General features: G+C 43.0%; 32 protein-coding genes. 19 read left to right on the top strand and 13 right to left on the bottom strand.

What is annotated here, in order from left to right:
• Window positions 1–266: 266 nt before the first annotated feature.
• Both QZW82_RS24555 and murB read right to left on the bottom strand, forming a co-directional pair.
• The gene (locus QZW82_RS24555; protein WP_194063602.1) at window positions 267–614 is read right to left on the bottom strand and encodes a YbaB/EbfC family nucleoid-associated protein; all 348 of its coding nucleotides are present in this window, start codon (window positions 612–614) and stop codon (window positions 267–269) included.
• A gap of 63 nt (window positions 615–677) precedes the next feature.
• Entirely contained in the window at window positions 678–1,634 is a 957-nt protein-coding gene (gene murB, locus QZW82_RS24550) for a UDP-N-acetylmuramate dehydrogenase (RefSeq protein ID WP_293154226.1), read from the bottom strand.
• A 35-nt stretch (window positions 1,635–1,669) separates the two neighbouring features.
• Here murB and QZW82_RS24545 point away from each other — a divergent pair, with 35 nt between their 5' ends.
• A complete protein-coding gene (locus QZW82_RS24545; RefSeq protein ID WP_293154224.1) occupies window positions 1,670–1,834 on the top strand; it encodes a hypothetical protein in 165 nt (54 codons plus the stop codon).
• Here the strand turns inward: QZW82_RS24545 and murC are convergent.
• Window positions 1,785–3,341: a UDP-N-acetylmuramate--L-alanine ligase gene (gene murC / locus QZW82_RS24540; protein ID WP_293154222.1), complete on the bottom strand. Its 1,557-nt coding sequence runs from the start codon at window positions 3,339–3,341 to the stop codon at window positions 1,785–1,787. The genes QZW82_RS24545 and murC overlap by 50 nt on opposite strands.
• An 855-nt stretch (window positions 3,342–4,196) precedes the next feature.
• Here murC and nadD point away from each other — a divergent pair.
• The 6 genes from nadD to QZW82_RS24510 all read left to right on the top strand — a co-directional run bounded on the left by nadD (window position 4,197) and on the right by QZW82_RS24510 (window position 13,283).
• Window positions 4,197–4,907, top strand: coding sequence for a nicotinate (nicotinamide) nucleotide adenylyltransferase (gene nadD, locus QZW82_RS24535; protein ID WP_293154220.1), 711 nt, complete (start codon window positions 4,197–4,199; stop codon window positions 4,905–4,907).
• A 214-nt stretch (window positions 4,908–5,121) separates the two neighbouring features.
• Window positions 5,122–6,141, top strand: coding sequence for a type I glyceraldehyde-3-phosphate dehydrogenase (locus tag QZW82_RS24530; protein ID WP_293154218.1), 1,020 nt, complete (start codon window positions 5,122–5,124; stop codon window positions 6,139–6,141).
• Window positions 6,142–6,716: 575 nt separating this feature from the next.
• Window positions 6,717–7,670, top strand: a complete 954-nt coding sequence (locus QZW82_RS24525) for a GDP-mannose 4,6-dehydratase (RefSeq protein WP_293154215.1) — start codon at window positions 6,717–6,719, stop codon at window positions 7,668–7,670.
• A 22-nt stretch (window positions 7,671–7,692) separates the two neighbouring features.
• Window positions 7,693–8,316, top strand: coding sequence for an aspartyl protease family protein (locus QZW82_RS24520; protein WP_293154212.1), 624 nt, complete (start codon window positions 7,693–7,695; stop codon window positions 8,314–8,316).
• Between the two features lie 162 nt (window positions 8,317–8,478).
• A complete protein-coding gene (locus QZW82_RS24515; RefSeq protein WP_293154209.1) occupies window positions 8,479–9,474 on the top strand; it encodes an STELLO glycosyltransferase family protein in 996 nt (331 codons plus the stop codon).
• A gap of 98 nt (window positions 9,475–9,572) precedes the next feature.
• On the top strand, window positions 9,573–13,283 hold the full coding sequence (locus tag QZW82_RS24510) for a tetratricopeptide repeat protein (protein ID WP_293154206.1): 3,711 nt from the start codon (window positions 9,573–9,575) through the stop codon (window positions 13,281–13,283).
• A 165-nt stretch (window positions 13,284–13,448) separates the two neighbouring features.
• On the opposite strand, the gene QZW82_RS24505 is transcribed toward QZW82_RS24510, so the two are convergent.
• Window positions 13,449–14,132, bottom strand: a complete 684-nt coding sequence (locus QZW82_RS24505) for a methyltransferase domain-containing protein (RefSeq protein ID WP_293154204.1) — start codon at window positions 14,130–14,132, stop codon at window positions 13,449–13,451.
• Window positions 14,133–14,896: 764 nt separating this feature from the next.
• Between QZW82_RS24505 and QZW82_RS24500 the strand changes: the two genes are divergently transcribed.
• The 5 genes from QZW82_RS24500 (at window position 14,897) to QZW82_RS24480 (ending at window position 27,322) form a co-directional block, all read left to right on the top strand.
• A complete protein-coding gene (locus QZW82_RS24500) occupies window positions 14,897–15,910 on the top strand; it encodes a sulfotransferase (RefSeq protein WP_293154202.1) in 1,014 nt (337 codons plus the stop codon).
• A 13-nt stretch (window positions 15,911–15,923) separates the two neighbouring features.
• Window positions 15,924–17,528: a hypothetical protein gene (locus QZW82_RS24495; protein ID WP_293154199.1), complete on the top strand. Its 1,605-nt coding sequence runs from the start codon at window positions 15,924–15,926 to the stop codon at window positions 17,526–17,528.
• Between the two features lie 19 nt (window positions 17,529–17,547).
• Window positions 17,548–18,432, top strand: a complete 885-nt coding sequence (locus tag QZW82_RS24490) for a sulfotransferase domain-containing protein (RefSeq protein WP_293154196.1) — start codon at window positions 17,548–17,550, stop codon at window positions 18,430–18,432.
• A gap of 46 nt (window positions 18,433–18,478) precedes the next feature.
• Window positions 18,479–25,765, top strand: coding sequence for a glycosyltransferase (locus tag QZW82_RS24485; protein ID WP_293154193.1), 7,287 nt, complete (start codon window positions 18,479–18,481; stop codon window positions 25,763–25,765).
• 72 nt (window positions 25,766–25,837) lie between these two features.
• Window positions 25,838–27,322 carry a DUF1796 family putative cysteine peptidase gene (locus tag QZW82_RS24480; protein WP_293154190.1) on the top strand — a complete coding sequence of 495 codons (1,485 nt, stop codon included), beginning with the start codon at window positions 25,838–25,840 and terminating at the stop codon, window positions 27,320–27,322.
• A 193-nt stretch (window positions 27,323–27,515) separates the two neighbouring features.
• Here QZW82_RS24480 and QZW82_RS24475 read toward each other — a convergent pair whose 3' ends face one another.
• The 4 genes from QZW82_RS24475 to QZW82_RS24460 all read right to left on the bottom strand — a co-directional run bounded on the left by QZW82_RS24475 (window position 27,516) and on the right by QZW82_RS24460 (window position 40,306).
• Entirely contained in the window at window positions 27,516–31,394 is a 3,879-nt protein-coding gene (locus QZW82_RS24475) for a tetratricopeptide repeat protein (RefSeq protein ID WP_293154187.1), read from the bottom strand.
• Window positions 31,395–31,459: 65 nt separating this feature from the next.
• Complete coding sequence (locus QZW82_RS24470; protein WP_293154184.1) at window positions 31,460–33,700, bottom strand: DUF268 domain-containing protein; 2,241 nt, start codon at window positions 33,698–33,700, stop codon at window positions 31,460–31,462.
• A 63-nt stretch (window positions 33,701–33,763) separates the two neighbouring features.
• Window positions 33,764–35,410 (bottom strand): tetratricopeptide repeat protein, encoded by a 1,647-nt coding sequence (locus QZW82_RS24465; RefSeq protein ID WP_293154181.1) that lies wholly within the window; start codon window positions 35,408–35,410, stop codon window positions 33,764–33,766.
• Window positions 35,411–35,725: 315 nt separating this feature from the next.
• Window positions 35,726–40,306, bottom strand: coding sequence for a tetratricopeptide repeat protein (locus tag QZW82_RS24460; RefSeq protein ID WP_293154178.1), 4,581 nt, complete (start codon window positions 40,304–40,306; stop codon window positions 35,726–35,728).
• Between the two features lie 338 nt (window positions 40,307–40,644).
• On the opposite strand from QZW82_RS24460, the gene QZW82_RS24455 reads away from it, so the two are divergent.
• On the top strand, window positions 40,645–41,283 hold the full coding sequence (locus QZW82_RS24455) for a Uma2 family endonuclease (RefSeq protein ID WP_293154175.1): 639 nt from the start codon (window positions 40,645–40,647) through the stop codon (window positions 41,281–41,283).
• Entirely contained in the window at window positions 41,256–41,381 is a 126-nt protein-coding gene (locus QZW82_RS24450) for a hypothetical protein (RefSeq protein WP_293154172.1), read from the top strand. The genes QZW82_RS24455 and QZW82_RS24450 overlap by 28 nt, the downstream gene beginning before the upstream one ends.
• 24 nt (window positions 41,382–41,405) lie before the next feature.
• Here the strand turns inward: QZW82_RS24450 and QZW82_RS24445 are convergent, their stop codons facing one another.
• From QZW82_RS24445 to QZW82_RS24430, 4 genes are all read right to left on the bottom strand, one after another.
• On the bottom strand, window positions 41,406–42,008 hold the full coding sequence (locus QZW82_RS24445) for a 50S ribosomal protein L25/general stress protein Ctc (protein WP_293154169.1): 603 nt from the start codon (window positions 42,006–42,008) through the stop codon (window positions 41,406–41,408).
• A gap of 259 nt (window positions 42,009–42,267) precedes the next feature.
• Window positions 42,268–42,636 carry a hypothetical protein gene (locus QZW82_RS24440; protein ID WP_293154166.1) on the bottom strand — a complete coding sequence of 123 codons (369 nt, stop codon included), beginning with the start codon at window positions 42,634–42,636 and terminating at the stop codon, window positions 42,268–42,270.
• Window positions 42,637–42,673: 37 nt separating this feature from the next.
• Window positions 42,674–43,045: a hypothetical protein gene (locus QZW82_RS24435; RefSeq protein ID WP_293154163.1), complete on the bottom strand. Its 372-nt coding sequence runs from the start codon at window positions 43,043–43,045 to the stop codon at window positions 42,674–42,676.
• A 114-nt stretch (window positions 43,046–43,159) separates the two neighbouring features.
• Complete coding sequence (locus QZW82_RS24430) at window positions 43,160–44,500, bottom strand: adenylosuccinate synthase (RefSeq protein WP_293154160.1); 1,341 nt, start codon at window positions 44,498–44,500, stop codon at window positions 43,160–43,162.
• Between the two features lie 372 nt (window positions 44,501–44,872).
• On the opposite strand from QZW82_RS24430, the gene QZW82_RS24425 reads away from it, so the two are divergent.
• Both QZW82_RS24425 and QZW82_RS24420 read left to right on the top strand, forming a co-directional pair.
• Window positions 44,873–45,910, top strand: a complete 1,038-nt coding sequence (locus tag QZW82_RS24425; protein WP_293154157.1) for an adenosine deaminase — start codon at window positions 44,873–44,875, stop codon at window positions 45,908–45,910.
• Window positions 45,911–46,316: 406 nt separating this feature from the next.
• The gene (locus QZW82_RS24420) at window positions 46,317–49,256 is read left to right on the top strand and encodes a CHAT domain-containing protein (RefSeq protein WP_293154154.1); all 2,940 of its coding nucleotides are present in this window, start codon (window positions 46,317–46,319) and stop codon (window positions 49,254–49,256) included.
• A gap of 310 nt (window positions 49,257–49,566) precedes the next feature.
• Here QZW82_RS24420 and tnpA read toward each other — a convergent pair whose 3' ends face one another.
• Window positions 49,567–50,124, bottom strand: coding sequence for an IS200/IS605 family transposase (gene tnpA, locus QZW82_RS24415; RefSeq protein ID WP_293154151.1), 558 nt, complete (start codon window positions 50,122–50,124; stop codon window positions 49,567–49,569).
• Between the two features lie 582 nt (window positions 50,125–50,706).
• Between tnpA and QZW82_RS24410 the strand changes: the two genes are divergently transcribed.
• The 3 genes from QZW82_RS24410 to QZW82_RS24400 all read left to right on the top strand — a co-directional run bounded on the left by QZW82_RS24410 (window position 50,707) and on the right by QZW82_RS24400 (window position 55,330).
• Complete coding sequence (locus QZW82_RS24410) at window positions 50,707–52,266, top strand: hypothetical protein (RefSeq protein ID WP_293154148.1); 1,560 nt, start codon at window positions 50,707–50,709, stop codon at window positions 52,264–52,266.
• Between the two features lie 44 nt (window positions 52,267–52,310).
• Window positions 52,311–53,798 carry a TldD/PmbA family protein gene (locus QZW82_RS24405; RefSeq protein ID WP_293154146.1) on the top strand — a complete coding sequence of 496 codons (1,488 nt, stop codon included), beginning with the start codon at window positions 52,311–52,313 and terminating at the stop codon, window positions 53,796–53,798.
• A 185-nt stretch (window positions 53,799–53,983) separates the two neighbouring features.
• Window positions 53,984–55,330, top strand: a complete 1,347-nt coding sequence (locus tag QZW82_RS24400) for a TldD/PmbA family protein (protein ID WP_293154144.1) — start codon at window positions 53,984–53,986, stop codon at window positions 55,328–55,330.
• Window positions 55,331–55,746: the final 416 nt, after the last annotated feature.

The following is a 55,746-nucleotide window of genomic DNA, read 5'->3' as shown; positions in this document are numbered from 1 at the left end:
AAGTATTCCCTAATGCCTATACAGTAGAAGGGATAGCGAGTGCAGCCGTTGCACCTTTAAAGGTAACACCTTTATTAAGTGTCAAGAGTGAACAAATGAAGATTTGTTCAGTTTAACACGAACGGTACGTCGCCTTCGACAACCTGCAAGTTCCATGAACGATCGTAGGGCGACGCACCTTACTATAGGGGTTTTCCAGAAAGTTTAATCAGTCAAAAGTCAACAGTCAACTGATGGCTGATGACTGCTGACTGCTGACTGAGCGCTTAGAAACCGGGGAGATTAAGTCCGCCGGTCAGTTCTTCCATTTTCTCCCGCATCGTTGCCGTAGACTTAGTGTAGGCATCCTGCATCGCCACCGTGACGAGTTCAGAAACCACATCAGCACCTTCACCGAGGGCATCCGGTGAGATTTCGACGCGGCGGGGTTCTTGGTTGCCGCTGAGAAAAACCTTAACCAAGCCGCCGCCGGCAGTTCCCTCAATTTCCATTACATCCAACTCTTCTTGGAGCTTTTTAGCTCCTTCTTGAACCTGCTGAGCTTTTTTGAAAGCTTCAGTCAGTTCTTTCATTTTGCCCAAGCCGAAGCCAAATCCTTGTCCTGATTTTGTCATAAGTCGTTTGTGATGGTGTGTGGGGTGGCAGTGTGCCGTTTCCGCGTTACTTCTAATGATGCCTTAGGAGGGAAACTCTCCCAGTATTCTAACTTCTGGCTCCAACAACAGCGACCACCGCTGCTCGACTTGCTGTTGAACGTGGCGGATCACTTGAAAAATATCGTTAGCCGTTGCTGACCCGCAGTTAAGAATAAAATTAGCATGACGCTGAGCTACTTGTGCGCCGCCGATCTGATATCCCTTCAGTCCCGCTTGTTCGATTAACCAGCCTGCTGCCTTGGGGCTGGGGTTGCGGAAAACTGAGCCGCAGCTAGGCAGGTGGTAGGGTTGACTTGTCCGCCGCTGGCTGAAATTGTTATTGGTTTCTGCCATGACTTGCGATCGATCGAATCCCGGCTGCAACTGGAAAGTCGCTTCTGTTACCAGTCGATCGCCCCCTTGCAACACTGAAGTCCGGTAACGATAGCCTAAACCTTCTGGTGTGAGAATTTCCACCTTACCATTAGGAGATAGCAGGCGAGCGTTGACTAGAATATCAGCAGCACAGCCCCTGTGAGCGCCTGCATTCATCACCACAGCCCCTCCCACAGTGCCCGGTATGCCAACTGCCCATTCGAGGCCTTTCCAGCCCCGCTTAGCCGCCAACCAAGCGAGGCGGGGGATTGACTCCCCCGCCCCGGCTGTAACTTGACCTGTTTCTGCATTAAAGTTTACCTGTTTCAGGTAGCGAGTGGCGACGACCAAACCGGACAAACCCCGATCGCTCACCAACAAATTAGAACCCGCGCCTAGGAGAGTCACCGGTATCCCTTCATCGTGCGCCCAGGTAAAACTCGCTTGCAAAGCCTCCAGACTGCGGGGAGCGACGTACCACTCAGCCGGGCCGCCGACTCGGAAAGAAGTCAGGCCAGCCAAAGAAACTTGAGAATTAATTTTACAGTCAGTTCCCCGCAAAGAAATAGGAGAATACACTCGCCGATTTTCCTTCACACAGGAGTCATTCGATATAGTCACCATCTTGAAAATCCTTAAAAATACATTCGCTTGAAGAGGTGGTAGCAAATTCTGTTTGCGTAACTTATGCGACTGTTTTGAGAGAGTCGCCAGACAGCAGTGTCGGTACAACCTGCACCGCCATCATGTCGATCGACTTGGGGCGGGCGAGAGCTAATCCGGGCGATCGGCTTGTTGATAAAAAGCCATCACCTCTGGAATAATCTGATTCAGATTGCCAGCACCCAAAAACAGAGCCAAATCCCCCGGTTGCAGATTTTCGGTTAAAAACTTACTTACCGACTCCAGGGAAGATTGAAACTCAACCTCTCGGCCTTCTTTAGCAATCAAATCAGCAACCTGCTGCCCGCTAATCTCTCCTAAATTCGGTTCCCCAGCACTATAAATATCGCAAGCGACAACCAAATCTGCATCCCCAAAAGATTGAGCAAATTCTGGCAAAAATGTCAGAGTTCGGCTGTAACGGTGCGGTTGAAAAATAGCAACTACTCTTCGGGATTTGGAATTCTTTTCGTTACCTTCGATGCGTAAGCGAGCAGCGGCCAAGGTAACCCGAATTTCGCTGGGGTGGTGGGCGTAGTCGTCCACAAACAGGATGTCATTGTGAAAACCCCGCACTTCAAAACGGCGGCGAGCGCCTTCAAAGCCAGCAATCGCTTTGGCGATCGCCGAAAACTCCAACCCCAACAATCGACCCACTGCTACCGCAGCTAGTGCATTGCTAAGATTGTGTGTGCCGAGCAACTTCAACTCCATTTCCCCCAGGAAAGCTCCTCGCTCCCAAATGCCAGCCTTGGTGCTGGCGGCGCCGTATTCCACGTCCGAAACCGTGTAGTCAGCACCGCTGTCCGGATTCAAGCTGTAGCTGACATTCGGTGCAAGGGAGTCTTTGACGATTTGGTCGTCTATGCAGCCCACCAACGTTTGACAGTTTTGGGCAAACACTTTAAATGTGTCTATTACCTGTTCGAGGGTATCGTAATGGTCTGGATGATCCAGTTCCACATTCGTCACTATGCCAATTTTGGCTGCAAGCTTGACGAGGGAACCGTCGGATTCATCAGCCTCGGCGACTAAGTAGGGGCCTTCCCCTAAACGGGCATTGCCTTCCCAAGCATTTACCTCGCCTCCTACCACGATCGTCGGATCCAGACCCGCAGCCATCAGCATGAAGCCGATTAAGCTGCTAGTGGTAGTTTTGCCGTGAGTCCCTGCTACGGCTATGCTTTGGTAATCTTGAATTAACGCTGCCAACACATCCGATCGATGAAAAATCGGACATTCCAAATCTAGGGCAGCTCGATATTCGGCATTTGCCGGGTGAATTGCCGTCGAACATACTACTTGAGGCAATCCCACAATTGCTTGGGGGCCAGAACCCTTGCCGTTCAATTTGAGAGATTCGGCTGTCGCCACGGAAGTCCCTACCGTGCCAGCGACTGCCGAGGATACGGCCTTTTCGGCTGCCCCGCGATCGGGACTGCTACCGTTGAGGGCCGTTTGAAATATTTCAAAATTGCTGGCGTCTTGACGCCAAAAAATATGAGCTCCCATTTCTTGCAAGCGCTCGGTTATGTGACTCGATTTAATATCGGAGCCGTACACAGGCAACTTGCGTTTCGCTAGAATGTAGGCAAGGGCTGACATCCCAATTCCACCAATGCCGATGAAATGAAATGGTCTCCCGCTGAAATCAACAGAACTCGGCATTTTCGCTCCTCACACACCACACCACGCCAATAACACGCGATATCATATCAAGAATTGTTTTTTCAGGATACAGTTCGCTAGAGATTTTGTACAAAATTCTCTGCGCGTCCCTAGATTTGTGGGACTTGTAGAGATGTTTGTCTTGTATCCTATATGACTTAGTACCGAGTAGTTTTCCGGAACAGTCACAACTCGAAAATTGCAGGTCAGAGAGAATGGGGTCTGGGGTCGGGGCTAACTGACTAATTTTGGGCGGTTGCATATCTCCTGCATTCTTTCTATTTCTACCCGCCTGCTGTGCTGGGATACGGCAGCAAAAGCCCCACAACCTTTGTACGAAGATTGAGGGTAAAACCCATCAGGATTTACAAACACTACCACGTATGACAAAAGTTCGCTCATTTTTTACTCATTTATCTGCTGGTACGGTCATTTTTTCCTGAAAGTCAGAGATTGACTCGATCGCCACCACAGTATTTTCTCACATATCTGTATACATCTTTCTCACTTAATAAAGGTACGTTGTTGGGCTTCAGCCCTCTTACAGTCTTATATAAATTACATTAAGATACAGGCAAATAATTTCAATCACAGTCATACCTCACCTATCTGAGAATGAGTTATAGCCTTTCTCAAAAAGATGAGGTATGACTGACAGCTTATATAACCCCTTAAACCAAGAGGGCCCAAGCCCAACAACGTCCGCGAATCTTTGTGAGAAAGATATATATATAAATTATACATTCGATCGCAACCGTCAAACAGTGACTGAACTTAGTGGTAAAAGCGCACAAACATGAAATTTGGGCGATGTCTGTCTGTATTAATCCTAATTAATCCTAATTTTTGGGAAATATGGGGAAAATAGCGATTTTTGGGGGTACTTTTGACCCGGTGCACTGGGGTCACTTGTTGGTAGCCCAGGTGGCTGCGAGTCAGTTTAATCTCGATCGAGTGATTTGGGTACCCGATCGCGCTCCTCCTCACAAGTGGCGATCGGATTTGGCAAGTTTTGAGCGGCGGCGCTCCATGCTCGCTCTGGCGCTGGGCGATCGCCCAGACTTCCTACTAGCGCCGTTGGAGGTAAATCCTTCGGGCAGTTCTTTTGCGATCGACACTTTGCTGTATTTGCAAAAAATGTATCCAGGCGATCGGTGGTACTGGATTATTGGCAGCGATGCTTTCAGAACTCTTCCCAAATGGCACCGCTCGGCGGAAATCGGGCGGTTGTGCCACTGGTTGGTGGGCCCGCGTCCGAGTCAGGGAGGTGCACAGACAGCAGAAAGCGGGGACATAGGGGCAGCATCTGAGTGGGGCGATAGTTTGAGGGATGTGTCCATTGATGCCGGCGACAGGATGCAGGTTGAGACAAATGCTGTTTGCTGTAAAGTTGCCGAACAGATGGCTCTGCTAGATGTGGAAATTTGTTGGGAGGTGCTGTCGATGCGCGCGATCGAGATTTCGTCGAGCCACATCCGCCGCTGCTGGGCCGAACATCGGGATCTGAGCGACTTAGTACCGGAAGTTGTCGGGAGTTATATTGCGGCCCATCAGCTTTACCAGTAAAGGGCGATCGAATTTACCAGCAACCAGGGACTGAAAGCCGGAGGCCTTATGGCTTGCGATTTCTGCCTTCTCAAAAATTTCAGATTTTTTCAATACAGACGAAAAGTTAGAAAGGATCAGCCTTTGCGATATGATCTTGTCTCATAAGTCAATTCTTAAATTTTGTCAAAAATTCAGCCTGAGCTAAGGGCTGCCATCGTTAGGAGGTACTAAGGTGATTCGAGTCGCGATCAATGGTTTTGGGCGTATTGGGCGCAGTTTTGCGCGCTGCTGGCTGGGCCGTGAAAACAGCCAGCTAGAGTTGGTAGCTATTAATGACACTTCCGATCCCAGAAGTAATGCTCACTTGCTGAGATACGATTCCATGATGGGAACATTAAAAGGCGTGGACATCAGCGCCGATGAAAATTCCATCACTCTCAACGGCAAGACAGTTAAATGCGTGAGCGATCGCAATCCCCTAAACTTGCCTTGGAAGGATTGGGGTGTAGATCTAATTATTGAATCAACTGGCGTCTTTATTGACCAGGCTGGTGCATCGAAGCATATCACTGCCGGTGCAAAAAAAGTGCTAATTACCGCTCCCGGCAAAGGCCCAGAAGTTGGCACCTATGTAATGGGAGTCAACCACCACAACTACAAGCACAGTGACTACACTGTCATCAGCAATGCTAGCTGTACGACTAACTGTCTGGCTCCTGTACTCAAGGTGCTGCACGAAAATTTTGGCATCATCAAAGGCATGATGACCACTACTCACAGCTATACTGGCGACCAACGCTTGCTGGATGCCAGCCACCGCGACTTGCGGCGGGCGCGGGCGGCTGCAATGAATATTGTGCCTACTTCTACTGGTGCTGCTCAAGCTGTGGCTTTGGTGATTCCAGAATTAAAGGGTAAGTTAAATGGTATTGCCATGCGCGTGCCGACTCCCAATGTGTCGGTAGTTGATTTTGTGGCTCAGGTAGAGAAAAAGACTTTTACCGAGCAAGTAAATCAAGTGTTTAAGGAAGCTGCTGCTGGTTCCATGAAAGGGATTTTGGAGTATAACGATTTGCCTTTAGTTTCTTGCGACTATCGAGGAAATGATGCCTCTTCGATCCTGGATTCCAGCTTGACGCTGGTGATGGACGGCGATATGGTAAAGGTTTTGGCTTGGTACGACAATGAATGGGGCTACAGCCAGCGCGTAGTTGACTTGGCTGAATTGGTCGCCCAACGGTGGGAAGCCTAGTATCTGAAGGCAGAAGTTCAACAGTTGACAGTTGACAGTTGACAGTTGACAGTTGACAGTTTGACAGCGACCTCTACCTAGAAGGAAGAGGATTGGAGTAATGAATAGTCTGATTTTAATTTCTCCCGCTCCGGGTTCCGGCTTTCAACCAATTCTTTCTGGTAAAAATAACCAGTACAGTAATATCGGTCTACTGTCTGATGCTTAGGCCCAGATCCCCCCTAAGCCCCCTTCCCAAGGGGAGAACTGGACTCTTCTCAAAGTCCCCCTTCTTAAGGGGGATTTAGGGGGATCTGGCCTAGGCTATAAGCCAGATTTCGCGATATCGCACGGGTGGGCAGAAACCGGGTTTTTTTACCAAAATATTTGGTTCAAACCCTTAATATAGGTAAAAAACCCGGTTTCTTTAGTCCCCGGCGTAAGTCCTAAAATTTGTTTGCTGTAAGCGCTTAAACTCGCCCTGGTAAGTCCTGCAAAAATCCCAAATACTAAAAACAATAAAAATTCTGACGGTAAAAGTTAAATAACGGGAAAAATAGCAACCGTTAAGCTAGAGTTTGATTGTAAAAATTTATATGAAAAAAGCGCTAATTTGTGGTATATCAGGTCAAGATGGAGCTTATTTAGCTAAACTGTTGCTCGATCGAGGTTATGAAGTTTGTGGCACCTCTAGGGACGCCCAAATGTCTAGTTTCGGAAACCTTGCCCGTTTGGGAATCCGGGACAGAGTAAAACTAGAATCCATGTCTCTCAACGATTTTCGCAGCGTCTTGCAAGTATTGGCAAAAATTGCACCCGACGAAGTGTACAATCTAGCGGGTCAAAGTTCCGTCGCTCTGTCTTTTGAACAACCCGTAGAAACCCTCGAAAGTATTGCCACAGGTACATTAAATCTGTTAGAAGCAATTCGGTTTGCAGGGGGTAAAATTAAACTTTACAACGCCAGTTCTAGCGAGTGTTTTGGGGATACCGGAGGTAGTGCAGCCGATGAAAATACGCCCTTTCGCCCCAGAAGTCCTTACGCAGTGGCGAAGGCTACAGCATTTTGGGAAGTAGCAAATTATCGGGAAGCGTACAATTTGTTTGCGTGTTCTGGTATTTTGTTCAATCACGAGTCACCGCTGCGCCCGGAGAGGTTCGTCACCCAAAAGATTGTATCTGTGGTGTGCCGAATTGCTGCGGGTAGTTCCGAAAAACTCCACTTAGGCAACATTTCGGTGCAGCGAGATTGGGGTTGGGCGCCGGAATATGTGGAGGCGATGTATTTGATGTTGCAGCAGTCTGAACCGGATGATTATGTAATTGCTACTGGTGCAAGTTATCCTTTGGAAGAGTTTGTGCAGACAGCTTTTGTTTCTGCTGGTTTGGATTGGCGGGAACATTTGGTAACTGATGCGAGTCTCTACAGACCGACGGAGATTGCACTTGGAATGGGTAATCCGGCTAAGGCAAAGGAAAAGTTGGGCTGGGAGGCGAAGTATAAAATGCCCGATGTCGTGCGGATGATGGTGGAGGCGAGGATGGTTTGAGGGAAAATTATGGGGTGAAAATATGGCGGCAGAATATGCAACGGCTAAGGAGTGGTATAAGGCTAATCGCCGTGAATTGAAAAAATATCGGGGTCAGTGGATCGCTTATACTAACGAAGGTGTGATTAGTTGCGATCGGGATTATCGCAAGATGAAGGACGGGATTCCGGCTGATACACCTAAATTGGGTTATGTCATAGGTCGCATATATGAAAGCGAGTTTGTTGAACCAGTTAAGTTCTATCCTGTCAGGATGAGGTCATTAAAATCTCACGATTGGCAGCCCAGATATGAATTGCATCTAAAAGTTCAGAATTCCGAAAGAGTCGAAATGCTGGTGGATTCTGGAGCCGAATTGAGTTTAATCACTAAGCAGCTTGGTGAAGATTTGGGTTGTAGTAGAACTGCTGGGGAGAGTATCAGTAAAGCAGAGGGAGTTGGCGGTAGTATTGAATATCTGTTGCGAGATATTGAAATAGAGCTGGATGGTCATACTTTTACTGCGCCTGTAGCTTGGGCGCAAACTGATTTTTGTGACGAGATTCTTTTAGGGAGGGAGGTAGTTTTTGATTTGTTTGATATAGAATTTAAACAGGCTGAGGAGATTATTGTTTTTAAGTGGCGTACACCGCAACCATCGGATTGAAAAGTTGCTGGACAATAAAATTACAATTTGTTTGCGTGTGCTGGTATTATGTGATAATATCCCGGTTGACACCAGAGTATTAATACACAGAACATAGGGTAGAGAATCCTCTGCGTTCAGCTCGGTATTGTTTCACTTCTATAAAAATTTGAGGTTTGATCCGTGAAATCATTAATTATAACAACAATCAATAAACCAACTGCGGCTTTGTTCAAATATAGAGATATTTTGGTAGATTTAGGGTGGAAAATTATTGTAGTTGGAGATAAAAAAACTCCTAGAGATTTTGAGTTGCCGGGAGCTGACTACTTTAATGTAGAGCAGCAATGCGAAGATTTTGGGGAGCTAGCGTCTTTGATTCCTATGAATCATTACTCCCGCAAGAATTTAGGATACTTATATGCTATGCGTTTGGGTGCAGAAGCGATCGCGGAAACAGACGACGACAATATTCCCTATGACGATAAGTACCCCAATTTCCTTCCTTCACTGGTGAAGACTCCAGCGTTAGACGTTAAAGGTGCAGTTAATGTCTATTCTTACTTTACTAATGAAAAAATATGGCCGAGAGGCTTGCCCCTTGACAAAGTGAATAGTTTTGTCGATGAAAATTTGACAACAGAGAAAGAGGTTACTTGCTACATCCAGCAAGGGCTGGCAGACTTAGATCCGGATGTGGATGCTATCTATCGTTTGACTGTTGGTGATGAAAATATTAAGTTTCAACCGGAGAAGAAGTTGTCACTGTCGCCCGGATGTTACAGTCCTTTCAATACGCAGAACACTTTGTTTTACAAGCAAGCTTTTCCTCTCTTGTTACTGCCTATTGGTGTGAGCAGTCGTGTTACCGATATTTGGAAAAGCTACATTGCTCAGAGACTTTTATGGTGCATAGACTCCAGTGTTCTATTTCTCTCACCTTCTGTATACCAGTTGAGAAATGAACACAACCTGATGAAAGATTTTAGTGATGAAATTCCTTTGTATACTCAGGTTCACACTTTAATTGACTTACTTGAGAATTTTACAAGTGATAGTAGCGATGCTTGTCAATTAATGATAGAGATGTATGCCTATCTAAATCAAAATAATTTCCTAAGCGAGATAGAGGTTCGTCTGTGTGAATTGTGGATTAAGGAAATCAAAAAATATTGGTAGTCCTTAGCTGTAAAAAATCTACTCAATGCAGTGATTGACTGCACAGTGGCTCAACCTTTAATCTCAAATATTATTAAATAAATCAACCATCGAAAAAAATGAGTAAGAAGTTTTTGTATTTAGTTCAAACTGATGGAGAATTACCATCTCATTACAGTAACATTAATCATCAAAATGCAGATGTATTGTATTTGTCTTGGAAACATCCGAGACCGGGAGATATTTATTTTCCTAATAGCACCTGGACGCAAGGCAGAAATAAACTGCTAGAAGCAGCGAAACAATTAGAGGGGGATTATTTATATTACATTTTTCTAGATGATGATATTGAATTTATTGCGGGTGATTGGAGAATTTTTGAATCATTATTGCTCGAATATCAGCCTGGGATAGCAACGCCCAAAGTAACATTTTATCCTACAAAATCTGACGATTCTGTGGAAGTACAAATAGTGTATGCCTTTGATGCGGTATTCAATGCTTTTCATCGCGATGTAGTGGCTGACAACGTTTTGTTGCCTTATCTGGAAAAATTTGATGAGGAATCATGGGTTTTGTCGCAGCTAATTTTAATACATATGGCTGGTGTTTGTTATCACGAAAAAGTTTGGCAGTTCAACCCTGTAAAAGTAACACAAGTAAAACACCGCCCTTATCCGAAAGGTTGTGCTAGCGATCTTATACAAAAAGAAAATTGGCTGAAAAAAAATATTTTTCAAGATAATGAGCTAGTCACTTCGTATTTTAAAGATTTCCAGACAGCTCAAGAAATGGAGGTATTAGTCGTTGAACCTCCCAGAAAAAATTACCAAATAGAAAAAAGTTTTTTAATTGACAATCTAAAAAGCAGTGAAGAAATTTGGTTTAATATTCATAGTGGTAAAGAAGAGCAACTGCTGGCTCAACATCAAAGGATTATAGCAAGGAACCGTGACGAGGCTATGGGTCATTGGCAACTGGCAGAAGTCCACTATTCTGAGGAAAAGTGGGAGGAAGCAAGTGTTGCCTACCGCCGTGCAATTGAACTTTATCCCGATTGGGAGTTTTACTGCAAATTAGGTGAAAGTTTGGGAAAACAGGGTGATTTGGAAGGCGCGATCACAGCTTGGCGCCATATTCTTAAACTTAAACCCGACTTTTCTCAAAAGTGTTTTTTAGATAGCTTAGCAACAATAACATCTTTCCGAATAGAACCAGAGCAGTTAAATATCATTTATGGGCAAAGAATTACGAAAGAATGTCTGCCTCAGATTACGAGTATGGCAGGGAATGAAGGTTTTGTATTTTACGGGCCTTACATCAGCTTTCCTGACGGGTTGTACCGAGTTTCTGTTGGCTTTGAGTTTCCTGAGTTAAGTGATAGACAAGGAATACAAAATTCAGAAACGGTCGGATTCAAATTTGACGTAGTGACAGAAGCAGGAAATTGTGTTTGGTATAAAACTGATGTTTGTACCAGCGAGAAGCAACTTGATTTTTTTGTAGAGTTAATAGATGCCAAGCAGACAGAATTTAGGTTTTTGGCAACTGGGGTAACTTTTTCCTTGAATTTTATAGAACTGCGTTTAGTATACCAGCCTAGGGAAAAGTCCGCAGCTTCTTACTACTTTAATTTAGGCAATACTCTCTTGCAAGAAGCAGACAAACTAGATAAAGCTCTGGCAGCTTGCAGTCGTGCTGCTGAGTTTAACGATGATTATAAAGAGGGTGCGATCGCTGCTTACCAACACGCTGTATCCAAGCGATCGCAAGGAACAGACTACTTCAATTTAGGGATGCTGCTCGCACTGGACGAAAATCAACTAGATTCGGCACTTTCTTGCTATCAAAAAGCTTTAGAAATCCAGCCCGATCAGACACAAGCTTATTCAGAATTGCAGGTACTCCTGGCTAGAGCTTATCACAACTTAGCTATCCGCCATGCAGAACAAGGTCGGCTCGATGAAGCTGTAGCTTGTTTTCAGAAAGCACCGCAGAAACAACCGAGTGCCGGGGAAATCTACGAGCAGATATGGAAGGGATTAAATCAACTAAGTCCGCTGGACGAAACCAACCCTTATTACCAAACACCGATCGAACCAGAAACGGCTTATCAATATTTTAGCAAGACTTGCCCATACAAAATTATCATATTGGAATCTTTAACTGATGATGATAGAATATACCTTGAAAATGCTGGATTGTCTTTAACCTATCTGGAATTAATGAAACAAGACAGTGCAGCACTGCAATCAATCTACATCAACTGTTTTGGCGAGGCTACAACAACGGACTTATCGCCAAAAGTCACAAAGACTTTTTTAGGAGTCGATTACCAGCAACGTATAGTAGATACAGGTTATATCTATTCAATTTGTCCGGTAACTGGCAAGATACTAAGGTCAAATCAATCATTCTACGTTCAGCTATTCAATTTTCTGCCAACAGGTGTTTATCGTTTCGCAGGTGATGAAACATTTTATTTGATGTTTGGCTGTCATCACGCGGTCAGACTTGGCGTATATTTCCCAAAATTGGAACTAATTGTCAGGTTCTATAACGATCCTCTTTCGACGGATTACCCGGAGGTTGTTAATGAGTTGAAGAGCGGTGCCGTTAGTTTTTGGCGAGAATTCAAATCTTATATCTCATCAAATGAAAGCAAAAAAGAGGTAGCTGCTGTTGTTGGTTGGCTAGACAACTTAGGACACTATTTTTGGAACGACCTTAGTGGGATTCAACATTTATCTGAAAATGGAACGTTGCCTAAAGTAGATAAATACTTAATTAGAAATTGTAATTTTTTAGAAGTAGGCGATATTTTTCCAGAAATTCCAGCAAATGATATTGTGCGGATTGCGGATAGGTGGAGTCTATTCAAAACCATTTTGGACAATCAGTACATGGCAGTCAGATTAACTGAGATGGTTGTCAAAGAAAAACTGGCCAACCGCCTATACGAAGCTTCGCTCAAGAAGTGTTCTCAAAGTTTTTTACAAGAAGTGGAAAAAGCGAAGACACATTTTCCCCTGCTGTGGATTAATATTCGCAGTCACAATAAAGTATGGAGGTCTCAGGTAGAAGGATATGCAAATATAATCAATAACCTGTCCAAAAAATATCCAAATCTGGCGCTTGTGTTTGATGGTTTTTCCACTGAAAAAAATACAGTGGAGCAAATTTTATCTCGGGTGCCGCCTACGGTGAAGCATTATAATGCCCTGGACTGTGCTATTCATGAAACAATTGTCTGGGCTCATGCTATAGATGTTTACATAGTGGTAATCGGTTCTGGACTTACTTTAGTAACGTGGCTTGCTAATAAGCCTGGGGTGGCCCACGGGAATAGTGTACATTCTGAAAGTTCGGAGTGGTGGGCAAATGTCCGAGAAAATGCTGTACCGCCGAGCTTTATACCCGTTGACTGCATTGTGGATTTGGATGCTTCGCACTGGGCTCACTGTGACTATGATTTTGATTGGAAAATCCTTGACGGCGAAGTGAATAAAGTAGTAAAGGAGTTGAGAAGGGAAGTCAAATCACAGGAGTCTGAGCCACTTCCCAATCAAAATTCTGCGATACACCTCTACCAATTGGCCGAATCTTATTTGGCTGAAGGTAGACTCGATGATGCCATTAGTGCCTGCAAGCAAGCTCTGGATATTGAACCCACATTTGCTCAGGCTTACAAGACTTTGGGGAATGTGTTCCAAACTCAAGGTAAACTGGATGAGGCAAAGAATTGCTACAGTCGCGCTCTAGAAGTTAAACCTGATTTTGCTCAAGCTTTAGCAGACTTGGGGACTATTGATACACAGCAGCAAAAGTAGCCCGGGGCGATCATCGCACGCATCTTATCAAAAGGTGATCGCGATTCAACCGAATTTCGCTGGCGTTTACCGTAAATTTGCTATTTCATCAACACCAGCATCAGATTTAGCTAAACCTGGATATTCCCCCAAGCTGGACTGAGCATTAATCAAATATTAAGCTGGCTATACAGTTGCTGTTTTCCTAAGAATCATAATCATTTCGAGAGAGTTTTTTTGGAAAAGTTCTATTTCAAAACTAGAAGATAAGTTTTTTTGACAGTATGCGAGCAATTCTGGAAAAGTCTCTGATGTCCAAACGTGAAAATGAATGCTGTAATCTATATCCAGCAAATACTTCATTCGCTCGGGTACTTGTTCTTCAGGAAATTTGTCAACTAGCCTGACATATTCCTCGTAATGACCTAGCTTAGACCATTCGGGCCCTTCTTTGGAGTCCTGAATTAGGTGGTCGAGGGTAGTCAGGGGGCGATCTATATCAAATGTATAGCGTTTGTCCGGCACGCCCATATATACAAGCCCTCCGGGTTTGACAACTCTCAAGAAGTTTTCTAGCGCCCCGATCGGATTTTGACAGTGTTCTATCATATGATTGGCAATGACAAAGTCCCAAGAGTTATCAGCTATGGATGAGAGAGTTTCGCCATTATCTACAATGTCCGCCTCTACTAAACCAACCGCCCCCAACTCTGGGTATTGCTTCCTCAAATCGCTTACAGACATTCGATCGACGTAATGAACCTTCACGCTGTCTGGAACTTGCAAAGGAGCATGAAGGGCTCCTACTTCTATGCCCTCGCCTTTGAGATATTGAAAAGCAATGTCTCTTCGTACTTGCTGAAAATCCACAGTTAACCTCTACTATTAATAATTAGCTGGTTCGATATCGAGTTTAAGTTAATTTTTGCGATCGGACAAGTATGGTTCTATACTCGGATACACATATCCAGCTTTGAGTCAATGGCGTATCGGCAAAGCCCGATCGACCTTTCCAGCTTACCTGATCGCGCGGGGAAAGTCGATCGCTTGAGGGCGATCGCTCATCCATAATACTTGGTACGTGTGGGAAGATCCTCAAATACTTGAATTTTGATATCCTTCGGCAGACGACGGTTTGAGTTCATTGCAGGCGATCGAACAAAAATCACCGTATGTAGTAGAACGGGATACAACTGGCGATCGGAGTGAAGTGTGGCGATCGAGTTTAAGTTGGTTTTTTGTGTTCCGAGCCTAGTGCTTGACTTTAATTCACAAGTTGGGTTTTGAGTCAATAGCACACGGGGAAATATTTATTGTGCGATCGATGGCTTAGGGGTTGGGGGCGATCGGCAGTCTATAATACCTCATTCGTGCGGGAACATTATCGGAGGTCGGAAGTCTGGTATGCTTGGAAAGGGGGTGGTTTGAGATTGATCGGGGCGATCGGGCAAAAATTACTCAAGATTGTGGTATTCTTCTGAAAAATCACTTTTAGGAGTAAGCTGTTAGTAATTTAAATTTATGCTTGAACCCGTTATAGCATCGGGTCTGAGCCACAAATAATGCAATCTGAATGTCGAACAGCTTAGGTTGTTCTACTGAGATGAATGTATTAATCAGTAAAAATAAAAAATATGACACCTGGATTTTCAGACGAGAGTATCTTACAAGGCAAAAATCTAATATTTTTAATTTCTCAACCTCGTGCTGGCTCAACATTAACACAGCGGATATTGGGAAACCACAGTGAAATCCATACAGTTTCTGAACCTTGGTTAATGCTTCATCCTTTATATGCTATGCAGTCAGAGGGATATGAAGTAGAATATAATGCTGAATGGGCCAGGAATGCTGTTGAAGGTTTTGTTAATGAATTGCCAGAGGGGAAAGAAGCTTATTTCAATGGTTTGCGCCGAATGTATTCTTACTTATACAACTGTGCAACTACCAGTTCAGGCAAAACTTATTTTTTGGATAAAACACCGCGCTACTATTTGATAATATCCGAACTTTACAAGATTTTCCCAGAGGCTCATTTTATTATTTTATTGAGAAATCCTTTGTCTGTTTTATGTTCTATGATAAATACTTGGACGGTAGACGATTACTTTAAACTCCATTTGTATAAACAAGATTTATTAGAAGCTCCCGCTAAACTAACCGAGTCTATAAAATTATTAAATAATAACTGTATGCCATTACATTATGAATGGTTGTTGTTGAATCCAGAAGTGGAAATAAATAAAATTTGTAGCTGGTTAGGAATTGAATTTTCAGCAGAAATGATAAATTATGGAAAATCAAAAGATTACCCTGTTTGGAGATACGGAGATCAGAATAAGGTGTACCACGACACAAAACCAGATTCCCAGAATTTAGACAAATGGATTAGCACTCTAGACAATCCTCAAGTCTGGAGATTAGTAAATGATTATTTAGAATTTTTAGGAGTGGAAAAATTTATTCAATTGGGTTATTCTTATGAAGAGATGCGAAATCTCCTCGACTCAAAACGTCCTCAATGGTTCGATCTATGGCGCACACTTCCCCTAGAGGTACTCCTAGAAAACCCGCAAAACACTAAAGACTGGAAAGAGCAACAGTATTTTACTAAACTAATTTCATCAATTAATCAATTCATAGATTAGAAAGGAGATAATAATGAGTGATTCAGAAAATAAATTTTCGACTATGCCTTATGGACTTCCCAAACATAATCAGGGGGAATGGCAATACTATATGGCGCAACTGCACGCAACTCAGGGTGAATTGCAGCAGTCCCAAAGTCAACTGCACGCAACTCAGGGTGAATGGCAGCAGTCCCAAAGTCAACTGCATCAAACTCAGGAAGTCTTGGAACAATTCCAAGATCAAATGCAACAAGCTGAGACACTGTTGCAAGAGTATCAAAGTCAACTGCACGCCACTCAGGTAGAATTAGAACAATCTCAGTCACAATTGCAATCAACAGAGGAAGTATTAGAACAGTCCCAGTCACAATTACAATCGACCGAAGAAGTATTGGAACATTCCCAGTCACAACTGCATCAAACTCAGACCGAGTTAGAGCAATCGCAGTCACAATTGCATCAAACTCAGACCGAGTTAGAGCAATCGCAGTCACAACTGAAATCGACTGAGGAAGTATTAGAGCAATCGCAGTCACAATTGAAATCGACTGAGGAAGTATTGGAGCAATCGCAGTTACAACTGCATCAAGCTCAGACAGAGTTAGAGCAATCGCAGTCACAATTGAAATCGACTGAGGAAGTATTGGAGCAATCGCAGTCACAATTGAAATCGACTGAGGAAGTATTGGAGCAATCGCAGTCACAACTGCATCAGAGTGAGTGGGAATTAAAGAGAACTCGTTTTCAACTGCATTCCACGCAGGCAGAATTAGCACGGTCTCAGGCCGAACTAGCACAATGCAACTCCCAAATAGAGCATATTCAGTTGGAAGCGGAGCGATTGAGAGTTCAAATTGGACAAGTTCAGGGAGAATTAGAACACTCGCAGTCTAAACTTCGCAGCAGAAGCATGGAATTGAAGCGAGCGCACTCTCAACTTGTCCAAGTTCTAAAAGAATTGGAACAGTCCCAAGCTCAGCAGCGTCACATAAAAGCAATATTGCAGCAGTCACAGTCTCAAGAGCATCAATTTCAAAATGAATTGAAGCGGTTCTGCTCTCAACTTGCCCAAGTTCAGGAAGAATCCCATCATTATCAGTCTCAACTTGCCCAAGTTCAGGAAGAATCCCAGCATTATCAGTCTCAACTTGCCCAAGTTCAGGAAGAATCCCAGCATTATCAGTCTCAACTTGCCCAAGTTCAGGAAGAATCCCAGCATTATCAGTCTCAACTTGCCCAAGTTCAGGAAGAATCTCAGCATTATCAGTCTCAACTTGTTCAAGTTCAGGAAGAGTTGGATCGAGTCCATTTCCAGCAATATGCCGTTAGCGATACTGGTGTCCAACCCAGCCAGATACCATATAGCCTTCTAGTAAGGGATGCGTGGTATGCTTACCAAAAAGGCGATGTAACCAAGATGCAAAAGCGCTTGCAGGAGTCCTTGAAGTGTACTCCTTTCTCCAAAACAGAAACACTCATGAACTGGCTAGAGAGTTTTGCCAAATTATCCTCAGAGAAAGATCATCAACTCGATACCTACGCACTCACCAACTCAGAAGAGTGGAAGCAATTGATGCGGTGGACATCTGCTGTTAAGCCAATTCGTAAAACTAAAGCCCTCTCTCACCCATTATAATTTGACCAGATTAACCTAAATGACGACAAATCCAAGTATTATTTGGTTCACGACTCACAAATGCGCTTCCGTGTATGCTACTGAAATTTTGCATGATATGGCACATGATTTAGGTATGACTTATCTAAACTATGAAGGAGATTTGTGGGAAGCTGGTCAATCTTTAGAAAAAATATTTTCCGGCAATGACCCTGAAAAAATTAATAATATGTTTAAAACAACTGGTCATATTTATGGGCCATTCAGGCAATATTACCCCATACCTGAAATGGAGAAATACAAGGTAATTCTGATGTGGAGAGATCCAAGAGATGTCCTCACGTCACTTTATTTTTCTCTCGCCTATAGTCATGGGATACCAGAAAGCCAAAAGACAAAGATAGAGTCGGCAAGAGAAGACGCAATAAATAAAAATATAGATAATTTGGTGATCGAACACTGTCCTTGGTTGAGGACAAAGTACAATCAGTATGAGACATATCTTTTGGAGAAAAAAAATGTATTACTTCTGAAATATGAAGATATGGTTACAGATTTCGCCGTCTGGCTGAGTGAAATGTTCAGACATCTCGAAATTAAGCCTAGTGAACAGCTAAGAAAAGAGTTAATAGATGAGGCTAAATTTGAAGTAAAAGAGGATATTTATTCTCATAAAAGGCAGGTGAAACCTGGAGATCATAGGAGGAAGTTACAGGTGAGTACTATTAAGCAATTAAACTTAGAATTGCAAGACATTTTGAAGCTACATGGATGGGTAAAAAACCAATTACAAGAAGAAGATGAGTTATTTCAACTTAATTTAGAGAGGAGTAGAGAGAAATTACAGAAGTTCAAATTTGGGTTGGAACAAGCCAAGCAGCAAATTACCTCAGATTATTTCAGGAATTTGTCGGGCTATTTATAATTAGGACAATCACAAGCAAAAACTTAGAACAATAAGGATAAAAATCATGGCAATTTCTAATCATGAAAATTCGGATAAATTGAGTCAAGCTAAGGCTAATTTAGAGCAATCGAAGAATCGTTTGCAACAAATACAAGCCGGCATTAATAGTTATCGAGTGAGTGTCTGTGATGACGTATCTGTTAATAATGACAAGTTAAATCAAGAAAAATCTCCACATTCAACTCAAGAATTATCCGGAAAGAAAATTCTTTTTTATTACGAGCAGTTAGGGAATACAACAGAAATTTTTGCGGGAACCAGCACGATAGTAATTGCGCTGACTACTGCTTTAGTCAGCCGAGAAAATATTTTAGTTTATGCCACAGGTAATTATGTAAATTATCCAGAAACATATCAAGGGGTTAATTTCATACCTTTAAACAAGTCTGACAATTTACAAACGTTCCTATCTGATTATGATATCGTCGTTTTTGCGACATATTTAAATAAATTTTGTGAATACAAAAAACAAGCGAAGCAGATTTGGATTTTACATATACACAATTGGCAGCTAGCCACGAATGAAGTCAATCATATTGATAAATTTGATAGGTTTATATGTCTGTCAGATATTCATCGTCTAGCCATCGCTTCGCAAGGTGTGCCGATTAATAAGATTAGGGTTGTGCCTAATTTTACAGATACTAAAGTTTTTACTCCAAAACCAATAGAGCGTAAACCCCATTCTATCATGTTTGCCGGGGCAATTGTAGATCATAAGGGTTTGCATATTCTTTTCGCGGCTTTACCAGAAATACGGAGCAAATTTCCCGATACAGAAGTAAATATTTATGGTAGTGCATCTTTGTGGAAAGATAGAACAGATGAATATGAAAAAGAATTGAGAGGTCAGCAATTAAGTGGGGTGTATTTTCATGGCGCTGTTGCTAATAGTGAAATGCCACAAATTTACCCCCAACATGGCATCATAGCTGTTCCTTCTCAGGAAGAAAGTTTTGGTATGGTGGCAATAGAGGCTCAAGCCTGTGGCTGTATTCCTGTAGTCCACAATGCTGGTGGTGTCGCTGCTACTTTAGTTGAGGGTAAAACTGGGTTTTTGTATTGGCCAAATACACCGGAAGAATTAGCTAAAACGATAATTAGAGTATTTGAAATTATTGATGGTGATGGCTCAATTCGTGAACGTGCCATCAAATTCATCACAAACAACCTTGACAAAACTGTTATCTTAACCAGATATATAGATGTGTTTAAAGAAGTTGTGAGTAAATTTAAACCAGGGCATTTTCCACAGCCTGTTAATACTAAAAATATAAGCAAGGATATTGCTTTGATTGATAGAGTTTTAGCCGATATAAAAAACTTACCAGGAGATTTTCAGCCTGCTGGGGCTTTACCTCACACAGTTTTAGAAGCTATAGCTAATTATGCTAAAGATTATCCAATCAATAACTCCCTAGAAACAGGTTGTGGAGTTAGCACTCTTTTACTCTCTAATATTAGTAAAATAAATCACAAATGCTTTGCTTTCCCAAGAGGAGATTTAGATACTGTTAAATTATCGCCTCTTCTGAATAAAAATACTATAGAGTTCATCGAAGGAGCAACCCAGAAAAAATTACCCCACTATAGTTTCTCTGAAAAATTGCAACTGGTCCTAATTGATGGTGCTCATGGTTATCCTTTTCCCGAAATTGACTACTACTTTATTTACCCTTATCTTGACCAAGGAGCATTACTAATAATTGATGATATTTGGATTCCAACGATTCAAAACTTGTATCTTTTTTTAAAGGAAGATGAAATGTTTGAATTGTTGGAAGTGATCGGAAATAGAACAGCGCTATTTAGAAGAACTAACTCGGTGTTGCTAGATCCCTACGGTGATGGATGGTGGCTGCAGAATTATAATAAACAAAGATTTCCCTTGGGGGAATTTGATCCTGAACTCAGACAAAATATCAGAGAGTCTCTGTGGCCTAGCCCACAAAAAGTGGACTCTGATTTTGAGCTAATCAGAGAACCTAAAATAAAAGAATGGGTGCCTCCTTGCAATGGAGATTTAATAAGTAGTAGTCTTCGTCAATTAGGTATTGAGGTAGTAGATTATTTAGTAGATATTATCGAATATAAAAAATACTTCAAAGATGCTGGTTATTTAAAAAATTTCCCTGAATATCAATTTTCTCTTCCAGAAAAATCGTTGGAACACCATCTCGCAATTAAGCTTTTAAAGTTGAGCAGCAGTGATATCTATATTGAGGTAGCCAGTGAAGCACCGATAGCACCAAAAATTTACCCGCGCTTATATGGAGTCACAAGTTATGTACATAGTCCTGCCTATCCTTTTGGGATCAATCAAGAGATGATAGGAGGAAATGCCACAAATTTACCTTTGCCAGATGGGTTTGCTACTAAAATAGCAGTCCACACATTCCCTAGCTTTGAAGAAGATGCAGATATGGGTTTTATCAAAGAAGCTGCTCGCTTGCTCAAACCAGGTGGTAGTCTTTGTATTCTGCCACTTTACCTTTTTGACGAATATGCTGTTCAAACTGATCCTGTAACGGCAATATCAACTGGAGGGGTTAAGTTTGAAGAAGATGCTGTGGTCTATTGTTCATTGGGGTGGGGTCATCGCCACGCTCGTTTTTACGATCCCCAGCATTTATTCGATAGAATATGCCGGAATCTTAATGGTCTAAAACTAAAAGTTTACCGCATAAAAAATTCTAAACAAGTTGATGAATCTTGTTATATTCAATTTGCCGCAGTATTAGAAAAACCGCTAGATGATAATACATTAGGTTTAGACCAGCACACGGCCACGATCAGTTATTCTCTAAATTCATCGCAACACAAATCAAGTCTATCTCATCAAGCAAAAAAAACTGTAGGAAATTTCAATCATTTCTCTTCTATGCCCAGTCAACCTCGCATAGATGTTGTATTGCAAGCTACTGGAACACATGGATGGAACTTTTCGCGAGGTTGGGCTAATGTTTTGCAAAGACAAGGTTTACTGAATCGTGTATTCACCCCTGTGGCTGAATGGGGAGCATTAGAACCTACAGATGATGATGGTTTGTACGAATACTTGAGAAACCCGCAAGCAGATATAATGCTCTTGCTTGGATTTGATTGGCATTCTCAAAGTTTGCATAACACTCCTAAATGGCAAAATCAGTGGGATAAAGCGAGAGTAAAAAAAGTAGTTACAATTCCCGATAGTTACTTCAATGATGCTGTTCAAAATACCCATAGTTGGCGCGAACAGATGTCTAGGGCAATTAAAAGTACAGTACCTTGTGTTGATGCTATTATTTGCCACCATGAGCCTGATGTAAGCTTTTTAAGCGAGGAAGAATATATTGCGAAACCGATAATTTTCTCTCCCTTTGCCGTTGATACTCAATATTTTCATAAAAATATTTCTTTCCGAGAACGGCTCGATCGGGCTTTTTTTCGAGGGCAAGTTACTAACTACCATGAAAATAGCCCATATAAAAATAGAGGCAAGCTAATAGAGTATTTGAGCTTATGTCAATCAGTAGATGTTGATAAACTAGATATGAGTGGCTTACTACGTCCAGTAGAGGCAGTTCAATCTTATGCTGAAACTTTAAATAAATATAAGATACTTCTCAGTTTGCCTTCTTTGTCACCAACTTTAGTATCCCGGACGTTTGAAAGTTTAGCTTGTGGTGGTTTGGTACTTCAAAGTCAAATCATTGGGGGGAAATCTAATGAATTATTTCGTGAATGGGAACACTTAGTTTACTATAATTCAGAAAATCCTGATGACTTAATCGAAAAAATTGAATACTTGCTTAAAAATCCAGATTTAGCTGAGGACATAGCTGCTCGCGGCTATCAGTTATGCCAAGAAAAACATACTATTGAATGCCGAATCGAAGAGTTAGTAAAATGGGCTGATAGTGGTTTTAAAGTAAGCGAAGATACTCCTAAAACATCCGATGCTACAGGACAGTTAATATTGCAATCAGAAGGTTTACATAAAACTACAAATCTGCACCTACAGAGTAGTAACAACTCATTGTTAGTGGCTGTAGATGGAATATTTTTTCAGCTTAACAATACAGGTATAGCTAGAGTTTGGAAATCGCTCTTAGAAGAATGGGTTAAAGACGGTTTTGCCAAGGATATTCTAGTTCTTGATAGAGCAGGAACAGCACCTAAAATTTCAGGAATCAGGTATCATCAAATACCTGAATACAACTACGATGACACCGATAGAGATAGACAAATTATTCAGCAAGTGTGCGATGAAGAAGGAGTAAACGTATTCATTTCTACATACTATACAACTCCCCTGTCAACTCCCTCTGTTTTTATGGGTTATGACATGATTCCCGAACTGATGGAGCAGAACCCAGATCACCCCATGTGGCGAGAAAAACACCGGGGAATTAGATACGCTTCTGCCTATGTAACTATATCAGAAAATACTAAGCGCGATCTGGCTGGTTGCTTTCCAAATATATTAGCAGATTCAATAACTGTAGCCCATTGTGGTATTGATAGTAGTTTTAGTCCTGCGACTCAAGAGGAAATTATTGGATTTAAATCAAAATATGAGATCCGTAAACCTTATTTTATAGTTGTGGGAGAAAGATTAGGTTGGAAAAGATACAAAAATACAACTATTTTTTTTGAAGCTTTCGACAATCTGCCTAATTGGCAAGGTTTGGAGATTGTTTGTATTGGTAGTTATCTTCAACTGGAAGATGAAATTAAAGTTCATGTCAAAGATAAGAGAGTTCATTTACTCAAACTCAGTGATGCCGAATTAAAAGTTGCTTATTCTGGTGCAGTAGCTTTAGTGTATCCTTCTCTTTACGAAGGTTTTGGAATGCCTGTAGCGGAGGCAATGGCTTGTGGTTGTCCAGTTATTACTTGCCCATATGCTTCTATACCTGAAGTCGGTGGAAATGCGGTATTGTATGTGAGTGGTAGAGATGTTAATGAACTGATAGAAGCAATGATTAAAGTTCAGAAACACGAAGTGCGGGAGTCTTTAATTAGGCTTGGATTAGAGCAATGTAAGCAGTTTTATTGGTCTAAAATGGCAGAAATTGTCAAGTCTATTTTGATTAAAACTGCGGGACAAAAGCATTCTCTGCCAATTAAAAATACAGTTAGTACACCTACCTACCAATATAAAGTATCAGCGATAGTCTCTACCTATAATTCGGAAAAGTTCATTAGAGGTCGCTTAGCAAATTTAGTAGATCAGACTTTATACACTCAAAGTCAACTAGAAATTATCGTGATTGACAGCAATTCTGAACAAAATGAGCGTTCAATCGTTAAAGAGTTTCAGAATAAATACCCGCATATTGTTTATGAACGTACCCCTGACCGAGAAACCATTTACGCTGCTTGGAATCGTGGCATTAGAATGTGTCATGGAGAATATGTGATTAATGCTAATGCAGACGATCGCTTTGCGAGCAATGCAATAGAAATCATGGCAAAGAAATTAGATGATCGTCCCCATCTAAGTGCTATTTATGGTGATTGGCTCATAACACGACTGGAAAATGATTCTTTTGATTCTACTTCGGATAAATTCAACTTTTATTATCCAGAATTTATCCCCCCCTTACTTTTATATTACCAAATTACTACCCATGCAGCTTTAATCAAAAAAAGCGTGTTCGATCGGATCGGTTACTATAGAGACGATATGAAAGTTTTTGGCGATCGAGAATTTATGTTGCGCTTTTCTGCTAATGGTTTGATGGCGAAAAAAATACCTGATATTGTGGGATTGTACTATGAAAATCATAAGAGTATAAGTATGGGAGAAGTTGGATATGCTGCTTTAGGAAATGAATATGAACCTTTACGGCAGGAATATTTGCAACCCCAAATTTTGAGTAAGTTGTTTGGCTACAATTATATTCTTAACAACTCTAATTTAGCCAAACTATATGCTGTGCTTGGTTCTTTTGGTAAGGAATTTTTCGTTTGGAATGGCCAACCTGTTAGTGATATAAATTTTTCGGAACAGGTTTTGTGTAAGGCATTAGAACTAGACCAAACAAATTTTTTAGCGCTAAACAATTTAGGAATAATTAGATCCACTCAAGAAAACTACCAGCAAGCAATAGAAATGTTTAATTTAGCTTTAAAACATAGCAATAGCGATCGACAAAATATCCAAGCTAATATTGCTGCTGTAAAAAATCAATGTAATACTTTTGCTGATTATTTTTGGCTAAAGCCGTCAATGCCTATGTTTATACGGACAAATCAGCTTGCCAACTACTCGAAAGTAGAGGAACCTTTAGTTAGTGTTATTATTCCCACTAAAAACCGCCCAGAAATGCTTACCCAAGCTATCCAAAGTGTTCTTAATCAAACCTTTGCCGATTTAGAAATCATCGTAGTTAATGATGGTGGTGTTGACGTACAATTACTCATATCACGCCTTAATACTAAGAGTAACATTGTCTATAAAAAACACGATCGCGCTCTCGATCGCTCCGCCGCCCGTAACACTGGAATCCGCGCCGCCCGTGGTAAATACATCGCCTACTTAGACGATGATGATATCTACTACCCCAATCACATCGAAACCCTAGTCAAATTCCTAGAAAATGGCGAATATAAAATCGCCTATACCGATGCTGTCATGGCGCAACAGGAAAAGCAAAATGGTGAATATGTGACAGTTCACCGTAGCATTCCATACTCGCTAGACTTTGATAAGGATAAAATCTTAGTGAGTAACTGCACTCCTAACTTATGTCTAATGCACGAAAAATCCTGTTTAGATGAAGTGGGCTTATTCGATGAAACCCTATCAACCCATGAAGATTGGGATTTAATAATTCGACTATCTCGTAAATTTGATATAGCTCATATTCAGGAGACTACCTGCGAATTTACCCAAAGAAATGACGGCAGTAACACGAGTAGCCATAACCGAACCGACTTTACTCGTACTAGGGAGATTATTTTTAACAAGTATTACCAGTATGGTGAGGCTAACCCCACTATTTTAGCTGATCAAAAAGAGGCTTTTATCGCAGAAGCAAAAGAGTTAGCCCAGCAAGTACAGCAGATACAATCTCAAGTAATACAAAAAGAGTCACAATTACAGGAAACTCAAGCGGAAAAATCTCAGTTATCAGCACAAGTGGAAACTTGGCAGCGATTGACTCAGGAGGTACAAGCTAAATTAGATGCGACTCAATCGGAAAAGGAATGGGTAAAAACTCAGTTGAATAGTTGGAAACAAACGGCAGAAGAAATGCAGATAGAATTGGATCGATCGCGCTTAAAACTGAAACAGGTCTAATTACAATTAGATAGATCTGCCCTAAATCTGATAAATTAAGACCATTTCGCCAACGACCAAGAACCAGAAACCATGACTAATAGCTATTTTCAAACGGCTAACCAACTAAAACAAAAAGGCCAATTCTCTGAAGCCCTTGCTTATTACTATCAGGCCATAGAACAAAATCCGAAGTTTCATTGGTATCACCATAATTTAGGGGAGACTCTGGCAAAATTAGGGCGCTTTGAGGAGGCCATTGCGTCTTTCCAACAGGCCATAGAAATTAGTCTGAATGGCTCTAGTTACTATGGTATGGCCCAATCCTATACCCAATTGGGCCATATTGATAGGGCACATTTAGCCTATTATCGCGCTATTGAGTTAAATCCTAATTGGGGTATGCTCTTAGTAAAGCAAGCTGGACTTGAGCGAGTGATTGCTTGTTTTGATTATGCGTTAAAGCGCGCTCCCGATCAAGCGATGGTTTATTATGATTTTAGTCGCTATTTAGCAGACAAAAATTTAATGGATGACGCAATTAGGTGTTTCCAGAAAGCCCCACAATTTAGTCACAATCAAGAAGTTAATAATAAGGAGGAGCCAGAGAAATTCCCTGACAGCAGAGCGATTTATGAGAATTTGTGGAAAAAGTTAAATCAGTTAAGAAAAGATGATATCTCTGAGCCACTTCGCACAAAAAATGACACCGAAAGCTATCTGGAAAAAAGTAGAAATTACACAATTAAAAATTGTTATAATGTTGGAGGTATCTTTCCTGAAATCTATAGTGATAAAATTACTAAATTAGCTAGTAATGACGAGATCATGCTAATACCAATTGGCGCTTGGTGCCGCACAGCATATCAGGTTCGTGAATTTAATACTAGGAATAATACCACGTCAGAGTCATTTCCATTCGATTGGACAATAAGTAGTTTTGCTGCACTTCAAAGAATTTTTTCACCTGAATTTAATCCCGCCCAAATCCTTGATTTAAAAAATTTGTATATTAATAAATTTGGAAGTTTGTCAGACAGCTATTCAGATTTGATATTTCACCATGACTTGTCTCCTGCATTGGTAAGCAAATATCACTCCGATGAGAGAAAAAATTTCATGGATATCTCACCTCAGTTGATTGATAGTGGTGCAATTGATCAGGCCAAAGAACGATTTATCCACACTTTCAGCAAGCTAAAAGATTATTGTAAAAGTGGCCATCAAAAAATTGGATTTATTAGATGGTTTAGGAGTGGACATCCAGATCCCGAATTGCCTGGTGTTTTTACCGATGAAAACATATTTTCACTCTACCAGCTACTTCAGTCTTTTTGTGGTCACAACAAATTTTATGTGTTAAGAATTATGACAAAGTATGTTGACGATCTGCCTTCTGAAGGCTCAGTATTGGAGTGCCACAAATATTCAAATGTCGGTGCATCTATTCTTTTGGCGGAAAGACCAGGATACAATGGTGACAGATCGAACAATTTCGCAGGTGATTGTCCAAGTTGGACAGAAGCTCTTACTAGATTTACATTGGACTGTGAAATAGATTACATTCCTCGCTACTAAAGGAATGGATAAAAACTCAGTTGAATAGTTGGAAACAAAGAGCAGAAAAAATGCAGATAGAATTGTACAGGTCGCAATTATTAGAATTGATAAATCCTAAGCCTAAGAAGCCCAGTTTTTTGCAAAAACCGGGATTCTAAAAAAACAAGTCCATTACTTGCGCTTCACTTCCAGTCGCCGACGATAAGAAACACTAGCGTCTTTTTGTTAGTTTACCCATAATTCCCACTGCTTCAATATAGATTCCTGACCAATCACAATCGAAGTTACTGTGATGACCTAAACCTATATCTTTGGCATTACCGATTAGGTACTCCTCCTTGATTAGCACTGGTTCAATAGCATTTTCCCTGTTATTAAACCAATACCATTTCTGCCCCATAGCCTGCTTATGACTAAATATCACTCCAGGTCTATTAGCGATCCATGTTACATGAGTAAGACCCGTTCCTTCTGGTTGTATGTACATATCTACCGCATGGGCCCAAACAGCTTTTTCAAAGTTGGTAGCTCCGATCGCGTTATAAGTAGCAATCTCAGGAGCAATCAAATCAATAATTTTTAGTCGTATTTCATTTTCCTGTTGAATCATAGACTGGTCTCTGGGGTCTGGTTGGCGATGATCCATGCAGCCCCAGCCATCAAAGACAATTCCTAATTTGGGATAATCTTGGTGGAGTTTATTAATAATATTAGCAAAACCTTCAATTTGAGATATCCAGACACGACGATGGCTTCTGATTGTTATCCAAATTAGAGGAAAGCACTTTTTAGCCTGTTCTACTTCTTGTAAAAACACACCATCATTAGCACATTTAGCCAAAGAATAATTAACAATTTTCTTAGCTAATGCTTCCGTGATAAATGTGTCAGTAACTCTCATCGCAAATAAATTATTGTCGAGAATTGTTTCTAATAAGCTATTAGCATGAGGAATAGCTACTACTTTATCTTCAGATACTTCCTCAAACATATCGGGAATATTGTAATAGTCGTAGGGTAATGTCAAAAATTTATCGATTTTTGCTAAACACTCATTAACGGCTAGATAGTCTATCCCTGTAACTTCATTCCACATATAATGAGAAATGTTGGATATATGGCCATAAACTACAGCAGTTGGTTTTGGTTCCGGTGTTGATATATAAGATTTGACTTTCAACCACTGACTCACGAGCGAGGCTTTTAGCTTATTAATAATATGTTCTCCTACCCAAACATCCTTATGGAACCAAATCACTAAATCCTTACTAGGAAAATAAAGGCATAACTTAATTCCCATCCAATGACCAGTTATCAAATAAAAGACTTCTTGACTGACAAAGCGATAGATGAAATTATTAAAATCACCGTAATGTATATGAAATGATTGATTTGAGCGAACTATTTTACCAGTAATAGGACACAGGGTGTAAATATAGCCAGTCTGTGCCATTGATTGATAAGCATTCAAAGTTCTGGTCAGATGTTTTCTGGATAATTGAATCTTTTGACCATCAGCAAAACTGTTAATATATAATTCTTCTAATGATATGTCATCTTTCGACATAGTTTCTAAGTTAACCAATGACAAACCTGTCTTCTCTAGCCAATCCTTATCATTATCTGTTAAATTATTAAACAAGAAAGCTTTGTATTGGCTGGTTTGGTTAAAATGAGCTTCAGCAAGTTCTGGCTTTATTTCAGTTGGGTAATAGTGGTTTTCCTGTGTCAAAGGTCCTAACTGATTTAATCCTCGCCATATACGATCGTAAACTTCCGCTTCGCTAGGATGTTTCTGGGGAGCCTGACGAAAGAAGGCTACAGCCGCATCTGTAAGACCTTGTTGTGATAAAATAATACCTATATTGTAGTAGTTTTTAGCAGTTTCGGATTTATTTTGGAAGACTTGATGGTAACAATTTATTACCTGTTCTACTAACCCTTGCTGGACTAAAATTACTGCCAAATTAGCGTAGACTTCTGGTGTGTCCGGCTGGCTTTGTAAAGTCTGTTGATATTGGGTTAAAGCTTCTGAACAGTGACCGCACTGGGCGTGAAGCATTCCTAATTTAAAGGAGAGATCGGGATTTGATGATGACTCTAGTGCTTTTTGGTAGGCTGTTATAGCTAATTCTAGCTTTCCTTGTTTTTCTAACAATTCGCCAGCCCTGCGGAATTTCGCAATCGCATCTTCTTCTTCGCCAATTCTAGTTAATGCTAATCCTAACAAATAAGCATCATCCCCTGAGTCTGGTGCAAGTTCCACAGCCCGATGCAACACAGCGATCGCTTCCTCTAATTGCTCCAAATTTACCAACAATTTCCCTAACTGTTGATGATTTCCTGCATCTTCTGGCTTCAATTCACAAGCCCGCCGATAAGCCTTAACCGCACTATCTACATCACCTTTTTTCTCTAACAGCTTCCCCAGACTAAACCAACAATCGCTATTCTCGGGTTCAATTTTCAGTAACTTTTGATATGATTCAATCTTTTCCGGGTTTAAGTCGATCGCTCGTCGATATGCTAAGGCTGCTTGTTCTAAATCTAATTTAGCTTGTTGTTGTAGCATTTCTGCTAAACTCAAGTGAATTTCCTCAACGTCAGGATTTAGTTTGATAGCCTGACGATAGGCGGCGATCGCTTTTTCCAACTCCCCCAATTTCTCCCAACACTGTCCTAAAGCAGAATAACTACCAAAATGCTCATGCAAAGTTAAGGCTTGATTGAACGCCACCGCAGCTTCATTCCACTTCTGTAACCGTAACAAAGCTTCGCCCAAATAATGGTGAGACCAACAAAAATCAGGATTAAGTTCGATCGCCCGTCTTAAATTAACGACTGCCTCATCCGAACGACCCAACTGACATAAAACCTCACCCAAATGATAATAAGACCAAGATAAATCCGGTTTCAGTTCTATCGCGCGTTCAAACTCCCCTACAGCTTCCTCTAGCCGACCCAATTTAACCAAAGTCTCACCCAAATAATGATGAGCCCATATCAAATCTGGGTAAAGAGTGATCGCCCGCCCAAACTCACTCACTGCCCCCTCTAATTGACCATCTTTATTGAATGCCAATCCTAAATGGTAGTAAGGCCAAGGAGATGAGGGATTAGACCCAACAGCCTTTTGGAAAGAGGCGATCGCCTCTTGGATTTGCCCTGATTCTAACAATTCGTCGCCTAGAGCTAAGTAATCAGATATGGATATCGACTTGTCTAAACCATTAATATCATCTACAATTGGATCTGTTGTTACAGGTGGCTCAAGTTCAAAATATTCAGACATGACATGAGCCAGAGAATTATTACAATCCTTTAATTTCGTCCAATTCAACTTATAACCTTGAATAAAATATTGATAAAGGCTATTTATATCAGTATCTTTAGTAGCATCAAACAAATTAGGATGTGTTTCCTGCACCCTATTGATTGTCAAAGTCACTGTTTTACTCACTTCAAAGCAAGCAATATACTTTTTGCATTTCCCCTTATGGATGGAAAAATAATGGGCCAATTCTCCTTCAAAATAATTGGGATTACTGATATTATTTGATAGTTTTACAAAATCTAAAACATCTTTTTTTCTGTAAACAGAGGCACTAACTTCCCAAGGATAAGACCAGTAACCTTGGGGTGCATCTGTCCAATCACATAGCCAATATTCTCCTCGGTCGTTCAACTGGGGACATGGCTGAATATTTTTACCATTTCTGAGACTAAAACCGAAGATTTCGGAATCTTCATCAAGAGACTTGGCACAAATGTCAAGATTGAAGAATGATTTAAATAAAACGTCATCACATCCCCACAGAATAAAGTCACTGACTTGATTAATAGTTGCTATCAAGTCAGAATAAAAGTCTTTTTCTCCAATCCAGTTTATCCCTGAATGTTTATCAATTAAATTTTGATAAGAAATATCTGTTGTTTTGTGCAAAACATAGATTGAGTTTTCCTGAATACTTGAGTAATAGATGAGGCTTTCCAAGTAAGCCTGAAGTTGTAGGGGTCGATCCTTGGAAAATACTATAACGGATATGCGATCTGAGATGATGTTAGCATCAGGCAGTTCTTCTGAAAACACAATAAAACTCCTTGTACAAAATTAAAAACACAATGACCCCAAAATTAATCTATTATATTAACAGATTAGCGAAACGCATATTGATTTCCGGGTAGAAAATCTATATCTACAGTAGTGGCTCCGCCGCTCGCAGCTATCTCACCAACTCTGGAAGCAAAAGGAAAAGCATCTCCTACTCCTAAATGATACGCAAGCAAGAAGTGTTTAGCATTAAACCATTGGTGCATCAAAATATAATCTTGAGCAAAATCTGAACATTCGCTCAAAGCCCAAGTTGATATAAACAAGTCCACATTGTTTATCGGATAATTGTCTAAAAAATTAAGAGGTAGCAAGTTAATTTTACCTGCTGCAATTGACTGATTAGGATCATTTATAAGGTTAACATTTGTTTCACCCAAAATGCTTCCCAAGTATAGCCATTGAATGAGGCTGAAGATGGGCGTGTCAATGATAATGTACGTTAACTCCTCACCCTGTTTCATTTTTTTAAAGATTTTCGCAAGATTGCCGTACCCCCCACCCCACTCTACTACTGATTTAATATCTGTTAATTTGCAGTTAGTATGTTCTAAAAATTTAGTAATGTGGTGTAAATGGTGAACAGTGTTATAAGAAGTTTTTATGGCACCATATTCCGTAGTGACAGGGGGAGTACCTATGAAATCTTCTTTCAGTAAAAAAGTAATTTTATCTGGGGCAATCTGTGTTTCTAAGTAAGCAATCTCATGCTTATAGAATCGATCGTAACCCACAAACATGGTTTCCAATATTACTTTATTTCCGAGAAATGTAATAGGGGGAATTGGCAGTATACTTTCTTCTAACTTCTTATTCTGTTCTTCCCAATAAGGGAGAATTAGCTTGGGATTAAGAGGATGCTTTTTAAGCAAGCTATATTTAGACAAAAAAGTTTGATTTAGCTTGTTAAAATTATCCACTTGCTCTATTAATGGTAAGCTAGTTTGTACTTGACTTTCGTAGCTCATAGGCAAGGATATTCTAATAATATCATCTTTAACTTCCAATATATGATTAGGTAAATTTTTAGCTACTAATTCCTTTAAGTGACTCAGTTCTGGATAGTCGTTTTGTCCTGTAAAGCAACGAGCATCATCAATTAAAATTACATATTTTTCTTTCTGAGGGTGAGCGAAAATAGCTTGTAGCTCTTCTATAATGGGAGTATCCAACTGCCCCTTAGCAGTAATACCGGCTGAGTAATGACCATCAAGCCAGAACAAACAAGGTTCTTCTATTTGAGGTAAAATTGCTGGAAATACTTTCCCGCTGTCACCTTGGATAATATCTACATTAGACATTTTCCAAAATTTACTTTTTGCCTGAATATAAAGTTCAGGACTCAATTCTATTGAAACAATTTTTTTAAAGATGTCTTTCATCGCAAATATCATGTCGCCCAGGTATGTACCTGTTTCAATCAAAGTATTAAGCGCATATTTCTCTGCATAATATCTGACTGCTTCTTCTTTGACCAAATGAGGCGTAGGAACTGGTTTACCTTTGGCTAGCCAATCTGCAATTTCAGAATTTTGCACTTTACCCAAATGTACAACCCAAACTACATATTGACCTGGTTGTTTCAAATTAACTAAAACTTCTGAACCCACAGGTTCTGGTGTTAAAAAAACTTCATCTAATACTGTATATCCAGGAAAGTAAGAGAGAAACTGTTCTCTAGAAAAAATGCGATGAGCATTGTAAGCAATGCAAGGTATTCCGACAGGTACACTGATAACTATTTCTCCACCGGGCTTCAAGACTCTATTGATTTCTGCACAAGCACTCCTCGCACCATCTGGCATAATTGGATCGCCATACCTACCAAGACCGATATGCTCGACTACACACAAAGAAGTAATAAAATTTTGAGAATAGTCCTCGAAAGGCAACTCCAAAATACTGCCATCAACAACTGTCAATCCTGGTAAATCAACTTGGACTGGTCTTATATCAACAAAAGTAGTAGGGACAAACTGAGAAATTATCCCCGAATACAATAAGGTCGAACCTATATCTAGCAAAGACTCAGGGCGACGTTGAAATATTTTTCTACTAGCCCAAGTATCTTGGTAGTAATATGATTTATCAAACGGAGTAGATGACGTTTTATCTGTCAAGCAAGGCCAGAAAGTCAAATTAGTAAACTCTTGAGATTCTCTTGATGTTTTAAATTTATAAAAATAAGACTCAAAATCCTGTTTATAGTCTTGCCAAAGGGGATGGTTAATTTGATTGGCATCCCATGTCTGGACATATTCAGTTAATTCTTTTTCAGGATTCATCGATTTGTTACTCCGTTATTTTTAGTTTTGTTTTGCAGTGTAGTTCAATTATTATATCTCTACCTAGATATCCACAAGGACTTTAAGTTCCACAGCGCGACGGTAACAAGCACTAGCTTCATCTATGCGCCCAAGTTTTGCTAAGGCATCCCCCAACTTGTTATGCGACTCAGAAAAGTTTGGGTTCAGTTCGATCGCCGAACGGTAAGCCCCGATCGCCTCCTCTACCGCACCCTTACCCATCAAAGCATTGCCTAAACCGCAATAACACAAAGAAGACTCAGGCCGAATCTCGATCGCCCTGCGATAAGCATCGATCGCCCGATCCCACTGTTCTTGTTTTGCCAAAGCTTCGCCTGAGTAATACTCCGCCTCCCAAGAATCGGAATTTCGATCGAGAACGCGACGGTACTGAGCGATCGCCCGATCGAACTGCCCTTGTTCTGCCAAAGCCTTACCTAGCTGCAAATCAAGCTGCGAATCGTCAGATTTAATCTCCACAGCCTTTTGAGCCGCCTCCAAATTACCAGGATTCAATTGGCTAGCCCTGCGAAAACACTTTGTCGCCTCATCTAAATCCAGCTCAACATCTTTCTGAAGCGGTTGAAGGCGAGATCGCTTTTGCAGAGCATCCCCTAAATGGCTGTTCACTACATCCGAATTAGGAGCAATTTCGAGCGCTCTGCGATAGGCAGAAATTGCCTCATCGTAACGCCCCAACTGATACAGAGCAAAGCCTAAATGGTCTTGAGATTCCAGGGAATTCCGATCGCACTCAACCGACTTGCGATAAGCCCCCACAGCTTGCTCCCACTTTTGCAGTTTCGCCAAAGCATCGCCCAAATGCTGGTAAATCACTGCTGCATCCGGTACAAGCTCAAGGGCTTTCCGATAGGATACGATCGCCTCATCCCAGCGCTGCACGATCGACAAAGTATGCCCCAAGTAGTGGTGGACGATCGCCGAACCCGGTTCCAACTCAGCCGCCTTCGTGTAAGCTGCGATCGCCTCCTGCAATTGACCCTGTGCCGCTAAAGCCGTTCCCAATTTATAGTAAAGCCAGTGAAAATCTGGTTTTAACTGAATCGCCTTTCGGTAATAACCCATGGCTTCTGCTAATTCGTTCTTACCTTGCAAAGCCTCTGCCAGCTTCAGGTACAAATCTCCCTCACCCGGATTTAGCTCGATCGCCCTTCGCAAGCAATCCATCCCTTCGTCAACCCGTCCTTGTCTTGCCAAAGCCTCCCACAAATTTTGGTAAGGCAAAGCCGATTCCGAGTCAAGCTCGATCGCCTTCCGCAAACAACTTACAGATTCATCCAGTTGACCTTGCAAGCACAAAGCCTGACCCAAACTATTATAAAACTCATAAAAATCTGGATAGAGTTCCACAGCTTTCCGATAGGCAGCCACGGCCTCATTGATATTGCCCTGATGTTGCAAAACCTCCCCGAAATTGTGCGAAGACCAAGCCGAATTCGGGTTAAGTTCGCAAGCCCTGCGGTAACTTTTCTCCGCCGCGTCCCACTGCCCCAATTTCGCCAAAACTTCACCCAAATTGTGGTGATACCAGGAAAAATCTGGGTTAATTTCAGTACAACGCTGGTAGGCGGCGGCGGCTTCCTGTAGTTTATCAGACTGTTTTAGGAGGTTGCCTTTGTGAAAATAATTAGAAGCCGTTTCTTCGTTCACTTGTAATGAGCTATTCATAATTTTGTACCGTAGATTTAATTTTTTTAGTTTAGTCGATCGGTAGATTGTACTAATGTCAATCTTCAGGGTTATCGCATGGGGTGGGGGCGGGTTTTTTAGTTTTTGGTTGTCCCTTGAAGCTATCGGTGAACCCGCCCCTACAGGCCTTGCGATTCCCCCGGTATCTAGGGCGGGCACGGGGGTACCGCCCCTACAGGCCTTGCGATTCCCCCGGTATCCAGGGCGGGCACGCACCATCCACCGCCCCTACAGGTTATTGATTTGTAGGGGTAGTGGCCCGTGCCTACCCATCTACCCCTCCCAGGGATGTTCCTAATTTGTCGGCCGCCAATTTTCGTCCTCCAATCTGATACCGCTGTCTTGACACGCTCTAGTTAAATGGGGGCTGTAGTAAGGGTCATTGTCAATATACTTTTGCCACCTGCTTTCCATCAGCTTCGACTCCTTATTCAGCCGAGCTTTCTTTTCAGGTGAGTCCTCGTAACCCCGGCTTTTAGATTCGTGGTGGTAGAGAACTACATGAGGCAGGTAAATATTTCGATACCCTTTCTCTAGCATTTTCAAACACAAATCCACATCATTGTAAGCCACAGTCAGCTCTTCGTCAAATCCTCCAATACTCTCAAATACTTCGCGGCGGCACATTAAACAAGCGGCCGTTACCGCTGAAACATTGTTCATGCCTACCACATTTCCAAAATAGCCAGGAATCGATCGCGGCATATGATAGTAACTGTGACCAGCCACACCGCCACCAAGTCCCATCACCACTCCCGCGTGTTGAATCTTGTTATCCGAATATATCAGCAAATTGCCCACAGCCCCGATCGAGCTTCTTTGAGCTTGTTCCACCATCCCGTCAATCCAGTCGGGAGTAATTACCTCTGTATCGTTATTTAAAAATAGCAAGTAATCTCCCTCAGCTTTACTCACAGCGTAGTTGTTAATCTTGGAGAAATTGAAGGGAATGTCCAGCCGGTAACTTTTAAACCTCGGTGATTCTTGATTTGTCCATTTAGCCAGAATTTCCGCCGTGTGTTTCTCTTGACTGCCGTTGTCGATGACGATAACTTCGTAGTTGGGGTAGACGCTATTAGTAAAGATAGACTCCAAGCAATTGTCCAAGACATCCCCTAAATCCCGCGTGGGAATAATGATGCTCACCCGCTTGTAATCAGCGATTGTATACCGTGCAATAAAGTGTCCCAAAAAGTAGGGAACGCCTTCAATTTTACCTGGTTCGCCCCTACGTTCGATCGCCTCTTGCAAAGCTTTTTGTCCTGCGTCATAGGCATAGGGTTTAGCATCTACACCGCCAGCAGCCGAACCCGCGTGCATTCTCCAGTGGTAAAGAATTTTAGGGATGTGAAAGATTTTGTCAGTTTTTTCGGTAAACCTCAGAACCAAATCGTAATCTTGAGCTCCCTCAAAACCTGCTCTAAAACCGCCAATTTCATCAATTAAGTTTTTCCTGTAAGTTCCCAGATGGCAGGTGTACATCCGAGACAAAAATGAATCCGGGCTCCATTCTGCCTTGAAAAAAGGATTTATCAGTTCCTTGTCTTCGTAGATTTTATCTTCATCCGAATAAATCATGTCCGCTTCCGGGTGGCGGTTCAGCAGCAGCACCACTTCATACAAAGCCTCGGGTGGCAGTGTATCGTCGTGGTCTAGCAAAGACACAAATTCACCCGTCGCCAATTCCAAAGCCGAATTGGAACAGTGAGAAATGTGACCGTTTTTGGTTCGATAAACTACTTTTATGCGACTATCTTTAGCTGCATATTCTTGCAAAATCCGTTTGACATGGGGCGCAGTTGATAAGTCATCAGCAATGCAAAGTTCCCAGTAGGGATATATTTGATTGAGAACCGAGTCTAGAGCTTCCCTGAGATAATTCTCTGGCGTGTTGTACGCGGGCATGACAATGCTAATCAGCGGTTTGTAGCTAAAGATTTCTAGTGTTTCCGCCATTTTTCGCAAATCAGCTTCTCTGGGGCTGTTTTTGGCCCGCCATTTGGTGTAAGCTGGGTCTTGACCGAGGAATAGCGAATCTCGTAGGTTTTGATAATCCAAACCAAAAAGTTTCGGATCGAGTTTGCTAGCGGTTTGATAAGCTTCTAGAGCTTCAGAAAGCTTGTTTTGTTTAGCTAAAGTTTTTGCTAAATTGTGGTACGACCAACCAAATTCAGGATCGAGAGCGATCGCTTTCCGATAAGCAGCAACAGCTTCATCTAGCCGACCTTCTTGTTGAAATAAATCTGCTAAGTTGTGGTGCGACCACACAAAATTTGGATTCACTTCTGTTGATTTCTGATAACTCTTAATAGACTCATCAATTTTACCCATCCATTTCAGGACATCACCTAAATTGTGGTGAGTTCCAAAGTAATTGGGATTAATTGCAATTGCTTTGCGGTAGGCGGAAATAGCTTCAGTAAATTTACCTTCTTGTTGTAGAGACTCTCCTAATTCGTGGTACTCCGCAGCTACTCCGGGTGTATCTTCGATCGCACTTCGCGAATGTCCGTTAACAGCGCGACCAGTTTTTGCCCCCCCCTTAACTACACCCTTTTTTTTTAATACTTCTTCTAACAGCCCAGAAATAGCATTGTCATCAGGCCGAACCTGCAAAGCCATCTGATAAAATACGATCGCCCCATCAAGCCAACCCTGCCGCACCAAAGCATCAGCCAACCCCACATAAAGGTCAGCATCATTCGGTGCAATCTCCAGCGCCTTGTGATACAACTGCAAGTCATTAGCATTTTCCTGAATCGCGCGCTGGTACAAACCCATCGCATCCTGCAAATCCCACTGCGATCGCATTCTCAAAGCATCAGCCAACTTTTGCGAAATCCACGGCAAATCCGGCTGAATTTCGACAGCACAGCGGTAAGCAACGATCGACTCATCCCACCGTTCCAGCTTCTCAAAAGCCGTCCCCATGTTGTAATAAGTCCACGGAAAATCCCGATTTAACTCGGCTGCACGGCGGTAAACTGCGATCGCCTCGTCCCACCTTTCCATTTCTAGCAGCGCGTCGCCCAATTTGCTATGCGACCAGAAGAAACTCGGATTCAGTTCGTTAGCGCGCCGGTACGCAACTACCGCCTCATCCCAGCGTTCCAAATTCACCAGCGCTTCGGCTAAATTGTTGTGGGCCCAGAAATGATCGGGATTTAGTTCGATCGACTTTTGGTAAGCCGAAATAGCCTCTTCCCACCTTTCCAGTTTAATCAGCGCGTCTGCTAAATAGTTGTGCGACCAACTGAAATCTGGATTTAATACTGTTGCTTTGCTGTAAGCCTCTACAGCTTCTTCCCAGCGTTCCAACTTCAGCAGCACATCTGCTAAATTGTTGTGAGACCAGCTAAAATCTGGATTTAATTCGATCGCCTTTCGGTAAGCATTTATAGCTTCTTCCCACCGTTCCAATTTAACTAGAGACTCAGCTAAATTGTTGTGAGACCAAGAAAGTTCGGGATTGATTTTAATTGCATTGGTGTAAGCATCTACTGCCGCTTCCCACTGTTCTTGACCCTTCAGAAGTTCGCCCAATTCATGATAAGCTGCGCCAGCATTTGGGTTTAACTCAACTGCGCGCCGATAACATTCAATTCCTTGCTCAACCTTACCTTGCTCGATCAAAGTTTTGGCTAAATTCTCGTGTTCCTCAGCAGTGCCCGACTTCGGGTCGATCGCAAATGCTCGATACCAGGCTTCGGCGGCCGCCTCCGACTTGCCTAACTGCGCCAAAAGTTTCCCAAAATTTCGCAAAGCACCAGCAAAATCCGGTTTCAGGGCGATCGCCTTTTCGTAGGCAGAAACCGCTTGCTGCCACTGTTCCTGCTGCGCGCAAATGCTGCCGTAATTAGCGTAGGCTTCTGCAAAATTCGGGTTAATTTCGATTGCTTTGACATAGCAACTTTTAGCTTCATCAATTTTGCCACCTGCTTGCAGGGCGTTGCCGAGCATTTTATAAAGTGGCGCTTCCGGCTTAATTTGTAAAGCTTTTTTGCAAGCAGAAATTGCCTGTTCCAATTTGCCCTGAGCAAAATACCCTTCTGCCAGTATTTTGTATGCTTCTGGATCTTCTATATTAATTGTAGAATTAACTGCCGGCTTGACTGACGGCTTGACTACCGGCTTGGCTGGTGCTGCTGCGGGTTGCTGTTTAACTGCTGCACCGTTTGTCGCTGTTGCACCCGCCAAAGTTTGCTCTCCCTCGCTGCCGTTTCTAGCATTAGCTGCGTTCAGTTCAATAGCTTTGCGATAATATACTGTCGCTTCCTGTAATTTGCCTTCTTTTTTCAGGGCTTCGCCTAAGTTTTGGTAAGCTTGAGGTAGATTAGGATTTAATTTTATGGCGCGATCGTAACAGCCGATCGCCTCCGGGAACTTTTCTTGCCGAAAGAAAGCATCACCCATACTTAAATGTTCTGCCGGGGATGCTTTTTCCGGTTCCAAACTAAATGCACGATACCAGCATTCCTGAGCTTCTGCCGGTTTGCCAATTTGTCCGAATACTTTGGCTAAATTCCGGTATACTCCGGCAAAATTAGGCTTAAGCGCGATCGCCTTTTGGTAAAACTCGATCGCCTCCGACCATTTTTCCTGCTGCGCGCCAATGCTGCCCAAATTCGCGTATACTTCCGCAAAATTCGGTGCAATTTCAATAGCTTTAGCGTACCAGTGCCGCGCCTCTTCCATCCTGCCTTGAGCTTGCAGCACATTGCCCAAAGTTTTGTAAGCCGGTGCAAAATTGGGGTCAATCTTTAAAGCTTGCTCGCAGGAGGCGATCGCTTCTGCTAATTTCCGTTGGGATAAGTATATTTCTCCCTGTTGGTTAAATTGAACCGCTGTTGATTCTGTATTGACTGTTGATGGCATAGGGGCGGTGGCGACTGAGGCAGCAATTAAATAGGGTAGTCGAAACGTTAAATAATTATACTTGCGTTTGACACTAACAGTAGCAGGCTTGTTCCCCTAAGTCTTAATTTTTTTGACTCCGGCGCTGGAAAGAAGCCGGTGGCTGGGATTTTTTTTGATTTCGCTGCTCAATGGGGGGCTTCAACCGCCTCTCTAGTTGCCTTGCACGCGCCAGCCAACGGTTGAACAGCTAGCGATCGCACTCAGGATGCCTGCACCACAAGACTTATTGAAGAAATATATTACAATAATTAACAGTAAATGTTCTGTCAACTTTGGCTTAAATTGCGGTAATTTTGATGTTGTTAGAGCCACCACCTCAACTTGTCGGAGAAAAGCGCCTCACCTTTCGCGACCTCGATTGGCAGGCCTTTAAGCAAATTCAAAGTTTGCTGGCGGAGCGCACCCGCGCCCGTTTTACCTACGATAACGGAGTATTAGAAATTACCAAGTCCCTCGAAGGACACGAACGCTCTGCTCGCTTGATTGAACGCTTTATTAGAGTCCTTGTGGTTGAAATGGGCATGAAAATGAAGACGATGGGCTCGACTACGCTCGATCGCGAAGACTTACTCAAGAGCGCCGAACCCGACAATGGGTACTATATCCAGAATTATGCCTTAGTTGCCGATCGCCCGGTTAATTTGAATGTCGATCCTGCCCCGGATTTAGTTGTGGAAGTGGATATTACCCATACGGATCTCAATAAAAATACACTCTATGCGAGTATGGGAGTGCCTGAGTTTTGGCGGTTTAACGGGCGGGTATGGCGGATTCTGCAATTAGTCGATGGGGCTTATGTCGAGTGCGATCGATCTCCGACTTTTCCGATTATTGAAAAAACGGATTTATACGAATTTCTAGAAGCAGCTTTCATTGATGAAGTTGCCGCAGAGATAGATTTTCGTCAATGGGTGCGACAGCAGATTCAAGGCTGAGTATAGCAAAGTGCGATCGCCCAAAAACCATAACTGCTTTTTTGCAAAAAACGATCGCCCTTTTTGGAGAAAGCGATCGCCTCAATGTCAACTATTAGTTAGCAAATCTTATCAATTACCGATCAAGCTGCGGCGGCTGCTGCTTCTTCTGCTGCTTCTTCAGGGCTGGCTTTAGTTCCCAGCACGGTAACTACCACCTGAGTTGGATCGCCCAGAGCTTCTGCTCCCGCAGGTAAAACTAATTCGTGAATGTGCAGCGCATCGCCTACCTTCAAATTAGAAATATCTACTTCAATTGCATCAGGAATGCTATCAGGTTTGCACTTAACTGCGATTTGCGTCAGCACAGTTTCTAACATACCGCCTTCTAACTTGACGCCCACAGATTCGCCGACGAAATGCAAAGACACTTCAACTTCCAGGTTGTCTTGAGTTGCTACGGAGAAAAAGCTCAGGTGGTAAGGAAAACCTTTCCAAGGATGAACTTGAACTTCTCTGAGCAATGTTTTTCCGCTCCAAGAGAGTTCAGGAATGCTGAGATCGATGAGGGTGTTGTTGACTGCGTGTTTTTTGAGCAGGGTTTCAACTGTTTTGGCTTTGACGGTAAGGGAAATGGATTCAGAGCCTTTGTGCCCGTAGAGGACGGCGGGAATCAATCCGGAGCGGCGGAGGGCGTTAGGTTTGCTGCCTTCTGCCCGCTTTTGACATTCTACTGCGAGTTCCATTTTGTGACTTTCTGTTGATTGTTTTCACATTTTACCAGAATTGTGGTAGTGCGATCGAACTTATAGCAGAAGGAAGAAGGAAGAAGGAAGAAGGAAGAAGGAAGAGGTAATAATAGCAATGGTTTCAGCGATTGAGAATGTCCGGTACTGTCACACTTTAACTAGCTTGTAGGGTGCGTCAGTATTAAGTTTATGACGAAAAATTTACGTGTTATCAACTGACGAACCCTACTAATTGGGCTAGTTGCGTAACTCCAGATTAAATTCGCTGAAGGTATTGATAATTTTCGTTTTCCACGCACTTCAGCAATTCCAGCATTTTTCTCAGACGGTACGTTCCTGATTGATACTCTTCTTTGGAAGGGGAATCACCCAGCTTATTCAGAACTGCATCGCTTTCACTAATGATTTCTTGGCTGAACATTTTCTTGAACTGCTGGCGAATCTCTTGATTTAATTCTACTAGAGGCAGAATTACATTTTCTTCATCTAGGTAAATTTCAGTGTCGATTGATGCACCACCTATTTTGGAAAATTGTGATTTTGCTAACCACTCGTAAGTAGCTGCTGTGATTATTACACTATCAGACGGTTCACCATTGGCTGAATAAAAACTGATGTCAAACATTGGGATTACTCCTTCTCGCAAACATCCAGAAACTCATTCAAAGGACTCGCTGAAGATACTGATAATCTTCGTTTTCAACACATTTTAGCAAGTCCAGTAATTTCCTCAAACGGTAGGTTGCTGCTTGATATTCTTCTTTGACAGGAGAATCTCCCAGCTTGGTGAGGACGGTATCGCTTTCGCAGATAATTGCATCTCGGAAAAAATTTCTGAACTTCTGGCGAATATCTCGATCTAACTCAACTACAGGTAGCTTCTCGTCTTCTTCATCTATCAAAATATTTGTGGGAACAGATGTGCCAATTTTGGAAAATTCCGATCTTGTCAACCACTCGTAAACGTCTTCAGACATTTCGACATAGTGCGGTGGCTGATTAATTTTGAACTCGTAAAAAATAAGATCTAACATTTAATTACGGTTGTTTCCTGAAAGACTGCATACACCGGTGCGTCGCTGCGAGATTGTCTCTCTTTTTTAGGATTTTTGATGGCGACGCACCCTACAGCTACTGTTGCATCAGCTTTAGGAGTGTACTGCTAGAGCCGTGCCGTCGGCCGACAACAATCCGCGTTTCGGGCCGTGAATCGGGTCTTCTACGATAATAGTTTGGTCGCGGCCTGCTCCGAGAGATACAATGGCGATCGGCACTTCCATCAAATCTGCCAAAAACTTCAGATAATCCAAAGCTTGTGACGGCAAATCTTCCAAATTGCGGCACTCTTCGGTGGACTGCTTCCAACCGGGAAGGGTTTCATAAATGGGTTTGCAGCGAGCAAATATCCGCGAACTTTTGGGGAAATCGATGCAACGTTCGCCGTCTATTTCGTAAGCAACGCAGACTTTGATTTCTTCTAATTCATCCAAAACATCTAGTTTGGTAACAGCGAGACAATCAAGGCCGTTGATGCGGACTGCGTAGCGGCCGATTACTGCGTCGAACCAGCCGCAGCGCCGTTTGCGACCGGTTGTGGTGCCGAATTCTGCTCCTCTCTCGCCCAAAACTGCGCCAATTCCATCGACCATTTCGGTAGGGAATGGGCCTTCTCCGACGCGGGTTGTGTAGGCTTTGGCGACGCCAATTACGCGATCGATCGCTGTGGGGCCAACTCCGGTTCCTACACAAGCGCCGCCAGCGATGGGATTGCTGGAAGTAACGTAAGGATAAGTACCGTGATCTAAGTCTAATAAAGTGCCTTGGGCGCCTTCAAACAGAATGTTTTTCCGCTTGTGAAGTCCCTCATAAATCTTTAGGGAACTGTCTACTACGTGCGGCCGCAAACGATCGGCATAAACTCGATATTCATCAATTACCTCTTGCGGATTTAGAGGCGGCAAATTGTAGAGTTTTTCCAGAATGACATTTTTATGCTCGATCGTCCATTCCAGTTGTTCTTGCAAACCTTCCAAGTCCATTAAATCGAGCATCCGAATGCCCGTGCGTTCGGATTTGTCGGCGTAAGTCGGGCCAATGCCGCGTCCCGTCGTGCCGATTTTATAATTTCCCCGCTGCTCTTCCGATGCTACATCAATTAATCTGTGATAGGGCATCGTGACGTGAGCAGTCTCTGAAATCATCAGCGAGGCAGTCGAAACATTCAGTTTTTCTAACTGATCTAATTCTGCAATTAAAACTTTAGGGTCGATTACCGTTCCGCAGCCGATGATACACTTTGTCTCAGGGTAGAGAATCCCGGACGGAATTAAGTGCAGCTTGAAAGTCTGATCGTTGACTACCACCGTGTGACCGGCGTTGACGCCCCCTTGGTAGCGGACAACGATATCTGCGGATTTGCTGAGCAAATCGGTAATTTTGCCTTTTCCTTCATCGCCCCACTGGGCGCCGATCACAACTACGTTAGCCAAGGGTTTCTCGCGTTCAGTTCAGGTTGACACAAACTCCGATTATGTACGAATGCGTCCCGGATGTCAAATTAATTTTTGTTACAATTTAGAGAAGTGAGGCTGTATTGCTCTCAAGAAAAGACTCTCAGGATGATCCGAGGAGAGGGGGAGAGGGGGAGATGGGAGAGAATGTGATTGGTTTTTATGGGAATCCAATGTGCAGCTTAAATTTGGAACAGTTTACCTGCTTGAGGTTATTGGCTAGTATTTGGGAAAGACCGATTTCTGGGCACCGATGCGCCCAGAACTAAATTACAAATCCTTCAATCTTTTAATCCTTCAATTCCTCAATCTTTTCAATTCTTCAATCCAAAATCTCAAATCTAAAATCGCATGACTTTACACGCTGAGTTGCACCGACATCTAGGTGGTTCTGTGGTTCCTCGAATTTTGTGGCGGTATTTCGATCGCCATAATGCCGAAATGGTCGATCGCTTTCAACAATATTCCGCTTTTGAGGAGTTTTACACTCGTCCCCGCAATACTCTCGACGAGTATTTGGAACTGCACACGCTGGTAGAAAGCGTGCAAACTGTTGAGACTTTGCCTTATTTTATCTATCGGTTGATGCGGGGGGCTTACGTATTTGAAAATCTGGCTTATTTGGAGTTGCGCTATACGCCTTATTTGCGGACTCCTGAGCATTTGGAACAGTCAAAACGCATTGATTTGATGGCAGAAATTGTCCAAGTTGTGGGTAAGGCAAGTCAAATTACTGATTGTCCAATTGTGACTAGCCAAATTTTGTGTATGCACTCGCGTTTGCCCTATGAGGTGAATCGGGCGATCGTGGATTTGGCGGCACAAATGGGAGAATATGTTTGTGCGATCGATCTTGCGGGCGGTGATGCTGCTATTGGCGATCGCCTGGACGAATTTGTGGGATTGTATGAGTACGCAAGGTCGATCGGCATTAACACAACCGGACATCTCTACGAAACTACATCTGGCTGTTATCCCGAACTTCTGCCCTATCTGATGCGGATTGGTCACGGGATTCAAATTCCGTTAAAATATCCCGAACTGTTGCCAGAGGTGGCGCGTAGAGGTCAATGCTTGGAGGTTTGCCCGACTACCTATCTCAAAACGGGAACCTTGCAGGATATGCGGGAATTGAAGGTTGTGTTCGATCGATGTTTTGAGGCTGGTGTCGATATTGCCATTTGCACCGACAACGCGGGATTGCACAACGTGCGACTGCCTTTTGAGTACGAGAATTTGTTGACTCTGGATATTATTGATTTTCGGCAGTTACAAGCGTGTCAAGATGCTGCTTTCCGCCATGCTTTTGCGTGGCCCTATGACGGGCGGCCCGTGAAGATGCTGACTGGTTTGTTGCAGCATGAGTCGGTTGGTGCGATCGTTAATTAGCAAAGAATATATATTTAACGAACCGCGAAGGTGCGAAGCAGTGACTACGACAGAAACCAAAGAAACCGGGTTTTTCGCAGTTTTTAGGCTGTGTATCGACATTCTCGAAAAAAACCCGGTTTCTCGCCTCCACCCAAAATCTCAGAAACCGGGTTTTTGCCCAAATCACTGACTGTAACCAACTATTCTGGAAAAAACCCGGTTTCTCGCCACCCCACAAGTCCAAGACTACGACAAAAACCAAAGAAACCGGGTTTTTCGCAGTCTTTAGGCGGTGTATCGATATCCTCGGAAAAAACCCGGTTTCTGGCCCCGCCTACAAAAATCTTGGCATCGCCCGCCCCAAACAGATGAGTTTCAGCGATAATAAATTAATAGAGCGAACCATCCCAAATCCCAAATCGCCATGAATTCAGAACGCCAACAAGCCTATCTCAACCTGATAAATCAACTGCTAAATAGTCCCAGCGGCGAAGAAGCGGAGGTATTGAAAACTCACCCGGAATTGCTGGATGATGGCTTGGTGGCTGCAATGCTAGAAGAGGCAGATAATCTTAGGGAATTTGGCGTATTAGATAATGCTAATCGGTTGATGAATTGTGCAGGGATGTTGCTTGGCAGGAATAACAACTCCTCAGTGGCAGTCACCCGACAAGCCACAGCAAATATACTGAATGCTCAAGCTATTCAGCAGCATAGAATTAGTCAATTTCGAGAAGCTTTACAGTCTTGGGAAGAGGCACTAACTATCTATAAGCAAATAGGCGATCGCCAAGGAGAAGCTGCTTCCATCGGCAATTTGGGATTAGCTTACTATTCCCTAGGGCAATACCACAAGGCAATTAAGTTCCATCATCAGTCTTGCAAGGTTGCACGGGAAATAGGAGATCGCAAACAAGAAGCCAACTCTCTCGGCAATTCGGGCTTAGTTTACTATTCCCTAGGGCAATACGACAAGGCGATCGAGGATCACAAACAGTCTTTAGTGATTAAAAGGGAAATAGGCGATCGCCAAGGAGAAGCTAATTCTCTCTGCAATTTGGGCAATGCTTACGATTCCCTAGGGCAATACGACAAGGCGATCGAGTTTCACGAACAGTCAAGAAAGGTTTCAGAGGAAATAGGATATCGCAAAGGAGAAGCTAATTCCCTTGGCAATTTGGGTACAGCTTACCAATCCCTAGGTGAATATGACAAGGCGATCAAGTCTCACCAACAGTCTTTAGATATTTCACGGGAAATAGGCGATCGCCAAGCAGAAGCTATTTCCATCGGCAATTTGGGTAAAACTTACCAATCCCTAGGTCAATACGGCAAGGTTATTAAGTCTCACCAACAGTCTTTAGATATTTCACGGGAAATAGGCGATCGCCAAGGAGAAGCTATTTCCATCGGCAATTTGGGCTTAGCTTACTATTCCCGAGGTCAATACGACAAGGCGATCGAGTTTAGCGAACAGTCTTTAGTGATTTCACGGGAAATAGGCGATCGCGTGGGAGAGTCGATATCTTTCAGTAATTTAGGCGTAACTCTATTCAAAAACAACCAACTCGCAGAAGCAGAATTAACACTCTATGCCTCAATCAAAATCAGGGAAACTCTGCGGTCTGAATTAATCAATGATGACCATAAAATATCATTTTTTGAAACCCAAGCAGATGCCTATCGCCTCCTGCAAAAAGTCTTAGTCGCCCAAACTAAATTTGACGAAGCCCTAGAAATATCTGAAATGGGACGTACTCGTGCCTTCGTGGAATTATTGCAGAAAACTTTATCACCCAATGATTTCGCAACCAACGAAATCACAAATAAATTATCAATCCCCAAAATCCAACAAATAGCCCGCGACAGAAACTCCACAATAGTAGAATATTCGATTATCGATTCAGACAACCTTTACATCTGGGTAATCCAACCAAACGGCAACATCACCCATCGCACCGCCAACCTCGAACCCCTCAACCAACAAAACCAAACCCTCAAACAAATCATCCTCAAAACCCGCGTCTCCATCGGCACCAATGAAACCGACGACCAAGGCAACAAAATTCAGCTAGAATCCCAGTACAAACAAGACGTAACAGGCGGCTTTCCCCTACTGCAACTCCTCCATCAAATCCTGATCGAACCAATCATCGACTTGCTACCCACCGATGCCAATTCCCCCATCATCTTCATCCCCCACTACGACTTATTTTTAGTACCCTTCGCCGCCTTGCAAGATAGCAACAACCGCTACCTAATCGAAAATCATACCATCCTCACCAGCCCATCCATCCAAGTATTAGAACTCACCCGCGAACATCAAAACCGAGTGCGAGGATTGAGACAAGCCGCCCTAATTGTCGGCGATCCAACCATCGCCCCAAAATTCAAAGAAAAACCCTACGAACTCCAACAACTTTCCAGGGCAAAAGAAGCCGCCGAAGCCATCGCCGCAACTTTAGGAACCCAAGCAATTAGCGGAGAAAATGCCACAAAAGTCGCCATTTTAGACAAGATGCTAAACACGCGCATCGTCCATTTATCCGCCCACGGACTCCTCGACGATTTCCAAGGTTCCGGCATTCCCGGCGCGATAATTTTAGCACCATCAGGAGACGACGACGGCGCAATTCATGCCGTGGATATCCTGCAATTAAAACTCGATTCCGAACTCGTAGTATTGAGCGCGTGCAGCACCGGCCGCGGTAAAATCACCGGAGATGGAGTCATCGGATTGTCGCGCTGCTTCATCCTCGCCGGAGTCCCCAGCATCATCGTTTCGTTGTGGAATATGGGAGTTATTTCAGCCAAGTTGCTAATGACTGAATTCTACCAAAATTTAGCACGGGGAGACGATCGAGCTGCGGCCTTGCGGTGTGCTATGCTAACCACAAAAGCTCGATTTCCGAGTCCCATAGCTTGGGCTGCATTTACGCTAATTGGCGAAACCGAAACTTTACCGCTGTCAACTGCAAAAATAGATTTAAGGAGTCTGAAAATGTCACTTCCAGATGATGCGAAACCTGAAGAAATTGTGGCGGCTTTTAGTAAGTTATTGAAAATATCGGAACCGCAATTTGTGGCAGAATTATCCGCGATTGATGTTGGTGCGATGGATAATGTGAATGTTATAGCTGAAAGAATCAAGGATTGGTGCGAAACTAAGCCTCAGATTGAAGAGAATTTGGAGAATGAGATTTATCAAATGGGTGCGGGCGGGACTGATAGTGATGCGCCGGAGGAAGTGGTGAGGGAGTTTTATGAGACGTTGAAGGAAAATCAGATTCGATTGGGTTTGTCTGGGGATTCTGTGGCGGTTGAGGCCCCGGCGGTGGGTGAAGAAGGCCCCGGCGGTGGGTGAAGAAGGCCCCGGCGGTTAGAAACCGCGGCTACACAAACGATGTCCGCCTCCGCGGACGAAGAGGGTATTCGGAGGTGATAAATCATTGACCCCCGGCGGTTGGAAACCGCGGCTACACAAACGATGTCCGCCTCCGCGGACGAAGAGGGTATTCGGAGATGATGAATCATTGTGTAGAATCTTCAACCCGCGCACCATCCGGGTTTTGTTTGTGTAGACGCGGTTTCAACCGCCGGGTGGATGGGGGGAAATCACCGATTGGAATCTTCAACCCGCGCACCATCCGGGTTTTGTTTGTGTAGACGCGGTTTCAACCGCCGGGTGATTGAAAACCGCCGGGTGATTGAAAACCGCCGGGTGATTGAAAACCGCCGGGTGATTGAAAACCGCCGGGTGATTGAAAACCGCCGGGTGATTGAAAACCACCGCGTAAATTTTTAGAACCTGCGAAAGCAGGATCAGAAACCCATTCCCATTCAGGAATCATTGATTTTTGGCGGTGGTGAACAGCCTGATTTCTGATATAGTTAGCCACAGTGTCGATCGCATCACGACTAACCGTAAACGCCCCATAACTACCTTGCCATTTAAAAAAAACACCCGGTTTAAGTTCGTGAGTTACTAAATGAGAAGAACTACCCTTAACTTCCTTAATAATTTCAGCTATTGTCAAAGTTGACGGAAAACCGACTAGCAAATGTACATGATCTTCTATCCCACCAACAGCAATTACAGTGCATTTTAAATTATTACATTTTCCAATAATGACCGCATAAATTGCTTCTTGAATATCGGGAGTAATCAAAGGCAATCTATCCCAGGTTGCCCAAACATAGTGTACATATAACTGCGTGAAATTGTCTCTCATTTCTCGTAATATGAAATTTTTCTTCAACCCGCGCACCATCCGGGTTTTGTCTGTGTAGACGCGGTTTCAACCGCCGGGTGATTGAAAATCACCGGGTCAAATCTTCAACCCGCGCACCATCCGGGTTTTGTCTGTGTAGCCGCGGTTTCAACCGCCGGGTGATTGAAAATCACCGGGTCAAATCTTCAACCCGCGCACCATCCGGGTTTTGTCTGTGTAGACGCGGTTTCAACCGCCGGGATTGATTGACGGCACAATGAAATCATAATGATTATATCCCAATTCAGACCCCCGGCGGTTAGAAACCGCGTCTACACAAACGATGTCCGCCTCCGCGGACGAAGAGGGTATTCGGAGATTGAGGAATCCGGCGATTAGGCCCCGGCGGTTAGCGATTAAGCCCCGGCGGTTAGAAACCGCGTCTACACAAACAATCTCCGCCTCCGCGGACGAAGAGGGTATTCGGAGATTGAGGAATCCGGCGATTAGGCCCCCGGCGGTTAGAAACCGCGTCTACACAAACAATCTCCGCCTTCGCGGACTAAGATTGAATTAACATCATGTCTCATCCCGGATTCGATTATGACCGAACCACCGAAAATTAAAAATCCCAGCATTACTCTCTATCCTTTTCACCTGCGGAATGATGCCGATGAAGGCTACGGCGCAGCAGCCAAAAATGCTCAATTTCTGTGGGAAAATCTAGCAGATAATGTCGGTACACAATTTAACAGCAACGAACTAAAATCTCTCCGAGAAAAGCTGATTTGTTACAAAGACAAACAGTATTATCCCCAAGGCGAACAGGAAAAACCCAATAATCGCGAACTGCTGATTCCCGATGGCAAAACTCTGAAGTTCCAGCCAATAACTCAGCCAGATAATCCCAAAATTTATGGCTCTATTTATGCCCTGCGGATTCACGATATTTACACCGCAGATTTAACATTTTATTATAAAAATACTACAATCCAAGTATCAGACTTAAATCAATTAAATCCCCAAGGTTGTCTGTTACCAAACTCAATTAAATCGTCCCTGGGACAAACTTTATTGTTGTACGCCGAACCAGCAGTTTTTGATACTCGTCGCAAGCTAGCTGACGAATGTGTTACAGCTTTTATCCACAGTCAACAGCCAGCTTCACCGGAGTTTCGCGCGCAAGGGATATTATTCGGGAGTCCGATTTTTGAGTATGAAAGCCGGGAAGATGATGCGTCTAAACGGTGTCACATTCTAGTATGGTTGGAAAAAGATCCCGAAACTTTGAATAAAGCAACTCTAAAGTTTAATTCTTATTTGATGAATCTGCTGTGTTATCGTGCTAAAATTTTATTTGTGTATGGTGCAGCTCGAAAAAGCTATCGCCAAGCACAGCAAATCGTCGCCGACTTGGAAAATAATTTGCCGAAATTTGGTGAAATCGAAAGGGAACAAGATAGACAAGTTAAGTTGCGGAAGTTAAAGGATTTGCTGGCGGAAGTTCGGACTAAAATGCTTGCTTGTTCTCACCAAGTGCGCTATTTGCAGGAATTTAGAAATACTATTGATACTAATGCTGAAAATTATAGTGATGTGCTGACAAAGATTAGAGGTTTGTCTATCCCAGGGGATAATCTGGATTTTTGGCAGAGGTTTCTGGATTTGGCTGAGGGTAAGTATCAGCGGCAAATTGAAATCGATTTGAATTATCTGATTGCTAGTCAAGATTTGTTCCAGCAGTCGATATCTACTCTGCGGGGAATGGTGGAAATTGAACAGGTGGAATTCGATCGCGAAAAGGAAGAAAGAGAACGTCAGCGCGATCGCGAACAGATACAATTGTACAGGGAAAAGGAAGACGCACAGAAAGAACGCGATAAAGCTCAAATGGCGATCGACAAGCAAAATGAAGAACAAGAGAAAAAGCGCGATCGCCAACTTGAGAATATCATATTTTTTGTCGGAACTGCGATCGGGGGCGGCCAAATCTTCTCCGCCGCCTATCCTCTCCTGAAGGAGACACCGATTAAATGGCAACCGGATTTTTCTCTCCCCCTACATCCCTTTGCTGCGACAATTCTGTGGAGTCTGCTGTTTGGCTTAGTATTTGGCTGGTTAATGCTGGGTGTCGCCGTGTCGATTAGGAAAATATTTCGATAGTAGCGCTATAATAATGGATAACCAACGACGAACGACGAATAACTATGGTACTGTTAACCGCAAAAGTTTCTGCTAACGAGTTGGCAAATTTGGCTGTAGAGTTAATTCGGAAATCTGGTTGCGAATACGGTGATGTCCGTTTTTGCACTTACCGACGGCAAAGTTTGTATGCGCGCGATCGCTCTTTAAGCAATATCTCCGATAATGTAAGTTCCGGTTTTGGCGTGCGAGTGCTGCTAGACGGCGCTTGGGGCTTTGCCGCCAGTCACAGCAAAACACCCGCAGAGGTTGCCAGAATCGTCGCTTTGGCTGTTGAAATCGCTAAAGGTAGTCGCTTGACTCAAAAGGAACCGGTGCGCTTAGTACCTGTCGAAAAATATGTCGATACTTACATTACTCCGATCGCAATTGACCCGTTTTCTGTACCCGTTGCTGACAAAGCCGAACTTTTATTAACCATCAACGAGCGACTGCTAGCCCACGATTCACAAGGTATCAAAAAAGCTTATTCTTTTTTGCAGGCAAACCGCGAAGACAAGGTTTTTGCGTCCACAGAAGGGTCGCTAATCGCACAAACAATCTACCGCAGCTATCCGGGTTTTGGCTGTACGGCAATTGCGGGCGGCGATGCCCAAAGTCGCAGTTACGAACGCCCGCCGCTAAATATCGGTTACGAACACATTAATCCCGATGATTTGCTCAGTCAAATAGACAGAGTTGCGGCGGAAGCGATTGAGAAAGTTGCTGCACCGAAGGTTCCGGCTGGTATTTGCAAATCCCTGATTCTTAAACCGACTAATTTGTTTCTGACAATCCACGAATCCGTCGGACATCCCACGGAATTAGACCGAGTTTACGGCTACGAATCTAATTTTGCAGGCACGAGCTTTGCGACTACTGATAAATTGAATAAGCTGCAATACGCTGCGCCTTGGGTGAACTTTAAGTGCGATCGCACTCAACCGGCAGGCCGCGGTACAATGGGTTACGACGATGAAGGAGTCAAATCCCAGGATTGGTACGTTGTCAAGGATGGAATTTTAGTTGATTATCTGACAGATAGAGAAACAGCTTATCGTCTCGGACGTGCCAGCAGCAACGGTTCTGCTTGCGCTGATAGTTGGTCTAGCGTACCGATGGTGAGAATTCCTAATTTGGGATTGGAACCGGGCCCGGATGGCGGCAGTCATACTGCTACTTTGGATGAGATGATTGCTGATACGGAAGATGGGATTTTAATTGACGGTGTTGGTAGTTTTTCCATCGATCAGCAGCGTCGCAATTTTCAATTCGGTGGCGATGCTTTCTGGAAGGTGGAAAAGGGTAAAGTTGTGGGAATGTTGAAGGATGTAACTTATCATTCGATGAGCACTGATTTCTGGAATCAAGTAGATGCGATCGGGCCTGCTTCGGAACGGGTACAATGTGGTACTAATATGTGTGGTAAAGGTGAGCCGATGCAGGTTGCTCAAATGACTCATGCTTGTGTGCCGGTGCGGGTTAGGGATATTCAAATTGGGGGAAGGGTTTAATTCGGATTGATTTAACCGCAGAGGGCGCAGAGAACACAGAGAGAGAATTCAGAGATGGATGATTTAAATGACTCATGCTTGTTCGCCGGTGCGGGTGAGAGATATTCAAATTGGGGGAAGGGTTTAATTCGGAATGATTTAACCACAGAGGGCGCAGAGAACACAGAGAGAGACAAGAGAGATTTATGATAGTAACGACATCGCCTACAATTTTAAGTGAAGATCGAGCTTTATCTTTGGTAGAAAAAGCAGTCAAACAATCGGAAGCAGAGGCAGTATTTGTCAGTCTCTATACTGGTGAAGAATCTCTTTCCCGATTCTCGGAAAATCAAATCAGCCAAAATATTAGCAAGACTGTATTTAGCCTCAACGTTACTAGCTATTTCGGTAATAAAAGCGCTTCTGCATCTGTTACCGAATTTGATGAAGAGGCGATCGCCCAAACCGTCAAACGATCGCAGGAATTAGCCAAAATTGCCCCCGCAGACCCCGAATGGATGCCCTTGCTGCCCCCTCAAACCTACGATTTACCCGCCCCCGCGTTTGATGAAGCAACGGCCTCTGTATCGCCTCTAGCCCGCGCAGAATTGGTGCGACAAGCTTGCGCGATCGCCTCTCAGGAAGGTGCAGATGCTTCCGGTACTTTGAGCACGGAGGCGTCATTATATGCGATCGCCTCGTCAACCGGACTCCGCGCCTGCAACCAGTCTACGGAGGCGAATTTCGGCTTTACAGCCCGCATCGGAGACGGTTCTAGCTGGACGGAAAGCACGGCTTGGGGTATCAATCAACTACAAGTATCGGGATTAGCAGCACAAGTTGTCGATCGCGCGATCGCATCCCGCAACCCCCGCGAAATCCCTCCGGGAGTGTATCCTGTAATCTTTGATGGCGCTGCGTTTGCGGATTTGCTACCGTGGATTGTTTGGGGTATGGATGCGCGGGCGGCGGATGAAGGGCGATCGTTTATGTCGATCGCAGATGCAGCCGGAAAACCCGCTGGAAACCGCGCTGGGGAACAACTTTTTAGCCAGTTAGTGCAGGTACAGCGCGATCCGAATCATCCTTTGTTGCGATCGGGTAATTTCTTCGGTGACGGATTGAGCAATAGCTATTTGGAAATCATCAAAAATGGTGTTCCTCAAAGTTTATCTTATTCCCGCTACTGGGCGGCACAAAAAGGCAAAGAAGCGAAAGGTGCTTATTACCCGATCGCGATGACAGGTTCCAACCAAAGTTTAGCAGATTTAATCGCTCAAACCGATCGCGGAATTTTCGTCAGTCGAGCTTGGTATGTCAACTACGTCAATCCGAAAACATCGGAAGTAACCGGCATGACTCGCGACGGTACTTTTTGGATTGAAAATGGTAAGATTGTTTATCCGATTAAAAATTTCCGTTTCAATCAAGTTTTACCTGATATGTTGCGCGATGTCGATGCAGTTACCGAGGCGAAACGTTACGGCGGCAATGTCGTCCCCGGAGTGCGGGTGAAAGCTTTTAATTTCACCAGTGTTACTGATAGCTTGTAACTCGCAATTATCGCATGACTCCGCCAGTTAGCGAATGTTTGTAGTGAGGACTTTAGTCCTTTCCATAATAATAAGAAGGACTAAAGTCCTCACTACGAACCTAACCAATGTTTTTAGTGAGGAGTTTAGTCCTTTCCATAATAAGAAGGACTAAAGTCCTCACTACGAACCTAACGAATATTTGTCGTGAGGAGTTTAGTTCTTTCCATAAGAAGGACTAAAGTCCTCACTACGAACCTACAGTAATTTATTTAAAAAAATGTCAAATATAGATATACGTCTAGTTAAAACCCACATTCCGCACCCCCAACTGGCACATAGGGGGATTGAGGGGGGAAAAGTGAATCATCCGAGACAAAAATGAGTAGAAATACTCAATTATCTCGGTGACTCAACATCACCCAGTAGTCCATTCT

The sequence above is a fragment of the Microcoleus sp. bin48.metabat.b7b8b9.023 genome (assembly GCF_013299185.1).
In the GTDB taxonomy this organism is placed as follows: domain Bacteria; phylum Cyanobacteriota; class Cyanobacteriia; order Cyanobacteriales; family Microcoleaceae; genus Microcoleus.
This window is presented reverse-complemented; position numbering and strand designations above follow the sequence as displayed.

Coding starts and splice junctions, on each gene's coding strand:
- QZW82_RS24455 (WP_293154175.1), top strand. CDS start 40,645: ATGTTGTTAGAGCCACCACCTCAACTTGTCGGAGAAAAGCGCCTCACC.
- QZW82_RS24495 (WP_293154199.1), top strand. CDS start 15,924: ATGAGTGATTCAGAAAATAAATTTTCGACTATGCCTTATGGACTTCCC.
- QZW82_RS24490 (WP_293154196.1), top strand. CDS start 17,548: ATGACGACAAATCCAAGTATTATTTGGTTCACGACTCACAAATGCGCT.
- QZW82_RS24440 (WP_293154166.1), bottom strand. CDS start 42,636: ATGTTTGACATCAGTTTTTATTCAGCCAATGGTGAACCGTCTGATAGT.
- QZW82_RS24500 (WP_293154202.1), top strand. CDS start 14,897: ATGACACCTGGATTTTCAGACGAGAGTATCTTACAAGGCAAAAATCTA.
- QZW82_RS24520 (WP_293154212.1), top strand. CDS start 7,693: ATGGCGGCAGAATATGCAACGGCTAAGGAGTGGTATAAGGCTAATCGC.
- QZW82_RS24510 (WP_293154206.1), top strand. CDS start 9,573: ATGAGTAAGAAGTTTTTGTATTTAGTTCAAACTGATGGAGAATTACCA.
- QZW82_RS24480 (WP_293154190.1), top strand. CDS start 25,838: ATGACTAATAGCTATTTTCAAACGGCTAACCAACTAAAACAAAAAGGC.
- nadD (WP_293154220.1), top strand. CDS start 4,197: ATGGGGAAAATAGCGATTTTTGGGGGTACTTTTGACCCGGTGCACTGG.
- QZW82_RS24465 (WP_293154181.1), bottom strand. CDS start 35,410: ATGAATAGCTCATTACAAGTGAACGAAGAAACGGCTTCTAATTATTTT.
- QZW82_RS24450 (WP_293154172.1), top strand. CDS start 41,256: ATGGGTGCGACAGCAGATTCAAGGCTGAGTATAGCAAAGTGCGATCGC.
- QZW82_RS24460 (WP_293154178.1), bottom strand. CDS start 40,306: ATGCCATCAACAGTCAATACAGAATCAACAGCGGTTCAATTTAACCAA.
- QZW82_RS24410 (WP_293154148.1), top strand. CDS start 50,707: ATGACCGAACCACCGAAAATTAAAAATCCCAGCATTACTCTCTATCCT.
- QZW82_RS24445 (WP_293154169.1), bottom strand. CDS start 42,008: ATGGAACTCGCAGTAGAATGTCAAAAGCGGGCAGAAGGCAGCAAACCT.
- murB (WP_293154226.1), bottom strand. CDS start 1,634: ATGGTGACTATATCGAATGACTCCTGTGTGAAGGAAAATCGGCGAGTG.
- QZW82_RS24555 (WP_194063602.1), bottom strand. CDS start 614: ATGACAAAATCAGGACAAGGATTTGGCTTCGGCTTGGGCAAAATGAAA.
- QZW82_RS24405 (WP_293154146.1), top strand. CDS start 52,311: ATGGTACTGTTAACCGCAAAAGTTTCTGCTAACGAGTTGGCAAATTTG.
- tnpA (WP_293154151.1), bottom strand. CDS start 50,124: ATGAGAGACAATTTCACGCAGTTATATGTACACTATGTTTGGGCAACC.
- murC (WP_293154222.1), bottom strand. CDS start 3,341: ATGCCGAGTTCTGTTGATTTCAGCGGGAGACCATTTCATTTCATCGGC.
- QZW82_RS24425 (WP_293154157.1), top strand. CDS start 44,873: ATGACTTTACACGCTGAGTTGCACCGACATCTAGGTGGTTCTGTGGTT.
- QZW82_RS24400 (WP_293154144.1), top strand. CDS start 53,984: ATGATAGTAACGACATCGCCTACAATTTTAAGTGAAGATCGAGCTTTA.
- QZW82_RS24420 (WP_293154154.1), top strand. CDS start 46,317: ATGAATTCAGAACGCCAACAAGCCTATCTCAACCTGATAAATCAACTG.
- QZW82_RS24485 (WP_293154193.1), top strand. CDS start 18,479: ATGGCAATTTCTAATCATGAAAATTCGGATAAATTGAGTCAAGCTAAG.
- QZW82_RS24525 (WP_293154215.1), top strand. CDS start 6,717: ATGAAAAAAGCGCTAATTTGTGGTATATCAGGTCAAGATGGAGCTTAT.
- QZW82_RS24470 (WP_293154184.1), bottom strand. CDS start 33,700: ATGAATCCTGAAAAAGAATTAACTGAATATGTCCAGACATGGGATGCC.
- QZW82_RS24435 (WP_293154163.1), bottom strand. CDS start 43,045: ATGTTAGATCTTATTTTTTACGAGTTCAAAATTAATCAGCCACCGCAC.